Annotated in this window: 46 protein-coding genes and 1 pseudogene (2 of these 47 running past the window's edge); 24 read left to right on the forward strand and 23 right to left on the reverse strand. The window is 73.5% G+C overall.

Features of this window, described 5'->3' with window-relative positions; translation table 11 throughout:
• Positions 1–436: pseudogene (locus CTZ28_RS11015) on the reverse strand (hypothetical protein); its annotated part reaches 566 nt to the left of the window's first position; the annotation flags it as partial.
• 27 nt (positions 437–463) lie between these two features.
• The gene (locus CTZ28_RS11020; protein WP_121889114.1) at positions 464–1,720 is read right to left on the reverse strand and encodes an FUSC family protein; all 1,257 of its coding nucleotides are present in this window, start codon (positions 1,718–1,720) and stop codon (positions 464–466) included.
• 186 nt (positions 1,721–1,906) lie between these two features.
• Here CTZ28_RS11020 and CTZ28_RS11025 point away from each other — a divergent pair, with 186 nt between their 5' ends.
• Positions 1,907–2,887, forward strand: coding sequence for a phosphotransferase family protein (locus tag CTZ28_RS11025; RefSeq protein WP_121889115.1), 981 nt, complete (start codon positions 1,907–1,909; stop codon positions 2,885–2,887).
• A 91-nt stretch (positions 2,888–2,978) separates the two neighbouring features.
• Positions 2,979–4,268 carry an ROK family transcriptional regulator gene (locus CTZ28_RS11030; RefSeq protein ID WP_121889116.1) on the forward strand — a complete coding sequence of 430 codons (1,290 nt, stop codon included), beginning with the start codon at positions 2,979–2,981 and terminating at the stop codon, positions 4,266–4,268.
• A 525-nt stretch (positions 4,269–4,793) separates the two neighbouring features.
• On the opposite strand, the gene CTZ28_RS11035 is transcribed toward CTZ28_RS11030, so the two are convergent.
• Together CTZ28_RS11035 and CTZ28_RS11040 are read right to left on the reverse strand one after the other, a co-directional pair.
• On the reverse strand, positions 4,794–5,756 hold the full coding sequence (locus CTZ28_RS11035) for an SDR family NAD(P)-dependent oxidoreductase (RefSeq protein ID WP_121889117.1): 963 nt from the start codon (positions 5,754–5,756) through the stop codon (positions 4,794–4,796).
• A 288-nt stretch (positions 5,757–6,044) separates the two neighbouring features.
• The gene (locus tag CTZ28_RS11040) at positions 6,045–7,094 is read right to left on the reverse strand and encodes a PHP domain-containing protein (RefSeq protein WP_121889118.1); all 1,050 of its coding nucleotides are present in this window, start codon (positions 7,092–7,094) and stop codon (positions 6,045–6,047) included.
• Between the two features lie 133 nt (positions 7,095–7,227).
• Between CTZ28_RS11040 and CTZ28_RS11045 the strand changes: the two genes are divergently transcribed.
• A complete protein-coding gene (locus CTZ28_RS11045) occupies positions 7,228–7,473 on the forward strand; it encodes a hypothetical protein (RefSeq protein WP_121889119.1) in 246 nt (81 codons plus the stop codon).
• 12 nt (positions 7,474–7,485) lie between these two features.
• Here the strand turns inward: CTZ28_RS11045 and CTZ28_RS11050 are convergent, their stop codons facing one another.
• The 4 genes from CTZ28_RS11050 to CTZ28_RS11065 all read right to left on the reverse strand — a co-directional run bounded on the left by CTZ28_RS11050 (position 7,486) and on the right by CTZ28_RS11065 (position 11,344).
• A complete protein-coding gene (locus CTZ28_RS11050) occupies positions 7,486–8,724 on the reverse strand; it encodes a ricin-type beta-trefoil lectin domain protein (RefSeq protein WP_121889120.1) in 1,239 nt (412 codons plus the stop codon).
• Between the two features lie 388 nt (positions 8,725–9,112).
• Complete coding sequence (locus tag CTZ28_RS11055; RefSeq protein ID WP_121889121.1) at positions 9,113–9,775, reverse strand: DUF4230 domain-containing protein; 663 nt, start codon at positions 9,773–9,775, stop codon at positions 9,113–9,115.
• Positions 9,776–9,879: 104 nt separating this feature from the next.
• The gene (locus CTZ28_RS11060; protein ID WP_259471543.1) at positions 9,880–10,272 is read right to left on the reverse strand and encodes an anti-sigma factor antagonist; all 393 of its coding nucleotides are present in this window, start codon (positions 10,270–10,272) and stop codon (positions 9,880–9,882) included.
• Between the two features lie 121 nt (positions 10,273–10,393).
• Complete coding sequence (locus tag CTZ28_RS11065; protein ID WP_183154341.1) at positions 10,394–11,344, reverse strand: NADP-dependent oxidoreductase; 951 nt, start codon at positions 11,342–11,344, stop codon at positions 10,394–10,396.
• Positions 11,345–11,814: 470 nt separating this feature from the next.
• On the opposite strand from CTZ28_RS11065, the gene CTZ28_RS11070 reads away from it, so the two are divergent.
• Genes CTZ28_RS11070 through CTZ28_RS11090 form a run of 5 tightly spaced genes read left to right on the forward strand, consistent with a single transcriptional unit; the run spans position 11,815 to position 16,204 of the window.
• Positions 11,815–13,593 carry a sensor histidine kinase gene (locus tag CTZ28_RS11070; protein ID WP_121889124.1) on the forward strand — a complete coding sequence of 593 codons (1,779 nt, stop codon included), beginning with the start codon at positions 11,815–11,817 and terminating at the stop codon, positions 13,591–13,593.
• 5 nt (positions 13,594–13,598) lie between these two features.
• Entirely contained in the window at positions 13,599–14,009 is a 411-nt protein-coding gene (locus CTZ28_RS11075) for a roadblock/LC7 domain-containing protein (RefSeq protein ID WP_121889125.1), read from the forward strand.
• The gene (locus CTZ28_RS11080) at positions 14,006–14,377 is read left to right on the forward strand and encodes a DUF742 domain-containing protein (protein WP_121889126.1); all 372 of its coding nucleotides are present in this window, start codon (positions 14,006–14,008) and stop codon (positions 14,375–14,377) included. The genes CTZ28_RS11075 and CTZ28_RS11080 overlap by 4 nt, the downstream gene beginning before the upstream one ends.
• Positions 14,358–14,963 carry a GTP-binding protein gene (locus CTZ28_RS11085; RefSeq protein WP_121889127.1) on the forward strand — a complete coding sequence of 202 codons (606 nt, stop codon included), beginning with the start codon at positions 14,358–14,360 and terminating at the stop codon, positions 14,961–14,963. The genes CTZ28_RS11080 and CTZ28_RS11085 overlap by 20 nt, the downstream gene beginning before the upstream one ends.
• Positions 14,960–16,204 (forward strand): cytochrome P450, encoded by a 1,245-nt coding sequence (locus tag CTZ28_RS11090; RefSeq protein WP_121889128.1) that lies wholly within the window; start codon positions 14,960–14,962, stop codon positions 16,202–16,204. Before CTZ28_RS11085 ends, CTZ28_RS11090 begins: the two co-directional genes overlap by 4 nt.
• 49 nt (positions 16,205–16,253) lie before the next feature.
• Here the strand turns inward: CTZ28_RS11090 and CTZ28_RS11095 are convergent, their stop codons facing one another.
• Positions 16,254–17,285: a 7-epi-alpha-eudesmol synthase gene (locus CTZ28_RS11095; RefSeq protein ID WP_121889129.1), complete on the reverse strand. Its 1,032-nt coding sequence runs from the start codon at positions 17,283–17,285 to the stop codon at positions 16,254–16,256.
• 560 nt (positions 17,286–17,845) lie between these two features.
• Positions 17,846–18,295, reverse strand: a complete 450-nt coding sequence (locus tag CTZ28_RS11100) for a nitroreductase family deazaflavin-dependent oxidoreductase (RefSeq protein ID WP_121889130.1) — start codon at positions 18,293–18,295, stop codon at positions 17,846–17,848.
• Between the two features lie 321 nt (positions 18,296–18,616).
• Here CTZ28_RS11100 and CTZ28_RS11105 point away from each other — a divergent pair, with 321 nt between their 5' ends.
• Genes CTZ28_RS11105 through CTZ28_RS11115 form a run of 3 tightly spaced genes read left to right on the forward strand, consistent with a single transcriptional unit; the run spans position 18,617 to position 20,612 of the window.
• On the forward strand, positions 18,617–19,813 hold the full coding sequence (locus CTZ28_RS11105; RefSeq protein WP_259471545.1) for a cytochrome P450: 1,197 nt from the start codon (positions 18,617–18,619) through the stop codon (positions 19,811–19,813).
• Between the two features lie 12 nt (positions 19,814–19,825).
• Positions 19,826–20,026 carry a ferredoxin gene (locus tag CTZ28_RS11110; protein ID WP_121889132.1) on the forward strand — a complete coding sequence of 67 codons (201 nt, stop codon included), beginning with the start codon at positions 19,826–19,828 and terminating at the stop codon, positions 20,024–20,026.
• Positions 20,027–20,066: 40 nt separating this feature from the next.
• Positions 20,067–20,612: a flavoprotein gene (locus CTZ28_RS11115; protein WP_121889133.1), complete on the forward strand. Its 546-nt coding sequence runs from the start codon at positions 20,067–20,069 to the stop codon at positions 20,610–20,612.
• Positions 20,613–20,643: 31 nt separating this feature from the next.
• Here the strand turns inward: CTZ28_RS11115 and CTZ28_RS11120 are convergent, their stop codons facing one another.
• Positions 20,644–21,510 (reverse strand): endo alpha-1,4 polygalactosaminidase, encoded by an 867-nt coding sequence (locus tag CTZ28_RS11120; protein ID WP_121889134.1) that lies wholly within the window; start codon positions 21,508–21,510, stop codon positions 20,644–20,646.
• Between the two features lie 235 nt (positions 21,511–21,745).
• Here CTZ28_RS11120 and CTZ28_RS11125 point away from each other — a divergent pair, with 235 nt between their 5' ends.
• Together CTZ28_RS11125 and CTZ28_RS11130 are read left to right on the forward strand one after the other, a co-directional pair.
• Positions 21,746–22,714 (forward strand): aldo/keto reductase, encoded by a 969-nt coding sequence (locus CTZ28_RS11125; RefSeq protein WP_121889135.1) that lies wholly within the window; start codon positions 21,746–21,748, stop codon positions 22,712–22,714.
• Between the two features lie 299 nt (positions 22,715–23,013).
• A complete protein-coding gene (locus tag CTZ28_RS11130) occupies positions 23,014–24,984 on the forward strand; it encodes an RICIN domain-containing protein (RefSeq protein WP_183154342.1) in 1,971 nt (656 codons plus the stop codon).
• A 61-nt stretch (positions 24,985–25,045) separates the two neighbouring features.
• On the opposite strand, the gene CTZ28_RS11135 is transcribed toward CTZ28_RS11130, so the two are convergent.
• Both CTZ28_RS11135 and CTZ28_RS11140 read right to left on the reverse strand, forming a co-directional pair.
• Positions 25,046–25,750: a DUF4232 domain-containing protein gene (locus CTZ28_RS11135; RefSeq protein WP_121889136.1), complete on the reverse strand. Its 705-nt coding sequence runs from the start codon at positions 25,748–25,750 to the stop codon at positions 25,046–25,048.
• 172 nt (positions 25,751–25,922) lie between these two features.
• A complete protein-coding gene (locus CTZ28_RS11140; RefSeq protein ID WP_121889137.1) occupies positions 25,923–28,304 on the reverse strand; it encodes a SpoIIE family protein phosphatase in 2,382 nt (793 codons plus the stop codon).
• A 262-nt stretch (positions 28,305–28,566) separates the two neighbouring features.
• On the opposite strand from CTZ28_RS11140, the gene CTZ28_RS11145 reads away from it, so the two are divergent.
• Complete coding sequence (locus CTZ28_RS11145) at positions 28,567–31,641, forward strand: glycoside hydrolase family 2 TIM barrel-domain containing protein (protein WP_121889138.1); 3,075 nt, start codon at positions 28,567–28,569, stop codon at positions 31,639–31,641.
• 80 nt (positions 31,642–31,721) lie between these two features.
• Here the strand turns inward: CTZ28_RS11145 and CTZ28_RS11150 are convergent, their stop codons facing one another.
• Both CTZ28_RS11150 and CTZ28_RS11155 read right to left on the reverse strand, forming a co-directional pair.
• The gene (locus CTZ28_RS11150) at positions 31,722–32,444 is read right to left on the reverse strand and encodes a 2OG-Fe(II) oxygenase (RefSeq protein WP_121889139.1); all 723 of its coding nucleotides are present in this window, start codon (positions 32,442–32,444) and stop codon (positions 31,722–31,724) included.
• 10 nt (positions 32,445–32,454) lie between these two features.
• Complete coding sequence (locus CTZ28_RS11155; protein WP_121889140.1) at positions 32,455–32,961, reverse strand: methylated-DNA--[protein]-cysteine S-methyltransferase; 507 nt, start codon at positions 32,959–32,961, stop codon at positions 32,455–32,457.
• Positions 32,962–33,148: 187 nt separating this feature from the next.
• Between CTZ28_RS11155 and CTZ28_RS11160 the strand changes: the two genes are divergently transcribed.
• The 3 genes from CTZ28_RS11160 to CTZ28_RS11170 all read left to right on the forward strand — a co-directional run bounded on the left by CTZ28_RS11160 (position 33,149) and on the right by CTZ28_RS11170 (position 35,941).
• A complete protein-coding gene (locus tag CTZ28_RS11160; protein ID WP_121889141.1) occupies positions 33,149–33,394 on the forward strand; it encodes a hypothetical protein in 246 nt (81 codons plus the stop codon).
• 4 nt (positions 33,395–33,398) lie between these two features.
• The gene (locus CTZ28_RS11165) at positions 33,399–33,776 is read left to right on the forward strand and encodes a toxin Doc (RefSeq protein WP_121889142.1); all 378 of its coding nucleotides are present in this window, start codon (positions 33,399–33,401) and stop codon (positions 33,774–33,776) included.
• 524 nt (positions 33,777–34,300) lie between these two features.
• Entirely contained in the window at positions 34,301–35,941 is a 1,641-nt protein-coding gene (locus CTZ28_RS11170) for an RICIN domain-containing protein (RefSeq protein ID WP_121889143.1), read from the forward strand.
• A 408-nt stretch (positions 35,942–36,349) separates the two neighbouring features.
• Here CTZ28_RS11170 and CTZ28_RS11180 read toward each other — a convergent pair whose 3' ends face one another.
• Entirely contained in the window at positions 36,350–36,913 is a 564-nt protein-coding gene (locus tag CTZ28_RS11180) for a hypothetical protein (protein WP_121889144.1), read from the reverse strand.
• A gap of 324 nt (positions 36,914–37,237) precedes the next feature.
• On the opposite strand from CTZ28_RS11180, the gene CTZ28_RS11185 reads away from it, so the two are divergent.
• Complete coding sequence (locus CTZ28_RS11185) at positions 37,238–37,672, forward strand: subtilase-type protease inhibitor (protein WP_121889145.1); 435 nt, start codon at positions 37,238–37,240, stop codon at positions 37,670–37,672.
• Between the two features lie 316 nt (positions 37,673–37,988).
• Here CTZ28_RS11185 and CTZ28_RS11190 read toward each other — a convergent pair whose 3' ends face one another.
• On the reverse strand, positions 37,989–39,491 hold the full coding sequence (locus CTZ28_RS11190) for an MFS transporter (RefSeq protein ID WP_121889146.1): 1,503 nt from the start codon (positions 39,489–39,491) through the stop codon (positions 37,989–37,991).
• A gap of 277 nt (positions 39,492–39,768) precedes the next feature.
• Between CTZ28_RS11190 and CTZ28_RS11200 the strand changes: the two genes are divergently transcribed.
• The gene (locus tag CTZ28_RS11200) at positions 39,769–40,296 is read left to right on the forward strand and encodes an SRPBCC family protein (protein WP_121889147.1); all 528 of its coding nucleotides are present in this window, start codon (positions 39,769–39,771) and stop codon (positions 40,294–40,296) included.
• A gap of 4 nt (positions 40,297–40,300) precedes the next feature.
• Here CTZ28_RS11200 and CTZ28_RS11205 read toward each other — a convergent pair whose 3' ends face one another.
• The 5 genes from CTZ28_RS11205 to CTZ28_RS49500 all read right to left on the reverse strand — a co-directional run bounded on the left by CTZ28_RS11205 (position 40,301) and on the right by CTZ28_RS49500 (position 47,265).
• Positions 40,301–43,162 carry an NHLP bacteriocin export ABC transporter permease/ATPase subunit gene (locus tag CTZ28_RS11205; protein ID WP_121889148.1) on the reverse strand — a complete coding sequence of 954 codons (2,862 nt, stop codon included), beginning with the start codon at positions 43,160–43,162 and terminating at the stop codon, positions 40,301–40,303.
• A gap of 1 nt (position 43,163) precedes the next feature.
• Positions 43,164–45,386 carry an NHLP family bacteriocin export ABC transporter peptidase/permease/ATPase subunit gene (locus CTZ28_RS11210; RefSeq protein WP_121889149.1) on the reverse strand — a complete coding sequence of 741 codons (2,223 nt, stop codon included), beginning with the start codon at positions 45,384–45,386 and terminating at the stop codon, positions 43,164–43,166.
• Positions 45,383–46,186, reverse strand: coding sequence for an HlyD family efflux transporter periplasmic adaptor subunit (locus CTZ28_RS11215; protein ID WP_121889150.1), 804 nt, complete (start codon positions 46,184–46,186; stop codon positions 45,383–45,385). The genes CTZ28_RS11210 and CTZ28_RS11215 overlap by 4 nt, the downstream gene beginning before the upstream one ends.
• A gap of 106 nt (positions 46,187–46,292) precedes the next feature.
• Positions 46,293–46,508, reverse strand: coding sequence for a type A2 lantipeptide (locus tag CTZ28_RS11220; protein WP_121889151.1), 216 nt, complete (start codon positions 46,506–46,508; stop codon positions 46,293–46,295).
• 565 nt (positions 46,509–47,073) lie between these two features.
• On the reverse strand, positions 47,074–47,265 hold the full coding sequence (locus CTZ28_RS49500; protein WP_121889152.1) for a hypothetical protein: 192 nt from the start codon (positions 47,263–47,265) through the stop codon (positions 47,074–47,076).
• 190 nt (positions 47,266–47,455) lie between these two features.
• On the opposite strand from CTZ28_RS49500, the gene CTZ28_RS11230 reads away from it, so the two are divergent.
• On the forward strand, positions 47,456–48,841 hold the full coding sequence (locus CTZ28_RS11230) for a S1 family peptidase (protein WP_183154343.1): 1,386 nt from the start codon (positions 47,456–47,458) through the stop codon (positions 48,839–48,841).
• Positions 48,842–48,925: 84 nt separating this feature from the next.
• Here the strand turns inward: CTZ28_RS11230 and CTZ28_RS11235 are convergent, their stop codons facing one another.
• Entirely contained in the window at positions 48,926–51,067 is a 2,142-nt protein-coding gene (locus tag CTZ28_RS11235; RefSeq protein ID WP_398655746.1) for a SpoIIE family protein phosphatase, read from the reverse strand.
• A gap of 890 nt (positions 51,068–51,957) precedes the next feature.
• Here CTZ28_RS11235 and CTZ28_RS11240 point away from each other — a divergent pair.
• From CTZ28_RS11240 to rfbB, 4 genes are all read left to right on the forward strand, one after another.
• The gene (locus CTZ28_RS11240; RefSeq protein WP_121889153.1) at positions 51,958–54,408 is read left to right on the forward strand and encodes a SpoIIE family protein phosphatase; all 2,451 of its coding nucleotides are present in this window, start codon (positions 51,958–51,960) and stop codon (positions 54,406–54,408) included.
• Between the two features lie 80 nt (positions 54,409–54,488).
• Positions 54,489–54,764, forward strand: coding sequence for a hypothetical protein (locus CTZ28_RS11245; RefSeq protein ID WP_121889154.1), 276 nt, complete (start codon positions 54,489–54,491; stop codon positions 54,762–54,764).
• Positions 54,765–54,910: 146 nt separating this feature from the next.
• Positions 54,911–55,978 (forward strand): glucose-1-phosphate thymidylyltransferase, encoded by a 1,068-nt coding sequence (locus tag CTZ28_RS11250; RefSeq protein ID WP_121889155.1) that lies wholly within the window; start codon positions 54,911–54,913, stop codon positions 55,976–55,978.
• Positions 55,975–56,642 carry the 5' portion of a dTDP-glucose 4,6-dehydratase gene (gene rfbB, locus CTZ28_RS11255; RefSeq protein ID WP_121889156.1) on the forward strand. Its footprint extends 304 nt past the window's final position, so the window shows 668 of its 972 coding nt (coding positions 1–668); the start codon lies at positions 55,975–55,977; its stop codon lies beyond the right edge, outside the window. Before CTZ28_RS11250 ends, rfbB begins: the two co-directional genes overlap by 4 nt.

Genomic DNA, 56,642 nt, shown 5'->3' on the forward strand with positions numbered 1-56,642 from the left:
CGCCCAGCCCCAGCGGCACGGCCACGAACTGGCGGACCGTCCCACTGCCCGAGTTGATGCCGTCGAGCCAGGGCTGCCGGGGCAGCACCACATAGTTCTGCGGCTTCCGGGACAGCCGGTCGCTCCACGGCCGGCCCGAGACGGCGCACACCTTGCCCACCCCGACCTGGAGTGCGGCCGGCTCCGCCGAACCCGAGAAGTCCAGCCACATCGCCTCGCGCAGATACACCGGCAGCATCACACCGCCGCGGGCCCGCCACCGCTCCGGCACCGTGTCCGGGTGATCGGCCACCCGCCGTACCGGGAACTCGCCAAGACCCGGCGGCAGCGGATGCGTGCCCGTCTCGGGCAGCCGCAGCGTGCGGATGAACCGCACCGCCACCCCGCCCGGCAGCCCCAGCGTGTTCCCGTCGATCCGTACGGCCGTGTCGGTCACGTGCACGCCCCCTTCGCCTGTCTCGCCTCACCGACCAGAACGTCCACCGGCACCCGCGCGGTTCCGGCGCAGCCGCTCCGGCACGCCCACCCGCTCCCGCACCCAGGACATCCAGGGCAGCCGGTCCCGCTGCTCGCGCGAGACCCGGTCCAGCTCCTCCAGCAGCCGGCGCGAACGGTGCTCGGTGTCCAGCTCGTCGATGATCCGGTTCACCTCGGTCAGGGTCGCGCCGAGCAGCTGCCAGAGCCGTGGGTCCCGCTCGGCCTCCGCCCGCAGCAGCAGGGCGACCTTGTCGCGGGTGTTCGCCGCCGTCTGGAGCTCGGCGGTCAGTCGCGCCTCGGCGGACTCGGCACTGACGCTCAGATCGGTGGTCACCAGCACCGCGAAGCTGACCACCGCGTCACCGACCTCGGACAGCAGCCGCTCGACGGCGGCACCCGTCTCCGGCGAGAACAGGGGATGCGGCGCCCGGGACTTCGCCAGGTCGGTGAAGGTCCTGGCCAGCACCCGCAGCACGACCGTGCAGATCTCCAGCGTGTCAAGGCCGGTCCGCAGCACCACCCGGTGCAGCAGGCCCTCGCGCACGCGCGGGTTGAGCCGCAGGCTGTCCTCGGCCTGCCGCAGGTCCGCGTCCACCTCGACGATGTCGTGGTCGAGCCGGCGCGCCTCGTGCAGCCGCTCGACCGCCAGCTCCCACGGGACGCGCCCCGCGGCCTCCTCGCCCAGCCGCAGCAACAGCCGCCGCACCCGCCGGGCCAGCCCCTCGATCGACTCGCCGGCCTCGCCCACCCACACCGGGGGAGCGAACACCAGATTGCAGGCGAGCCCGACGACCGCGCCGATCAGCGTCTCCACCACCCGGGCCCAGGCCGTGTTGCCGACCGCGGTCACACCGAGCACCAGCATGGCGCTGATCGCCACCTCGGGCACATACTCGTCGACCCGCACCAGGCGCCCGACCGCCAGCGCGGCCACGATCAGCAGGGCCAGGCTCCACCAGGTCAGTCCGACCAGCAGGCTGAAGGCGATGGCGACCAGGACGCCGGCCACCACGGCGTTCACCCGGCGGATGCCGTTGGTGAGCGTGGCGTAGAGCGTGACCTGGACGACCAGCAGGGCGGTCAGGGGCGCGGTCAGCGGCGCGGGCTCCGGGCTCAGCCGCAGCGCGACGACGTACGCGATCGTCGCCGCGCCGGCCGACCGCAGCGTCTGGACGACGGCGGGGTCACGGCGGCGCTGCACGAACCGCTTCGGCACCGCGGTCCACTTCCGTACGTCTGGCATCCCTTGGGCTGTTCCCCGCACACGGACCCGTCGAACGTGCCGACGGCAGTCGCCCAGGCTCCCCGACGGCGTGGCGCGGCGCCTGCTGCCGCGCCGAGCGCCCGCCCCACCGCCGGTCCGTACCCTGGAGCGGGGCCGCCGCCCGACGAGGCGGCGGGGGACAGGGCAGGGGAGGGGCGGCACACGATGCAGGACTCCTGGGCGAGGGCCCGGCTGGCGCTGGCCGACGCGGGCGTCGCGCCGGACCGGCTCGCCGCGGTGCGCCCGCTCGGCGGCGGCACCTACAACACCGTGCAGGAACTCCGGCTCACCGACGGCGAACGCTATGTGCTGAAGGTCGCCCCGACCGCCCCTGGGCTGCGCTACGAGACTCGACTCCTCGTCGCCGAGGCCGAGTTCTGCCGGGCCGCCGAGGCCGCCGGGGTACCGGCGCCGCGCGCCGTGGCCCTCGGCGCCGGTGCCGACGGGCCGTGGCTGCTGCTGACCGCCTGCCCCGGCGAGCCCTGGGACGACTCGCTGACCGAGGGCGAACGAACCTCCCTGCGCACCGAGTTGGGCCGCCAGGTGGCCCGGCTGCACCGGGTGACCGGCCCCGGCGGGTACGGCTACCCGTCCGGCGCCCTCGGCCCGCTCGCCGCCGACTGGCGGACCGCGTTCACCGCGATGTTCGACGCCGTCCTCGACGACGCCCGCCGCTACCGGGCCCGGCTGCCCCGGCCCGTCGAGGAAGTGGCGCGAACGGCGCGGGCCGCCCACGGCGCGCTGGACGAGGTCACCGTGGCCAGCCCGGTCCACTTCGACCTGTGGCAGGGCAACGTCCTGGTGGACCGCTCGGCGGGACCGGCCCGGATCGGCGGACTCATCGACGGGGAGCGGATGTTCTGGGGCGATCCGCTGGCCGACTTCGTCTCCCTGGCCCTGCTCGGGGACATCCGGAAGGAGGAGGCGTTCCTCTCGGGCTACCGGGCGGCCGGGGGCCATGCCGAGTTCGGCACCGCGGCCTGCCTGCGGCTCGCCCTCTACCGCAGCTACCTCTATCTGATCATGCTGACCGAGACCGTGCCGTGGGCGGTGGGCGCGGAACACGGCCGCTGGGTGCGGGAGACGGTCGGCCCGGAACTCGTCGCCGCGCTGGACGAGATCGCCGAACTGGCTCCCCCCTCTTAGCTCATAGCGTGAACTAAGGGTTGGGAGAATATCGCGCCGGGCCCGTGCGCGGAGGTATGTTGCAGGTCGGGCAGGGTTCGAAGGGGGCCATATGGCGGGGCGGAACGGGCGCACGGTACGCGACCTCAGACGGGGCAACCGGACCGCCGTGCTGCAACGGCTGTACTTCGACGGGCCCCTCAGCCGGTTCGAACTGGGCCCCGCGACCGGTCTCAGCTCCGGCTCGGTCAGCAATGTCGTCGCGGACCTGATCGCCGACGGCCTGGTCGAGGAGGCCGGCAGCGTCGACTCCGACGGCGGCCGGCCGCGCACCCTGCTGCGCGTCGCCCCGCACAGCGGACACATGATCGGCGTCGATGTCGGCGAGACCCGGGTCCGGGTCGAGCTCTTCGACCTGGCGCTCACCGAACTCGCCCGGGTGGAGCACCCGTTGGCGCAGCAGCGGTACGACGTCGACGTCATCGTCGGTCATGTCCGCGACGGTGTCGCCGAGGTCCTCGCCGCCGCCGGGACGGAACCCGGCCGGCTGCTCGGCGTCGGCGTCGGTGTCCCCGGCATCGTCGAGCGCACCACCGACCGGGGCGCCGTCGTGCACGGCCAGACGATCGGCTGGGACGCCGTACCGCTGGAGGCCCTGCTCCGTTCCGGCTCCCCGCTCCCGGACGCGGTGCCGTACTTCATCGACAACGGCGCCAAGACGCTGGGCCAGGCCGAGATGTGGTTCGGGGCCGGCCGCGGTGCCCGCAACGCGGTCGTGGTCCTCTTCGGCTCCGGTGTCGGCGCCTGCCTCGTCACCCCGGAGGTGGAGCACGGCCGGGCCGTCGAGTGGGGGCATCTGACGGTACGGGTCCGCGGCCGACGCTGCCGTTGCGGAGCGCTCGGCTGCCTGGAGGCCTACGCGGGCGCGGAGTCCCTGCTCTCCCGCTGGCGCGAGGAGGGCGGGCGCCCGCCCGCGGACACCGACGAGGAGACCGCGCTCACCGCGATGCTGGCCGCCGCCTACCCGGCCGAGGGCGGCGCCGCCGACCCGGTGGCGCTCGCCGTCCTGGAGGAGACCGCCGAGTACCTGGGCGCCGGCCTGTCCGACCTGATCAACCTCTTCCAGCCCGAACGGATCCTGATCGGCGGCTGGGCCGGGCTCCAGCTCGGCTCCCGCTTCCTGCCGGCCGTACGCCGGCACGCGGCCACGTACGCGTTGCGTCATCCGGCCGAGAAGGTGGCGATCGATCTGGGCCGGCTGGGTCCCGACGCGGTGACGGTGGGCGCCGCGATCCTGCCGCTCGCGGACTTCTTCACGCGGGGCGGCCACCGTGCGCCGCCGGTGGCCGAGGACCGGCTGCCGGCCTGGCGCGCGGCACTCGAGGACCGCGCACCCCGCTGACGGCCCGGCCCGGCCCCGCCCGGTCGCCCGCGCGCGGACAGCGCCGTGGCCGGCCCGGCAGGGGCGGGTCTTCCGTCCCCCGGGACACGCCGGACCAGCGGACCGGCGCCGGGTACGCCCCGGGGGAGACCGCACCGCGGAACGCGGCGGCCGACACCGGCGGCGGTGTGCCCGACACCGGCGGCGGTGTGCCCGACACCGGCGGCGGTGCGTCCGGCACCGGCGACGACATCCCCGACACCGGCGACGGTGTGCCCGGCGCCCGCGAGGCCAGGCGCGGGGCGCGGTGGTGCTTCGTTCGTGGGGGCGGGGTGTCGCGGGCTCTCGGCGCCGCATCCGGTGTCGGACGAACCCCTGCGGGGCCTAGGGCCTCTCGTTTGGATCATGCCGGGCTCGCGGGCCCTGGCACCGCGCCTCGCGGCGTTGTCGTCGGTTGTCAGGGCTCCGCCCTGCCGCCCTCCTCCGCCTTGCGATCCACGGCACCAGACCCCGCTCCCTGATCCGGCCTGATCCAGACGAAAGACCCTAGGCGAAGGCGTTCACGCCCGTCAGTTCGGCGGACAGGGTCCACAGGCGGGCCGCCTGCTCGGGGTCGCTCGCCCAGTCCTTCACGCCGACGCGTTCCCCGTCCGCGGGGGCCGGCTCGGCGATGTCGCAGTCCTCCAGGTAGACCCCGCCCATGCCGTCGAGCCGGGGCGAGGTGGCCGCCCACAGCTGGGTGGCCGCACCCTGCTCCGGGGTCTTGAAGCCCTCCGGGTTCAGCGGGTTGCCCTGCTCGTCGATCCAGCCGCGCTCGACCATCTCGGCCCGGGGGAGATGGCGCTGGAGCGGGGTGAGGATGCCGCCCGGATGCAGGGAGAACGCCCGGACCCCGGCGTCCTGACCCAGCCGGTCGAGATGGCGGGCGAACAGCGCGTTCGCCGTCTTCGCCTGCCCGTACGCCTCCCACTTGTCGTAGCCGTGCCGCCACTGGACGTCGTCCCAGCGGATGCCGGAGGCATGGTGGCCCCGGGAGGAGACGGAGACGACCCGCGCGCCGCCGGGCTCCAGCGCCGGCCACAGCCGGTTGACGAGGGCGAAGTGACCGAGGTGGTTGGTGGCGAACTGGGCCTCCCAGCCGGGCCCCACCCGGGTCTCCGGGCAGGCCATGATCGCGGCGCTGTCGATCACGAAGTCGACGGCGCGCCCGGAGGCCAGGAACCGCTCGGCGAAGCCGCGCACGCTCTCCAGGTCGCCGAGGTCCAGCTCGTCCACCTCGACGTCGTCGAGGCCGGTCAGCGTCTCATGGGCGACGGCGGGGCGCCGTGCGGGCACGACCACGCGGGCGCCCGCCCGGGTCAGCGCACGGGTGGTCTCCAGGCCGAGGCCGGAGTAGCCGCCGGTGACGATCGCGAGCCGCCCGGTGAGGTCGATGCCCGCGAGGACCTCGTCCGCCGTGCTGCCGGCGCCGAAGCCCGATCCGATCTTGTGCTGTGCGGTAGTACTCATGTCCGGAACGTTACGAATTCGAGTGCTCTCGAAGTCAAACGGAACCCGCCCGCGGACAGCGGGAAGCCCCGACCGTGACGGGGGAATCACGGCCGGGGCGGCCAGGGGGTGGGCGCGCACGGCGGTCGCCTCTCGGCGAAGGGCTCCACAGGGCTCAAGGCGAACGCCCGTCCCTGTGGGCGGAAGATGAGGCCCGGGGACACTGTCCCGTCCACACCCACGGTCCGTTTAACGGACAACGACCCTCGGGTGTTCCGGCCACAGGACCGCGCACCTGTGTGATCCGCGTCACGCCGGCGAGGTGCGACCCGCCGTCCGCTCCGGGACCCGGCCCTCCCGGGTCCAGGCCAGCAGCTCCGGCGCGGACCAGGTGGTCACCACCCGCTCGGCGGGCACCCCGCACTCCTCGGCCCGCGCACAGCCGAGGATCTGCCAGTCGAGCTGGCCCGGGGCGTGCGCATCGGTGTCGATCGAGAACAGCACGCCCGCCCGGACCGCCGCGCGCAGCAGCCGCCGGGGCGGGTCGAGCCGCTCCGGGCGGCTGTTGATCTCCACGGCGGTGCCCGACTCGGCGCACGCGGCGAACACCGCGTCCGCGTCGAACCGGGACTCCGGGCGGCTCCGCTCGCCTCGCAGCCGCCCGGTGCAGTGGCCGAGCACATCGGCGTGCGGACTGCGTACGGCGGCCACCATCCGGCGGGTCATCGCGCGGGCGTCCATCCGCAGCTTCGAGTGGACGGACACCACCACCACGTCGAGCAGCTCCAGCAGCTCCGGCTCCTGGTCCAGCGAACCGTCCTCCAGGATGTCGCACTCGATGCCGGTGAGCAGCCGGAACGGCGCCCAGGCCGCGTTCAGGCCGGCCACGGCGGCCAGCTGCTCGCGCAGCCGCGCCGGCGACAGCCCGCGGGCCACGGTCAGCCGGGGCGAATGGTCGGTCAGCACCGCCCAGTCGTGCCCGAGCCGCACCGCCGTGCGCCCCATCTCCTCGATCGTGCTGCCGCCGTCGGACCAGTCGGAGTGCAGGTGGCAGTCCCCGCGCTGCTGCTGTCGCAGCCACCGGCCGCCCTCGGCGAGGGGGCCGCCGGCCTTGTCCTCCAGGGTGCGCAGATAGCCGGGCACCTCACCGGCCAGCGCCTCCCGCACCACCTGGGCGGTCTTCGGTCCGACGCCCCTCAGCGACTCCAGGGACCCGGCGGCGGCGCGCTCGGCGACCTCGGCCGCGGGACGCGCGCCCAGCACCCGTGCGGCGGTACGGAAGGCGCGCACGCGATACGTCGGTGCCAGGGACCGCTCCAGCAGGAAGGCGATCCGGTCCAGCGCTTCGACGGGGTCCATCGCCACCTCCACCTCAAGGGTTGCCCAGGCGTGGCGGCGCCGCACGACGGCGGGCGGGCGGGCGTCGTGCGGCGCGCGATGGTCAATCGGGCGGATCGCCCATATCGGTCATGCGCGAATTAGGCTCGATGGCATGACCGAGATAGCGAGCCCGCACATCTCCAGACCGCGGATCCTGGTCCTCGGAGTCATGCGGGGCAGGCCGGGCAGCCCGCCGTTCCGCATCATGGAAGTCGACGGCCAGGTGGTCGGCGCGGCACGGGCCGTGACCGACGTCCTGGAGACCGCCGCCGCGTACGGCATCATCGTCCATGACCTGGACGATCCGGAGGTGGTCCGCTGGGTGGGCGGCGACAAGTTCACCTGGACACCGCACTGAGATCCCGCCCGCTCAGCCGACCGTCCATTTCTGGTTCGCGCCGCCCGTGCAGGTCCAGATCTGCAGCCGGGTGCCGTTGGCGGCGTTGTTGTCCGTGACGTCCAGGCACTTGTCCGCCTGCGGGTTCACGATGTCGTGCGCGGCGGACACCGCCCATTTCTGGTTGGGGCCGCCCGTGCAGTCCCACAGTTGCACGGTCGAACCGTCCGCCGTGCCGTTGCCGGTGACGTCGAGGCACTTGCCGAGCGCCCGGATCGTGCCGTCCGAGCCCACCGACCACTGCTGGGCGGCGGTGCCGTTGCAGTCGTAGAGCTGTACGGGGGTGCCGTTGGCGGAGTTCGCGGCGGCCACGTCCACGCACTTGCCCGCCAGGCCCTTGATCGGGACGCCGGCCGGGCTGTCGCTGGTCGTCACCGACACCGAGTCCACGACCAGTTGCTGCGGGAACACGGTGGAGCCGTCCGGGTCGCCCGGCCAGTAGCCGCCCACCGCCAGGTTCAGGATCAGGAAGAACGGCTTGTTGAACACCCATGCGTTGCCGCCCAGGTCGGCCGGGGTGCGGGTCTGGTAGACGGTGCCGTCCACCGACCAGGTGATCGAGTTCGGCGCCCAGTCGACGGCGAAGGTGTGGAAGCCGTCCGCGAAGGCCTGCCCGTTCGGCAGGGTGTAGCCCGCGCCGATGCCGCCCGAACCGGAGTAGCCGGGGCCGTGGATGGTGCCGTGCACGGTCGAGGGCTCGAAGCCGACGTTCTCCATGATGTCGATCTCGCCCGAGTTCGGCCAGCCGACCTGACCGAGGTCGTTGCCCAGCATCCAGAAGGCGGGCCACATGCCCTGTCCGCGCGGGACCTTCATCCGCGCCTCGACGTGCCCGTACTGGGCGGTGAACTTCCCTGCGGTGTTCAGCCGGGCCGAGGTGTACTGGCATGTGCCGTACCAGCACTGGTAGTTCGCCGGGTTCTCGCGCCGGGCCGTGATGACCAGATGGCCCTGGCCGTCCAGGGCCGCGTTGTTGTTGCCCGACGTGTAGTACTGCCGCTCATGGTTGTTGACGTTGTCGCCGGTCTCGATCTGCCACTTCGAGGAGTCGACCGCCGCGCCCGCGGGGCCGTCGAAGGCGTCGGAGAACGTCACGGCGGTGACACCGGCGTCGGAGGCGTCCGCCTGGGCGGGACCGATCGCGGCGGAGCCGACGAGCGCGGCGGACAGGGCGGCGAACAGACAGCTGCGGAGCAGACGTGGGGAGGCCACGGCTCTCCCTTCCGTACGGCGGCCCGGAGCACGGAGGCGCCGGCCGAGGTGGGGGGTGAAGGTGACGCCTCTTGATTCAAGGAGTGAGATAAGGGATCGTCAATACCTTGGTACGGACCAGCGTCGGATGATCAAGGCGTGCCTGCCGGGCCGTTGGACGGCAGCGCGCGGCGCGGGCTGGTCCGGCTGGGTCCGCGGAGAGCTGCCGGGGCGCGGATCGCTGCGCGTGCGGACCGCCGACGCCGGGCCCGGCTCCGGGGGGAGCCGGGCCGGTCCGACGGCGAACGCCACCATGCGGGCGCAGACGGCCGGCCTCGCCAACAGCCGTACGGGCAGCGGAAGCCCGGGCCGCTCCACGGAGCGGCCCGGGCGGGCCCGGGCGGTGCGGTCAGTCGCGGTAGGAGACGTGCACCTCCGTGAAGCCGAGGGAGCGCAGGAGCCCTTGGAGCATGGCGGTGGTGTTGGTCTCGGCCCGGGTGGTCAGTTCGCTGTCCCGGGCCGCCTCGCCGATGTGCCGTACGGCGAGCTGCTGGACGGCCTGTTCGCTGTTGGGGTTGTCCGAGAAGAAGTCCCCGAGCCGGTTGAGCAGTCCGCGCTGCTTGGAGACGGTGTACGAGTGGTCGGCGTCCAGGGCCGGCTTGCCCAGCCGGGCGTGCGGCAGACGGAGCGTCGCCGACGTGCGGTCACCGTCGACCGTCACGTCCCGCTCGCCCACCTGCCCGAGGTCGACGTAGCCGTCCACGGTGCCCGTCCCGACGTACAGGGTGCGGGTGCCGCGGATCGCGTCGGGCAGGTACTTGGTGTCCTTCTCCAGGTCCACGACGACCTGGAAGGTACCGGAGGCGGCGTCGTAACGGCTCATGTCCCGGATCGACTCCAGGAGCGCCGGGCCGGAGCGGTCGTGCGTCTCGGTGCCGAACAGGTCCTTGATGCCCGGCAGCACGGCCAGCCGGATCCCGGCGAAGAACACCGCGAGCACCAGGACCACGGCGGTCAGGGCCTTCGCCCAGCCCGGCATGCGTCCGGGCAGCCGCGTGATGGCAGTCGTCATGTCGACGGTCCCCCTTTCTATCGTCTGGATGCCCCTCGAAGCCCCATGTCAGTCGGCCCAGTTGGCCGATCGGCGGCTCGACCGGGAGCACCGGGGGCGGACCGTCACCACGAGCCGGACGTGGCCTCCGGCTGTTCCAGGGCCGCGTCCACCGTGGGCCGCGGGGGCAGCAGCCGGGTCAGGCCGGTGACCCGTAGGACGCGCAGGGTCAGCGGGTGGGTGCACACGAGATGCAGCTGCCCGCCGCGCTCCAGTACCCGGGCGCGCGCCCGGTAGAGCAGGCGCAGCCCCGAGCAGTCGAAGAACTCGATGTGCCGCAGATCGATCACGACGCGGGCGCCGGGCTGGTGCGTCACCCGGTCCAGGTGCGGGCCGATCTCCGTGGCCGCCGCGATGTCGATCTCGCCATGGAACTCCAGCACCGTGGCGCCGCGGTCCTGGCGGACGCGCAGGTGCCGGGTGAGCGGTGCGGGTTCCTGCCGCGGTTCCGGGCGCACGACGTCACCTCCCACCCGTGCCGGGAAATCTGTTCCCCGCCCTGCAAGTTACCCTCGTTAGAGGGAATTTGAGCATGTTCGGTTGACATATGTCTTCCAGTTTGGCCGCACGCGTTGCGGTTCAGGCCGTCACCAGGACCAGTTTTCCGGTCGTCCGGCCGGTCTCCCCCAGCTCGTGCGCCCGCGCGGCCTCGGCCAACGGGAACGTCTCCGCGATCGTCGCCCGCAGCCTGCCCTCGGTCACCAGCGCGGCGATCGCCCGCATGCCCGCACGGTCGGCGTCCACGAGCATGCGGACCGCCCGTACCCCCAGCCGCGCCGCCTCGTCGTACAGCTCTCGTGAGCCGACCGGCAGGATGGACACCAGGATCCCGCCCGGGCGCAGCACCCGCAGCGAGCGGACGGCGTTGTCGCCCCCGAGGGTGTCCAGCACCACGTCGGCGTCCCGCACGGCTTCCGTGACGTCGGTGCCGCGGTAGTCGAGCGCCTCGTCCACGCCGATGCCCCGCAGGAAGTCGTGCTTGCCCGCGCTCGCCGTGCCGATCACATACGCGCCCCGGGCCTTGGCGATCTGTACCGCCACATGGCCTACCCCGCCGGCCGCCGCGTGCACCAGCACCCGCCGGCCCGGCGCCAGCTCCGCCGTCTCGACCAGGGCCTGCCAGGCGGTCAGCGACACCAGCGGCAGCGCGCCCGCCTGCGCATGGTCGATCCCGGCGGGCTTGTGGGTGAGCGCGCGGGCGGGGGCGACGACGTACTCGGCGTGCGAGCCGTGCCCGAACGGGTAGGGCAGCATGCCGAAGACCTCGTCCCCGGGCGCGAACGCGGCCACACCGATCCCCGTCTCCTCGACCGTGCCGGAGACGTCCCAGCCCAGGACGAAGGGCGGCCTGCCCAGGAAGCCGCCGGTGGCCCGGTGTTTCCAGTCGGTGGGGTTGACCCCGGCGGCCCGGACCCGGACCAGTACCTCGTTCGGGCGCGGTGCGGGCCGCTCGAGCCGCACCTCCTTGAGCACCTCGGGGCCGCCGAGGACGTCCTGGCTGATTGCGCGCATCGTGTTCACGCCATTCATGATTCCCCGGACCGCCCCGGCCCGCAGTCCGGAACCCGCCACCCGTCCGGGCCGCGGTCCGCACCCCGGCCCGCCGGCGCCCCGGTCCCCCTCTCACCGGAACCACCTGGTCGCCGGCCTTGCTCGGGACGGTCGCCGGCCGTTCGCGTGGCCCGCCGCTGACCGGATCCGTCGCCCGCGGGCCGTCGGTTCTCGGCCGTGTGCGGGGCGGGCTCAGCGGCGGGTTCTGCGGCCAAGTCCCCTGATTTGTAAGGCGTTTGGCGATTCGGGCCACCTGTCGGACAGTGACGGAACCCTCACGTCCGCAGGCCCGCGATGTTGATCTTTTCTCGTTCGAACCAGATAAGCTCCAGAACGTCACCGCGAGTTGACGGGACCGTTCCATCGAGCGGTTGACTCGCCGTGCCCATTCATGAGTGCGGTCCTTGCGCACCACCAAATCGTGATCGTGTTGCTTTCGAAGGATGCAGATGGAACTCGCCACTCCGCCACCGGCGGCGCGGGCCCCTGTCGCCTGGTACAGCTGGTGGCTGATGCCATTGGCCATGGGAGGCGGGACGGTTGCCGCCACCTTCATGAGCTCGGAGCGAATAACCGCTGCCGTTGCCGGTGCCGCCGTGACTGCTGCCGGCTCCGTGTGTGTACGGCTGCTGATCCGCTCCCAGCGGCAGTTGCGCGGCCTGCAGGACAGCTCCCGTACCACACAGGCCGAACACTCGCAGCAGTGGCAGCAGCATGTTGCCGGCCTGGAGCGGAAGTTCGCCGCGGAGCGCGCCTCCCTGGAGGCGCAGCTGACCGAGCAGGGCGCCGCCTTCGAGGCCCAGGCCGGTGAGCGGGCCGCGGCCCAGGAGGCCCAGCTCGCCGACGCCGCCCGGGCCTACGAGGAACGGCTCGCCGATCAGGCCAAGTCGTACGAGGCCCAACTCGCCGACCGGGCCGAGATCTGGGAGGAGCAGCTCGCCCACCAGCGGGCCGCGGTCGCCCTGCTCGCCGACGAGCAACTGCCCGAGGCGCTGGAGCAGTTGCGGGACGGCGACGCCATCGACGACGTGCTGCCGGGCATGCAGTTCGCCAACGTCGCGCCGGATCTCCAGGCGGACCTGCGGCGGATCCTGCGGACCTCGCTGATGAGCATCGAGGAGGAGCTCAACCGCTCCACCTCCGCCGAGCAGGCCGTGATCAGCATCGGCAACCGCATCCACGTACTGACCAGCAAGCTCCGTGGCCGGCTGCACGAGATGCAGGGCGAGCACGGCCGGCTGCCCACCGTGGCGCGCGGCCTGATGCAGCTGGACCAGGAGCTGGGCCCCGCCGACTCGCTCGCCGCGAGCATCGGCGTCCTGGGCGGCTCGGACCGGCCGGGCCGGCAGTGGCAGGAGCCGCAGCGGCTGCTCAGCGTGGTGCGCGGCGGCATCGGCCGGATCAAGGACTTCCACCGCGTCGAGGTGCGCCACCTGCCCGAACTCGGCGTCGACGGCGGGCTGGTGGACCATCTCACGCTGATCTTCGCGCACCTGCTGGACAACGCCGCCCGGTACTCGCCGCCCACCGAGCGGGTGGTCATCTCCGGCAAGGAGGTCCCGAACGGCGTCGGCATCGAGATCCAGGACTCCGGCAAGGGACTGAGCGAGGAGAAGAAGCGCGAGGCGGAGCACTCCCTCGCGGGCACCGCGCCCGGCCCCGGTCTCGGCGGCGTCTCCGAGGACGCCACCATCGGTCTGCGCGTCGTCGGCATCCTCGCCCGCCGCTACGGCATCCGTGTCACCTTCGCGGACTCGCCCTGGCTCGGTACCTCGGTCGTCGTCGTGGTCCCGCACAAGTACTTCAGTGCGCTGCCCGCGGCCCCGTCCGCCGTTCCGGCCGCCGACCCGATCGTCCCGGCCCCGGCGCCCGCCGCGGCCCCGGCGCCGGTCGTGGAGCAGAGCCCGGTCGCCGCACCGCCCGCGGCCGAGCCCGCCGAGGTCCTGGAGACCACGCCCGGCGGACTGCCGCGGCGCCGGAGCAGACGGCGCGAGACGGAGCCTTCGGAAGAGGCCGGACGCGGCGGTGCCACCGCCGTCTCCGCCGTACCGCCGGACGCGTCCTTCGCCGGCCTGGCGGCGTTCGCCACCGCGGGCCGCGACTCTGCCGGCCATGCGCACGCCGAGTCCGGCGAGGCCGCACCCGGCCCTGCACCCGAAGCCGCAGCGGGGTCCGCGGAGTCCGCCGCCCGTGAGTCCACCGAGCACCGCACTGAAGAGAGCGACTAGTCCACATGACGCAACAAGGAACCGACGTGAGCTGGGCGCTCCGCGATCTGGTGGAGAGCATCCCGGAGATCCGCTTCGCCCTCGTGGCCTCCAGTGACGGCAAGGCCATCACGTCCTTCGGCGCCGAAGACCCCGACGACGTGGACCGCTTCGCGGCGGTGGTGGCCGGGCTGCAGGCCCTGGCCCAGCCGGTCGCCGAGCAGTTCCCCAAGTACGCGGGCCAGCTGCGGCTCGCGATGATCGAGGTCGACGGCGGGCATCTGTTCGTCGTCCGCGCGGGTGTCGAGACCTATCTGGGCGTCCTGACCCGCGAGGGACTCGACCAGGGCCTGCTCGGCCACCAGATGAGAGATCTGGCTCGCCGCATGGGCGAGCTGCTCGGCACCACTCCGCGCCTGGAGGAGCACTCTGGATGAGTGCTCCCCGTCCGCCCACGGACCCGTCCGGCCTTGAGCGCTACTACGTCCTCACCAACGGACGCAGCAGGCCGGGCGGTTCTGCGTCGAGTCTCGACGTGGCGACCCTCATCGTCTCCCTGACCGCCCCCGCTCCGGGCATGCAACACGAGCACGAGGATATTGTCCGGCGCTGCCGCGATCCGCTGTCGGTTGCCGAACTCGGCGCCCATCTCGGATTGCCCTTCAACATTCTCGCGGTGCTGCTGGCCGATCTGCTGGACGCAGGCCGCGTCGAAGCCCGTGACCCCATCCCGGCCCACGACGCCGGACGCGGGCTCGACCTCGCGCTCCTTCAGGAGGTACTCAGTGGACTTGAAAGGCTTTGACCAATCCGGCCGACCCGCCGCCGGAGGCACCCGCTCGGTCAAGGTGATGATCGCCGGCGGGTTCGGCACCGGCAAGACCACCATGGTCCGCGCCGTCAGCGACATCAAGCCGCTCACCACCGAGGAGACCCTCACCCAGGCCAGTGCCGGCGACGACCACCTCATCGGCATCGCCGACAAGGCCGAGACCACCGTCAGCCTGGACTTCGGCAAGATCAGCCTCAACGACAGCCTGATGCTCTACCTGTTCGGCACCCCGGGCCAGGAGCGGTTCTGGTTCCTGTGGAACGGTCTGTTCAAGGGCGCGCTGGGGGCGATCGTCCTGGTGGACACCCGGCGGCTGGCCTCCAGCTTCCGGGCGATCGAGGAGATGGAGCGGCAGAACGTGCCCTTCGTCATCGCCCTCAATGTCTTCCCGGACTCCGCGAACCATCCGGTCGAGGAGATCCGGGACGCCCTGGACATCTCCCCGCACACCCCGGTCGTGGAATGCGACGCCCGCGACCGCGCCTCCAGCCGTGATGTGCTGGTCGCGCTCATCCGTCACCTGCAGGAACGCTCGGCCGTCGCAGTGGAGTCCCGATGAACGACCAGTCCCACGACCCCGGGGCGTCGGGCGGCTGCCCGGTCGCCCACGGCGCGGGCGTCACCCGGCTGTACGGCTCGGACGCGGAGCGGGATCCGCACGGCATCTACACGGTGCTGCGCGAGCAGCACGGCGCGGTCGCCCCGATCCTGCTGGAGGGCGACATCCCCGCCTCGCTGGTGCTCGGATACCGGGAGAACCGGCGGGTGCTGGACAACCCGCTCCAGTTCAGCCGGGATTCGCGGATCTGGCGGGACTGGAAGGAGGGCCGGGTCGCCGAGACCTCGCCGCTCATCCAGATGCTGGGCTGGCGGCCCGACTGCGTCTCCCAGGACGGCGAACCGCACCGCAGGCTGCGCGGTGCGGTCACCGACAACCTCCTCGGCGTCACCGGGCGCGGCATCCGGCGGCACGTCACACACTTCGCGCACAAGCTGATCGACGCGTTCGAGGACGCGGGCCGCGCCGACCTGGTGACGGACTTCGCCGACTACCTGCCGATGCTGGTCCTCACCCGGGTCCTCGGGCTGGCCGAGCGGGAGGGGCGCACCCTCGCCGAGTCCAGCAACCAGATCCTCAAGGGCGGTGCCGACGCCCTCGCGCACAACGAGAAGATCATGAGTGTCCTCGGTGACCTCGCGGCCCGCAAGCGCTCCGAGCCGGGTTCGGACTTCGCCTCCGGGCTCATCGGCCACTCCGCCGATCTGGACGAGGACGAACTCGTCAACCATCTGCGCCTGGTGCTGATCACCGGCCACACCATGACCAGCAACCTGCTGGCGCGGGCGCTGCAACTCATCCTCACCTACCCCGAGCGGCGCTCCGAACTGGTCAGCGGGCAGCTGAACATGTCCGCCGTGGTGGAGGAGGTCATGTGGAACACCCCGCCGCTCGCGGTGCTGCCGGGCCGGTTCGCCACCTCCGACCTGGAGCTCGGCGGCTGCCCGATCAAGGAGGGCGATCTGCTGGTGCTCGGCCTCGCGGCGGGCAACGCGGATCCGCAGATCCGCCCGGACACGGCCGTCTCGGTCGTCGGCAACCAGTCGCATCTGGCGTTCAGCGCCGGGCCGCACGAGTGCCCGGGGCAGAACCTCGGCCAGGGCATCATCGAGACGGCCGTCGATGTCCTGCTGCACCGGCTGCACGGCCTGCGGCTGGCCGTGCCACCGGCGGAGCTCACCTCGACGGCCTCCACCTGGGAGTCCCGGCTGGACAGCCTGCCGGTGGAGTTCGCCGCCTGACGCGCGCGGGGCCGCCGTCCCACCGGACGGCGGCCCCGCGGCATTGCGTTCACACGGCGAGCAGGTCGTCCACCGAGCCGCGCCCGGCCCGTTCTGCGGTGGCCGCCGGTCCCTCCTTGGCCGCCGCGTAGCGGCCGGTGGTCAGCGCCCACTCGTAGTTGCCGTTGATCCAGTGCTGGATGGCCTCCACGCCCATCCGCACCCGCTGCCGCCCCGTCTCGTCCAGGCCGAGTTCGTCGCACATCTGCGGCACACGCGCCTCCAGGGCGACGTACTCCGCAAGGCTCTCGTTCGTCATCCGGTACGCCTCGTCGGCCGCGTCCTGCCAGGAGCCGCCCCGCTCCCGCTGCAGCACGCATATCAGGTTGTGGCCGTCGCCCCGGCGCCGCTCCCGCTCGAACGAGTGGATGTCGTTCATGAACCCGATGGTGTCGGCGGCCAGATCGCGCATCCGCTCCATCACCGGATGGGCCTGGACCTCGGCCGGTACCTCGAAGCGGCGGCTGCGCTCGCCCGCGTCGATGCTGTGGTGGATGCCCACCGTGCGGCGGCGGAAGGCGGTGTACTCGTCGAGCGTGAGCGTGCCGGCCAGCCCGCGGGCCGCCAGGTCGACCTCCTCGCAGTGCGCCACCAGGAACCGTCCCCAGGAGGCGGCGAACCTCGACTGCCATGTCAAGGACATGCCATCGGAGAGATGCTGCCAGACCTCCGCCCAGGCCACGGTGATCGGGCAGACCACCCGGGGACGGCTGCCGGCCGGGCGCAGCGGCGTGACGATCAGCTCGCGTGCCACCTCCGCGATCCGGTCGGCGCGGTCCGGCTGGCCGGCGTCGAACTGGTCGTCGAAGAGGAAGGCCAGCGAGAACCAGTTCATGAGGACGGCCATGTCGTCGGCCGAGGCGTGTGGGTAGGTGCGTGCGGCGGCCTGTGGCAGGTCCCAGGACCGGTACTCCGCGAATCCGGCCTGGCTGCGCACCAGGCCCATGTCCCAGATCCAGCGCAGATGGCGCGACCGCGCGTGTTCGAGATGCGGGCTGACGGGGGTCTTGAAGGGCAGGTCGAAGGTGACGTCCTGCGGCATGCGGTTCCTTTCGGGAGACGGAACGCAGAGCCCCCCCGCCCCTGCGGGCGGGCGGCCGGGACGGCCGCCCGCGCCCTCGAACTGAGCTTCCTGGCCGGTCAGTTGAGACAGGGAGCAGTATGAGGATGCCCAGAGCCTAAATGATCTATCCCTCAAGATCGCCGTGATGTGTGTTACTGCTCACGCCTTTTGAGCCACGTACACTCCCTGCCCCCACAAGAGGTCCGCGCCGCGCGCTCGCCGGGCCGGAACACCCGCCCGGTGCCGCCCGGCCCCGAGGGACGCGCCGGATCGTCCGTCTGCGGCCCGCGCGGACGGCCCGGGGGCGGGTGTGCGGCGGTGTGCGGGTCACCGCCGGTGGCCGATCCGGTGATTGCCGCCGCCCCGCCGGCGCTCGGCGCACCTCGGCTGTGGCAATGGAGTCGTTCTTCCCGCCGGTACGGCGAAGCCCCGCCGCGACGGGGGAGCGCGGCGGGGCCTGTCGCAGGAGTGCCCGGGCCGGGGCCCGTTCATGCCTGGCGGCGCAAGATTTTCCGGATGGCTTCGGCGCCCGGCCGGAATCAGCTTCCGGCGGCCGGTTCGAGGACGAAGACCGGGATCTGCCGGGCCGTCTTGTCCTGGTACTCGGCGTACGGCGGATACGCGGCCACCGCCCGCTCCCACCACTCGGCCTTCTCCGCGCCGGTGACCTCCCGGGCCGTCATGTCCTGCCTGACCGGTCCGTCCTGCAGTTCCACGCGCGGATCGGCGGCGATGTTGAAGTACCAGACCGGGTGCTTGGGCGCACCGCCCTGCGAGGCGACCACGGCGTACCGCCCGTCGTGCTCCACCCGCATCAGCGGCGTCTTGCGGATCTTGCCGCTGCGCGCGCCCCGGGTGGTCAGCACGATGACGGGCAGCCCCGTGTCCAGCAGCGTCGTCCCCTCGGTGCCACCGGAACTCTCGTACAACTCGACCTGCTCCCGGACCCACGCGGTCGGACTGGGCTCGTACTCACCCTCAAGAGGCATGCTGTCTCCTCGTCGGAACCGAGCTGACTACCGGGCGATTCAACACCGGTGACCGCGGATTTCATCCAGCACGCGCCGTCGTCCCGCCCGGACGCACCCCTCTCGCGGCCGTCGTCGGAGGCGGGCGATGGACTATCGTGGAATGGCCGGTTCCATACGTCCGGCACCCCCCGTGAGGGCAATCGAAGCACGAAACGGAAGAGTCGCTTCCCGGCCAGATTGCGCAGGTAACCGATCTGGCCGAACTTTGCGTCGCACGTTAGGTGCCTCGGGCATCTAATGAAGATCGGTACGACGCACTCTTCGTCTGTGAGGTCTTCCATGACGGAATTGTCGGAACCCGTCGCCTTCCCCCAGGACCGGGGCTGTCCCTACCACCCGCCGGCCGGCTACGACCCGCTGCGCGCCTCCCGGCCACTGGCCCGTGTCACCCTCTACGACGGCCGCACCGCGTGGCTCGTCACCGGGCACGCGCTCGCCCGCGACCTGCTGGTCGACCCACGGCTGTCCAGCAACCGCACCCGGGCCGGCTTCCCCATCACGACGCCCCGGTTCGCCAAGGTCCGCGACCGCAAGGCGGCCCTCCTCGGCGTCGACGACCCCGAGCACCGGACCCAGCGCCGGATGATGATCCCCAGCTTCACGCTCAAGCGGGCCACCGCGCTCAGGCCGAGCATCCAGCGCATCGTCGACGACCTGCTGGACCGGATGATCGCCCAGGGGCCGCCCGCCGAACTGGTCGGCGCGTTCGCGCTGCCGGTGCCCTCCATGGTGATCTGCGCGCTGCTCGGCGTCCCCTACGCCGACCACGAGTTCTTCGAGGAGCAGTCCCGGCGGCTGCTGCGCGGCCCCACGGCCGAGGTGACGCAGGACGCCCGGGACCGGCTGGAGGAGTACCTGGGCGACCTGATCGACCGCAAGCGCGCGGAGCCCGGTGACGGCCTGCTGGACGAGCTGGTCGAGCAGCATGCGCGCGAGGGCACACCGGACCGGGACGAGCTGATCGCCCTCGCGATCATCCTCCTGATCGCCGGCCACGAGACCACCGCCAACATGATCTCGCTCGGCACCTACACGCTGCTCCAGCACCCCGAGCGGCTCGCCGAACTGCGCGCCGACCCCTCCCTGCTGCCCGCAGCGGTCGAGGAACTGCTGCGGATGCTGTCCATCGCGGACGGACTGCTGCGGCTCGCCACCGAGGACGTCGAGGTGGCCGGGGCGACCATCCGGGCCGGTGACGCCGTGGTCTTCTCGACCTCGGTCATCAACCGCGACACGGACGTCTACCCCGGACCTGACACGCTCGACTGGCGCCGCCCGGCCCGCCACCACGTCGCCTTCGGCTTCGGCATCCACCAGTGCCTCGGCCAGAACCTCGCCCGCACCGAGCTGGAGATCGCCCTGGCCGCCCTGTTCGAACGGCTGCCCACGCTCCGCCTCGCGGCGCCCGCGGACGAGATCCCGTTCAAGCCCGGCGACACGATCCAGGGGATGCTGGAACTCCCCGTGACCTGGTAAGAGGCTCGTGCCATGCACATCGAGATCGACAGGGACGTCTGCATCGGCGCGGGCCAGTGCGCCCTGACCGCGCCGAACGTCTTCACCCAGGACGACGACGGCTACAGCATGCTGCTGCCCGGCCGGGCGGACGGCGGCGGCGACCCGCTGGTCCGCGACGCCGCCCGTGCCTGCCCGGTCGGCGCCATCACCGTCACCGACGAGCCCGCCTGACCCGGCCCCGGCCGGTCCCGCGGCGGCGTAGGGTGCCCGGATGACCGAACAGGACGAGAAGCCCTTTCTCCAGCTCGTCGTGTGCGCGGCCGGGGTCGCCGCGGGCGTCGGCAAACTGATCACCGCCGCCCAGGAGCGGCACTGGGAGGTGGGCGTCACGGCCACCCCGGTCGCCCTGGGCGGTTTCTTCGACGCCGGTGCCGTCGAGGCGCAGACCGGCCGTCCCGTCCGCTCCGCGTGGCGCACCCCCGCCGACCCGCGCCCCTTCCCGGCGCCGGACGCCGTGGTCGTCGCGCCGGCCACCTTCAACACCCTCAACAAGTGGGCGGCGGGAAGCGCGGACACCCTCGCCCTCGGCACCCTCTGCGAGGCGTACGGGCTGGGCGTGCCGATCGCCGTCCTGCCCTGCGTGGGCGACGCGCTGGCCGCCCACCCCGCCTACCGGGCGAGCCTGGAGCGGCTGCGCGCCATGGGCGTGCGCATCGGCGCGCCGTACACCGGGGAGGCCGACGAGACCGGCCGCAGGCCGGACTTCGGGTGGGAGCGCGCCCTGGACCTGCTGGAGCGGCCCGGAGCCGGGTCGTAGCCCGGCGGCCGTGCGCCGGCCGCGCCGGGACTCAGCGGACCCTGCGGACGTAGTCCTCGCTGTCCGGAGTCGACACCGCCATGTCCCGGCGGACGATGCTGAGGCGGTCGCCGAAGCCCGCGAGGGCCTTGCGCAGCCCGTCGTCCGTGTACTCGACGACGAGGACGCGGTCGTCGAAGGCCTCGGCGTACGCGCCGCACTCGTCCCACTCGCCGCACTCCTCCACCACCGCGAAGTCGAGGCCGGTCCGCTGCCGGAGGTCGGCCAGCTCCAGGGTGTTCTTCTGCGCGATGGCCAGGTTCCGGGCGTGCGCGTGCCGGGACAGCAGCGTGATGAACGCGGTCGCGTCCTCGGCGGTCAGCAGCTTCCCGGACCGGGTGTAGCTGTCGTAGTTGTCCGGCTCGACCGCGTCGAAGCCCTTGTCCGCGCAGCCGTCGATCCAGCGGCCCACCCGTTTCGCCACCCGCTCGCGCTTGGCCGCGGTGCCGATGTCGAGCAGCGGCTCGTCCCAGTCCTCGTCCACCACGACCTTGCCGCGGGCGTCCCGCAGCAGCAGGTCGGCGGGCCAGCTGTCCGTCTCGCCCGGCTGGGCCTGGAAGGCGTTCACGTAGCAGATGTTGTACAGGCCGGGCGCGGGCGAGGCCGTGCGGTCGCGGCTGACGACACGGACGCCGGCCGGGGGCCGATACGCGCCGCCGAGCTGGTAGTCGAAGCCGGCGTGCCGCGGCGGCAGCCGTACCTCGGACGACGTACGGCCGGCATCGGGCCGGTCCTTTCCGGAGTCCGCCGGGGATCCGCAGCCGGTCAGCAGCAGCGCCGCCGTGACGACCGCGGTGACGAGCCGCGCGCCGACGGCCGTCCCGGGACCTGCGAGTCGGAGTGCACCCTTCGCGGGCATGACCGCTCCATCCATCGCGGGTACGGCCCCGCCTCGGACCGGCGCGGCGGTCCTGGCGACTGGGGCCGGGCTGAGAACGTGTCCGTCACCGGCTGGGCGCACCTCTGCGTGCCCGCGCGGGGCGCCGGGCACGTGATCACGATCAAAGCCGCCGTGCCCCGCCGCAGTCAAGTCGGGTCCGGGCGACGACGTACGCTCCGAAGAGCCAACCGTCCCGAAGGCAGGAGCAGCAACGATGCAGTACGCGAAGCTCGGTTCGACGGGCCTGGACGTGTCGCGGATCTGTCTGGGCTGCATGACCTACGGCGAACCGGACCGCGGCGTCCACGAGTGGACCCTCGGCGCGGAGGCCGCCCGCCCGTTGATCCGGCAGGCGCTGGAGGCGGGCGTCACCTTCTTCGACACCGCGAACGTCTACTCCGACGGCACCAGCGAGGAGATCGTCGGCAAGGCGCTGCGCGACTTCGCCAGGCGCGACGAGATCGTGCTGGCCACCAAGGTGCACGGCCGGATGCGCCCCGGGCCCAACGGGGGCGGGCTGTCCCGCAAGGCGATCATGTCGGAGATCGACCACAGCCTCACCCGCCTCGGCACCGACTACGTCGACCTGTACCAGATCCACCGCTACGACCACGACACCCCGGTCGAGGAGACCATGGAGGCGCTCCACGACCTCGTCAAGGCGGGCAAGGTGCGCTACATCGGGGCCAGTTCGATGTACGCGTGGGAGTTCTCCAAGGCCCAGTACACGGCGGAACGGCACGGCTGGACCAGGTTCGTGTCCATGCAGAACCACTACAACCTGATCTACCGCGAGGAGGAGCGGGAGATGCTCCCGCTCTGCGCGGACCAGGGCGTGGGCGTGCTGCCCTGGAGCCCGCTCGCCCGCGGCCGGCTGACCCGCGACTGGGGCGCCGTCACCGAGCGCAGCACCAACGACGCCTTCGGCAGCCGGCTCTACCTGGAGAGCGACCGCTCGATCGTCGAGGCAGTCGGCCGGATCGCCGCCGAGCGGGAGGTGCCGCGGGCCCGGATCGCCCTCGCCTGGCTGCTGCACCAGGCCACGGTGGCCGCGCCGATCGTCGGCGCGGCCAAGCCGCACCATCTCGACGACGCCGTCGCCGCCGTGGAACTGAAGCTGAGCGGCGAGGAGTTGGCGGCGCTGGAGCAGTCCTACACCCCGCACGCCATCAGCGGCCACTGACGGTCGGGGGGCCGTGCGGCGCATACCGGTCCCGAGCGCGTACCGGGACTTAATTCGGCCGTCGCCCGGGCGACAACCGGCAAATGCTGCACCTTGACGTTTCGTCAATTCCCGTGGCCCGCCCGGCAATGCGAAAACCCAGCAATCGCTTGTTCTGACATGACGCCCTGTGACAGGGTGTGCGTGCGGCGCTGCGGACCATGGATTTTCCTTCAAAAAGGCTGCACACGGCCGGCGTTCGAGATGCCGCATCCCCTGGTACGGACTTAATCCGCAGCGCGTCTGGGAGGAATGCTGCCGTGAAAGACGCAGGCCCCTCGAATTCCCCGGGTACCGCTCGACCGTTCGACATCACGGACGAACAGTTGAGCGCCGAACTGCGGAAGTGGACGGGGACGACGCCCGCGCTGCACCCCGTGGGCGAACTGCTCGACCGGCACTGGGAAGCCGTGTTCGGCTACGCCCGGCTGTGCACCGACGGGCCGCGCGCGGCCGGAATGCTCACCACGGCGGCCTTCACCCGGCTCTTCGGCGAATCGCTCAGGCAGGTGGGGCCACCGACCTCCGCCTGGCGCCCCCACCTGCTGGTCACCGTGCGGCGCATCGCCGCCGAGTGGGACGCGGACGGACGCCAGGAACTGCTCCATGCCGCGCTGCGCTCCGGCACCGCCGCCGGGGACCGGGCCGCGGCCCGGCTGCTGCCGCCGGCGAACCGGCGCCTGCTGTCCCGGGCGTTCCAGCGGCTGCCGCAGACCGCCCGCGCGCTGCTGTGGCACACCGAGGCCGAGGCGGAGCCGATGGTGGTCCCGGTCGCCCTGCTGGGCCTGGACGAGCGGATCGCCGGCGTGGAGCTGCAGCGGGCCCGGGAGCGGCTGCGCGAGGAGTGTCTGCAGGTGCACCGCGAACTCGCCCCGGAGGAGGAGTGCCTGCGCTACGTCCGGATGCTCGACGTGACCTACCGGCGCGACGGCGCCGACATGGACCCGGACCTCCGCCGGCACCTGGGCGGCTGCGGGCACTGCCGGCACACCGCCGACCAGCTGGACCAGTTCAACGGGCTGCTCGGGGTCGCCCTGGCCGAGGCGGTGCTCGGCTGGGGCGCCCAGGAGTACGTCGCGTCCCGGGTCGGACCGGCCCAGGAGCCCGCCGAGGACCGGCCCGCACCGTCCGGGCCGCCCGGCGGCGAGTCCTTCGGTCCGCCGGCGGGCGGACCGGACGAGTCCGAGCCGGCGGCCGGTGCCGCGGCGGGAGCCGACGACCATGGGGCGCCGGTGCGCCGCGCCGCCGGCCGCCGCTCCACCGGCGGCGGGGCCGTCGGCCGTCCGCTGTCCGGCTCCCGCGCCCGCGCCGGGCGTTCGGCGCAGCGGGCGGCCCGCCGGGTCCGCCGGCGCAACCTCGTCCTGGCCGCGACGACCGTGAGCGCGCTGGTCGTGCTGCCGTTCGTCCTGTGGTCCGCGTTCGGCCCCGGCCACGACACCGCTCCCGGCACGGAGCCCGGCCGGACACCCGGCTCGGGCTCCGCGTCGGCGGACCCGTCCTGGATCGGGGCGAGCGGGTCCGCCCAGGGCACCCTGCGCGGCAGACTGCACAACCTCGCCTCCGGGCTCTGCATCGGGGCGACCGGCAAGAAGCCCGTCGAGGGCGCGGAGGCCCGGCTGGCCCCGTGCTCCTCGGCCGCCGGCCAGCAGTGGGCGTACGAGACCGACGGACTGCTGCGCAACGCCGCCGCCCCGGACCTGTGCCTCGACTCCCACCTCGGCTACTCGGTCCGGCTGGCCCCGTGCGCGGGCGCGGCACAGCCCCGCACCAGGAACGTCCGCTACGACTTCACCCTCCAGGGCGCCCTCGTGCCCCGCTGGAACCAGGACCTGGCCCTCGCCCCCGCCGCCACCGACGGGTCAGGCGCCCTCGTCGTGAAGAACCGCTCGGCCGGCAACGCCCAGCGCTGGGTGATCGACACCTCGCGGGCCGAACTCCAGATGCAGATGGTCAACTGGGACACCGACGGCGTGCCGTCGCCCACCGCGACCGCCGAGGTCACCCCCGGGGCCGAGCGGACCCCGTCCGCGTCCCCCGCCCCGTCGGCCCCGAAGAAGCCGGACCCGCGGTCCACCCCGTGGGGCGGCGGCTCGATCGGCACCTGCTCCACCGGCTCCGGCCGTCACCTCTACCCGTATCCCTATTCCTACGGGTACCCGGGCTCCTGCTCCTGGGACGGCTCGTACGACGGCGGCGTACGCGGCTCCGGCGGCGGTCACCGGGGACGCTGACCGGCCGTCACGACCAGCCGGTCGACGGAGAGACGGCGGGGTGCGCGGGGGAGCGGGTCGGTCAGGCGCCGTTGCCGGGGGCGAGGACCGTCAGCAGGACGGCGGAGGCGTTGCCGGACACCGGCACCGCGCCGGCCGTCCACGCCACCTTCAGCTGGTCCCGCTCGTCCGGCGGGGTGATCAGCAGCGCGGCGGGCGTCGCCGTCCGGGCGCCGCTGATCTCCGGGTTGGAGAAGGTCAGCCCGGCCCAGGCGCTCCGGCCCGGCTTCAGCGTCACGGTCGTGGGCGTGCCCGAGGAGCGTATGGGGTCCGGACCGAGCCGGCCGCCCGAGGCGTTCACGAAGGCGGCGCCCGGGTAGCCGCGCACCGTGCAGGTGCGGGCGGACTCGTTGGTGAGCACGACCGGGAAGTTCTCCTGGCCCGCGCCCGGGTTGTTGCGGCCCACGGAGGCGCTCAGCTCGGAGGTGTGGCAGCGGGTGCCGCCGGCCGCGGGCGTCGCCCCGGTGCCCGCCGCGCCGTCCGAGGCGGGCAGGGAGGAGGGCTCGCCGGCCGGTGGCTCCCCAGCCGGCGATTGCGCCGTCGTGCCGTCCGCCGCGGTGTCCGCCGCCGTCGGGCCGCCGCCGGTCGCGTCCGCCGCCGTGCCCGTGACCTGCTGCGGACCGCTCCGGACGCCGCTGCCGTCGCCGCAGGCGGTCAGGAGGCCCAGCACGGCGACGGAGGTCACGAGCAGGGCCGCCCGGTGCGAGGTCTGTGACGTGTACGCCATGTCTGTCCACACTCCCGGATCCTCGGGGCGCGCCGGACGCGTGCCCGCGGCGCCTCGTGCGCCGTCATCACACTCCGATGCGCGGACCGCGGAAAAGGTTCGCGGCCCACAGGGATTGTTCCCCGGCCCGCGCCGATGTCCGCACCGTCGGCTGTGCCGGGCCGAGCGCCCGCTACTCCTCCTCGACCAGGGCCAGCTCCGCCCAGATCGTCTTGCCCTCCGCCGTGTGCCGGCTGCCCCACCGCTGGGTGAGCTGGGCGACCAGGAGCAGCCCCCGGCCGCCCTCGTCCCAGGTCTTGGCGCGCCGCAGGTGCGGTGCCGTGTGATTGGTGTCGGACACCTCGCAGATCAGGGTCTCCGCGCCGTGGATGAGCCGCAGCCGGATGGGGCGCGCGCCGTACCGGATGGCGTTGGTGACCAGCTCGCTCACCACCAGCTCCGCGGTGAACGAGATCCCGCTGAGCGCCCAGGCGTCCAGCTGGTCCACGACCTCCTTGCGGATCGGCGCCACCAGGGCCGGGTCGCCGGGGATGTCCCACGAGGCGACCTGGCAGGCGGGCAGCCCCCGGGTGCGGGCCACCAGCAGGGCCACGTCGTCCGGGACGCCGCCCGGCGGGAGCACCCGGCGCAGGATCCGGTCGCAGGTCTCGTCCAGCGAGTCCGTGCGCGCCGCCAGGGCCTCGAGCAGCAGCCGGTGACCGGCGCCGACGTCCCGTTCCCGGTTGTCGATCAGACCGTCCGTGTACAGCGCGAGCACACTGCCCTCGGGCAGCTTCAGGTCGGCCGACTCGAACGGCAGCCCGCCCAGGCCCAGCGGCGGCCCGGCCGGCAGGTCCAGCTGCCGCGGCGGGCCCCCGGGCGGCACCAGGACCGGCGGGGGATGCCCGGCGCGGGCCACGGTGCAGCGGCGCGAGACCGGGTCGTACACGGCGTACAGGCAGGTCGCGCCGACCGCGCCCGCGTCGCCGGCCGACTCGCCCGACTCCTCGGACAGCCGGACCACCAGGTCGTCGAGGTGGGTGAGCAGCTCGTCGGGGGCCAGGTCGATGTCGGCGAGGGTGCGTACGGCGGTGCGCAGCCGCCCCATGGTGGCCGAGGCCTGGATGCCGTGGCCGACGACATCGCCGACGACCATGGCGACCCGCATCCCGGACAGCTGGATGACGTCGAACCAGTCGCCGCCCACCCCGGCGCGGGCCGCGGGCAGATAGCGGGAGGCGGCCTGCACGGCGGCGGTGCGCGGCAGCGTCCGGGGCAGCAGGCTGCGCTGCAGGGCGATCGCGGTCTCGCGCTCGCGGGAGTAGCGGCGGGCGTTGTCGATGCAGACCGCGGCCCGGGCGGTGACCTCCTCGGCCAGCAGGACGTCGTCCGGGGTGAACGGATCGCGGCGCCGGTGCCGGCTCAGCACCGCGACCCCGAGGGTCAGGCCGCGGGCCCCGATCGGCACGGACATCACGGAGTGCACGCCGGACTCCAGGGCCCGCCGGGCGCGCGCCGACTCCGTGGACAGCCACCGGGTGAGGTTCTCGGACGGCACCGAGCCGACGACCGTACGGCCCGAGGTGAGCGAGTCGGCCTGCGGGGACGACTCCGGGTAGTCGGCGACCTGGCCGGGTCCGGTGACCGCCTCGGGGCTGCCGGGCAGCACCGAGCGGTGCGCGACCCGGCGCAGCGTGACCGGTGCGGTGATCCGCCGCGACGGCTCGCCGTCCAGCCTCCGCGGATCCAGCAGGTCGATGCTGACGAAGTCGGCGAGCGCGGGCACGCACACGTCCGCCAGCTCCTGCGCCGTGCGGGTGACGTCCAGGGTGGTGCCGATCCGCATGCTCGCCTCGTTGACGAGCTGCAGCCGCTCCCGGGCCAGATAGTTGTCGGTGAAGTCGTGGGCGGCCAGGCACACGCCCCGCACCCGCCCGGCCGCGTCGGTGATCGGGGCCATCCGGGCCAGCCAGGCGTGCGCCTGCTCCTCGCCGCCGGTGCGGGTGTACGTGTGCACGTCCCGGGGCCGGCCGGTGGTGAGCACGCCGAGGAGGGCCGCCTCGAGTTCCTCGCTCTGCGGTTTGCCGCCGATCTCCGACAGTCTCAGGCCCCGGACGCGCTCCTCGGGCAGGCCGACCACCTCGGTCATGGCGTCGTTCATCCGGCACAGTCGCAGCCGGTCGTCGTAGACCGCGACGGCGCACGGGGACTGGGTCAGTACGGCGGTGTCCGGCGGGTCGTCGGGGGTGTCGGGTGTGCGGCCGGTGAGCGGGGTGACGACGAGCCAGTCGCCGGGCCGGCCGTCGCGCGGCGGGCGGCGGTGGGCGAGCAGCCACACCTGGACCGTGCGGCCGTCCCGGTGGCGCAATTCCACCGTCCCGTCCCAGCGGGGGGCGGTGGGCGCGGCCGGGGTGCCGTCACCGGCAAGCAGCCGGGCCGCGGGGCGGCCCACGACCTCGGCCGCGCGGTGTCCGAGCAGCCGGCGGGCGCCGTCGTTCCATGCGACCAGGGTGCCGTCGTCACCGATGACGGCACGGGCCGTCGCCGCGTCGTCGAACGGATGGACCGGGCTCATCGTCGCCACTCCCCAGCGCACACTCACAGTGAGCAGGTACGTCACTTGTGTTCCAGCGTAGTGCGTCGGCCCCGCCGACGGACGGCGGCTCGGGACCGCCGGACCCCTGTGCCCCGGCCGGTCAAGAGGGGATTTTGGCCGAAGCGAATCCGCCCCGGGGAGTCCTCCCGACCCCTTGACGCCCCGCTATGGCACACCGTCAGAATCTGTTTGGTCACGATCAGTTGTGAGTGCTTCTGGGCCCTGATGAGGGAGAGCCGCCATGACGGTCACACGCAGATCGGTTCTGGTCGCCGCGACGGCGACACCGGCCGCCGGAGCGCTCCTGGGCGCGCCCGGCGCCTGGGCCGCCGAGGCGGCGGGCCCCGCCGGGCGGCGCACGCTCCCGCTGCGCGACGGCTGGCGCTTCGCGCTGGCCGACCCGGTCGGCGCCACCGCCGCGACGGGCGAGTACGCCGACCCCGGGTACGACGACTCGGCCTGGCGCGAGGTCGCGGTCCCGCACGACTGGAGCATCGAACGGACCCCCACCACCGAGCACGGCACCACCAGCGGCACCGGCTTCTTCCCGGGCGGCCTCGGCTGGTACCGGCTCGCCTTCACCCTGCCGCCCGAGTGCGCGGGCCACCGGATCTCGGTGGAGTTCGACGGCGTCCACATGGACGCGTACGTCCACTGCAACGGCACCGAAGTCGGCCGCCACCCCTACGGCTACACCGGCTTCGCCTTCGACCTGACCGGCCTGCTGCACACCGACGGCCGCACCCCGAACGTCCTCGCGGTCAGTGTCCGCAACCAACTGCCCAGCAGCCGCTGGTACTCGGGCAGCGGCATCTACCGCGAGGCCCGCCTGGTGATCACCGAGCCGGTGCACGTGCCACGCTGGGGCACCTGCGTCACCACCCCGGACATCAGCGCCGAGCGGGCCGTCGTCCGTGTGCGCACCGACGTGCAGAACGAGTCCGGCGCCCCCGCCGAGGTACGGATCCACTCCCGGATCGTCGATGCCGACGGCCGTACGGTCGCCCGGACGGCGTCCACAGCAGCGGTCACCGACGCCGCCACCGAGACCCATGAACTCACCGTCGCCCGGCCCCGGTTGTGGGACTTCACCGACCCGCACCGCTACACCCTGGAGACGGAGCTGAGCGTCGGCGGCCGGACCACCGACAGCTACCGCACCGGCTTCGGCATCCGCAGTCACCGCTTCGACCCCGACGAGGGCTTCTCGCTCAACGGCGTCCCCGCCAAGCTCAAGGGCGTCGACCTCCACCATGACCAGGGCGCCCTCGGCGCGGCGGTCAGCGCCGACGCCGTGCGCCGGCAGCTGACCGTCATGCGGTCGATGGGCGTGAACGCGCTGCGCACCGCGCACAACCCGCCCGCCCCGGAGCTGATCCGGATCTGCGAGGAACTGGGCGTCGTGCTGCTGGTGGAGGCCTTCGACTGCTGGCGCACCGGCAAGAACCGCTACGACTACGGCAGGTTCTTCGACGAGTGGTGCGAGCGGGACGCCACCGAGATGGTCCTCGCGGCCCGCAACTCGCCCGCCGTCGTGCTGTGGTCCATCGGCAACGAGATCCCCGACTCGACCAGCACCGCCGGGCTCGCCATGGCCGACCGGATCATCGACGCGATCAGAGCCGCCGACGCCACCCGCCCGCTGGTCATCGGCTCCGACAAATACCGCAGACTTCCGGCGAAGGGCTCGGCGGCCGACCTCATGCTCGCCAAGCTCGACGGACTGGGCCTGAACTACAACACCGCCGAGTCGGTGGACGCGCTGCACGCGGCCTACCCGCGGCTGTTCCTGTTCGAGTCCGAGTCGTCGTCGCAGACCTCGACCCGGGGCACGTACCAGGAGCCGGAGCACCTCAACACCGGCGAGAACCACACGCCGGGCAGCCGCGCGACCTCCTCCTACGACAACAACCTCGCCTCCTGGACCATGAGCGGCGAGTACGGCCACAAGAAGGACCGGGACCGCAAGTGGTTCGCCGGGCAGTTCCTGTGGTCGGGGATCGACTACCTCGGGGAGCCCACCCCGTACGACGTGTTCCCGGTGAAGGCGTCCTTCTTCGGCGCGGTCGACACGGCCGGCTTCCCCAAGGACATGTACCACCTGTTCCGCAGCCAGTGGACCGACGAGCCGATGGTGCACCTGCTGCCGATGAGCTGGAACCACGAGAGGGGGGCCACGGTCGAGGTCTGGGCGTACGCCAACGTGCCGTCCGTGGAGCTGTTCCTCGACGGAACGTCGCTGGGCGTGCGGGAGTTCGACGGCAAGCGGACCACCGACGGCCGCGGCTATCTGGAGACCACCGAGGCCACCGGCGACGACAAGACCGTCACCGACGGACCCTACCCGGGCAGTTACACCAGTCCGAACGGCAGCGCGGGCAAGCTGCACCTCAGCTGGCGGGTGCCGTACCGGCCGGGCGAACTGAAGGCCGTGGCCCGGCGGGACGGCCGGGTGGTCGCCACCGATGTGCTGCGCACGGCCGGGGATCCGCACACCGTACGGCTGACGGCCGACCGGGCGTCCCTCGCAGCCGACGGGCGCTCGCTGGTGTTCGTGACCGCCGAGATCACCGACGCGCACGGGGTGGTGGTGCCCGACGCCGAGCACCTGATCGCCTTCGACGTGCGCGGCGGCGCCCTGGCCGGAGTCGACAACGGCCGCCAGGAGAGCGCCGAGCGCTATCAGGCGAGCACCCGCACCGCTTTCCACGGCAAGGCACTGGCGATCGTACGGGCCGGCACCCGGGCGGGCACCCTCCAGGTCACCGCGCGCGTGGCAGGACTGCGCACGGGCAGGGTCAGCGTGCGCACCACGCCGGCCCGGCAGGTCGCCGCCACCCCCGCGGCCGCTTTCCCGCCCGACCCGCCGGCGCTCCCGAACCTCCCGTACGCGGACGCCAGTTACTCCGGCCGTCCCGACACCCTGCCCGCCGCCATGCTGGACGGTGACCCGGCCACCGGCTGGTCCAACGGCTTCACCAAGGCGGCCACGGCGCTGCTGCCCGCCTTCACCGGTGCCCGTCCCGAGGACTGGGTCTCGGTGGACCTCGGCCGGACCCGGACCTTCGACCGGGTGGCGGTCGGCTTCACCGTCGACGCGGCGCACTCGCTGCCCGCCGCGGTGGCGGCGGCCGTGTGGGACGGGCACGGGTATGTGCCCGTGCGGGGCCTCCAGGTGGACTGGGCCACCGTCTCGGACGCTCCCACGGTGCTCACGTTCGCCGCCGTGCGCGGCTCCCGCATCCGGCTCACCCTGACGAGCGCCCACCCGGGCGAGGCCCGCGGGGCGGTCCGGATCAGCCGCCTGGACGTGTAGCCGAGCGGTCACGGCGTCCGGGGCACGCACGAAGCCGCGGCGTGCGGGACGGCGGACCCGGGGCCCGCGCGGGCCCGGGGCTATGCCGCGTCGTGGAACACCAGGCCCAGCGTGTGCCGCCGTCCGGAGCGCACGGTGCTCACCCCGTGCCGCATCGCGCCGGCCGACCAGCCGCGCCGGGTGCGCACCGGGCGGTCCCGGGTGGTGAACGCCAGGCCGTGGCCCTGCCGGAGGACCGTCGCGGTGCCCCGGGACTGGGCCCGGGCCCGCTGCTCGACCATCAGGAACTCGCCCCCGGTGTAGTCGGTGCCCGCCTCGTCCAGGGCGACGACGACCTGGAGCGGGAAGACCAGGTCGCCGAACACGTCCCGGTGCAGGGCGTTCCAGTCGCCCGGCCCGTAGCGCAGCAGGATCTGCGCCGACCGGTCCTGGCCGGCCGCGTGACAGCGCGCCAGCCACGCGTCGAGCGAGTCCGGCCACGGTGCCGGACGGCCCAGCCGCGCCGCCCAGTCGCGGGCGACCGGCAGCAGCCGCGGGTAGAGCGCGGCACGCAGCGCGGCCACCGGCGCGGGCAGGTCATGGGTGAAGTAGCGGTACGCGCCGGAGCCGTACCGGTGCCGGGCCAGGTCCACGGTGGTCCGGAACAGCTCCGGCTTCTCGTACAGGGCGGCCAGCTCGCGGCACTCGGCGGGCGTCAGCAGTACCGCCGTGGACGCGCTGCCCTGCGCGTCCAGCTCCGCGGCGAGCGCACCCCAGTCGGTGGCGGCCACGCGGCGGCGGGCCTGCGCTTCGGTGCGTGTCATGGCCGCCGCCTCAGCGCACCGGCAGCGGCTGCAGCGCGCCCTCGTGGGTGAGCAGCCGCACCTTGCGCTCGACCCCGGCCGCATAGCCCCGCATCGAGCCGTCGGCGCCGACCACCCGGTGGCAGGGGCGGACGATCAGCAGCGGGTTGGCGGCCACGGCGGCGGCCACTGCCCGGACCTCCGCCCGCGGCACGCCCAGCCGCTCGGCCAGCGCGCCGTACGTCGTCGTGGTGCCGTACGGGATGTCCTCCAGGGCCCGCCACACCCGCTGCCGGAACGCGCTCCCGGCGGCGGCCAGCGGCAGCTCGAACCGGGTGAGCCGGCCCGCGAAGTAGGCGTCCAGCTGGGCGGTCACCGCGGCGAAGGCCCGGTCGTCGCGGCGCCGGGCGGTTCGGACCGCGGGCGCGCCGCGCTGCCCCGGCAGGGACAGGGAGGTGAGCGCGAGGCCGCCGGCCGACTCCTCGCCGGTCAGCAGCAGCTCGCCCAGCGGGCTGTCGTGGACGGTGTACAGGGTCATCGTGATCCACTCCTTCGTCTCCCGTTCGTCCGGGTTCCCCCGGTGCCTGTGAGTACGAGTCTGCTGCGCGGACGGCCGTGTCACCGGCGGGCGTCGGACATGGTCCTCGGCCGCCGCGGGTACCGTGCGGGATGGCGCTTGACCTGCGGGTATTTACCGGTAAGTACCCGGGGAGTACCGTGAGGGCATGCCAGCTCTCAATGTGGAGTTCAGCGAACGCGAGCTAGCGGACCTGCGGCAGATCGCCAAGGAGCGCGGTACGTCGATGAAGGCACTCGTGCGTGAGGCTGCCGCGGCCGACATCGCCCGGCACCGGGCACTCCAGGAGGGCGCCGAGGCCTTCCGCCGCTTCTTCGCCGCCCATGCCGCCGAGTTCGCCGCCGCGTTCCCGGACGACGAACCGCCCGCCAAGGGTGTGGGACGGGCCGCCTGAACCGATGCCGCCCGTCTTCCACATCGACGTGCCCTGGCTGCTCCAGCGGCATGAGGAAGTGCTCCCGGACCAGCCGGCGGTCGACGACCTCTCCGCGCTGGTCGCCGCCGTCGCCCGGCACCGCGTCGACCCGCCCCGGCTCGGTGCGGACGCCGATCCGGCCTGGCGGGCCGCCGCCCTGCTGCACACCCTCGCCCTGCTCAGGCCGCTGCCGTCGGCCAACGCCCGCTTCGCCTGCGCCACCGCCGTGGCCTACATGTTCGCCAGCGGCGTCGGCGTCGACCCGCCCCACGGCGCCCTCGTCGGCCTCACGCGTGACCTGATGGCCGGCAAGGCGGACGTGTACGCCGCGGCCGACCGGATCCGTTCCTGGCAGCTGTGAGCCCGGCGCGCGGACGGCCCCGGACCCTCGGGCGGCGGGGGAGAGGGGAAAGGGGGCGGGGGAACGGCCGTCCGGCCGCCGGCCCCCCGCCCCGGGGCCGCCGACCGAGGGCGGGAGGAACGGGGTCGGCGGCCGGTCGCGCGCGGGAGAGCCGTCGTTCCGCGCGGGGCCTTTTCGGGAAGGCCGGTCCCCAGTGGACCATCCGGCCGCCCGCGGGGGGAGCGTGCGCGCCGCACCGATGCGTGCACGCGCTTCACACGGGGTGCACGCCCGCACCGCGGCCGGACACCAACACCGGCTTCCGGCAGGCATTCTGACTTTCCTTCAACGCGGCCGATGTTGCACGTGCGCCTTGTTGGTCGTGTGGGAGTTGTGCAAAGGTGAATCGGCCCGTGCGGGGGGTAAAGGCCGGGCCTCATTTCGACCACCGAGGAACCGGACCGGGATCGACGCGACGCCGGTGAATTCCCGCTCCCCGCGCGCACGCTCAGGGTCGCCCCTTACGCACCAAAGGAATCCGCTCCGTGTTCACCCCCCGCCCCCCTCGTCCCCCGTATCCGCCGCCGGGCGCAGCACCCGGAGAGTCGGACGAGTCCCTCGCCGCTCCGCTGCGCGCGGGCTCGGACGCGGAGGCCGCACGATCCGCCGGGCTGCTGATGGCACGGCACTGGCAGCCGGCGCAGGACTACGCGGCGATCTGCCTCGCCACCCCGGGCAGCCTCGCCCACCTGGTCACCGCCGCCGCCTTCCACCAGGTCCTCGACCTGGTGGCGCTGGGCGAGAGCGCCGACGCGCTGCGGCCCCGGCTGCTGGTCGCCGTCCGCGACATGGTCGAGAACTGGTCCGCCGACGCGGGCATGACCGAGGTGATGCCGGGCCTGGGGAAGCCCGCGGGGGGCCGCGGCATGCGCGCGGCGAAGTCCCTGACCCCCGAGAACCGCGCACTCGCCGAGCGCGCGTACGAGGGCCTTCCGCCGCTCGACCGGAGCCTGCTGTGGCACACCGAGGTCGAGGCCGAGTCCATCAACGTCCCGGCCGGCCTGCTCGGCATGGACGCGGACAGCGCGGCCGTCGCGCTCGAACACGCCCGGGAGAAATTCCGCGAAGGCTGTGTGAGCGCCCACCGGGAACTCGCGCCGAGCAAGGACTGCCGCTTCTACAACCGTCTCCTCGACGTGCCGATCCGGCGTGGCGGCGCGCTGCTGCCGGATGTCCGCCGGCATCTCGCGGAGTGCCGCCACTGCCGGCACGCCGCCGAGCAACTCGGCCATGTCGAGGCCGGCTTGGGCCTGCTGCTGGCCGAGGCGGTGCTCGGCTGGGGAGCCCGCCGCTATGTCGACTCGCGTCCCGGCCGCACCCGCCCGGCGGGCCCGCGGGCCCGCGGCACGGCCCGGCACGGCGGTGGCCGGCCGGGCGGGAGCGGACGGCACCGCCTGCTGGACCGGATACCGGCACCCGCGCGGCGCGCCGCCAGGGCGGCCCGCCGGTCGCCGCGGACCCTGCTCATAGGCGTCGGTGTCGCCGGGGTCGGGCTGCTCGCCACGGTGCTCGCCGTCAGCGTGTGGCCGGAGGGCGGCGACGGGTCCGACCCGGTCTCCTCCACCAGCGCCTCCGGCGGCCGCGGCACACTGCCGGGCAGTGACGCGGTGTCCCCGTCCGCGTCCGACGCCCCGGTCCGGCCCGGCGCGCTCGGCCAGACCCGGCTGCGCAACGCGGCGGCCGATCTGTGCCTCGACATCAAGGGCAGACCGCGGGCCGGGGCCGGCATCGTCCTCGCGGCGTGCTCGCCGGCGTGGAGCCAGCAGTGGACGTACGAGAACGACGGGCTGCTGCGCAACGCGGCCGACGCCGAACTGTGCCTGGACTCGCACGCGGACGCCGGTGTGGTCATTCTCGGCGCCTGCGCGCCGGCCACCGGCACGCGGGGCACCGACGTGCGCTACGACCTCACGGTCCAGGGCGAGTTGCTGCCCCGCTGGGACGAGACCCTCGCGCTCGCCCCGGGCGCCGACGGCTCCGTCGCCGACGTCGTCGTCAAGGTCCGTGACGGCTCCGACGGCCAGCGCTGGCTCACCGACCCGCCCCCGGCCACCCCCGGCTCCCTGTCGATCACCGGTACCGACACCCCCACGGCCCAGCCGGCCCGACTGCCCGCGCGGGACTAGGGTCTTTCGTTTGGATCAGGCCGGATCAGGGAGCGGGGTCTGGTGCCGTGGATCGCAAGGCGGAGGAGGGCGGCAGGGCGGAGCCCTGACAACCGACGACAACGCCGCGAGGCGCGGTGCCAGGGCCCGCGAGCCCGGCATGATCCAAACGAGAGGCCCTAGGCGCTCCGCTGGAAGTGCCGCGCTGTGCCGTCGGTCGGCTGCGGCACCGTCGTGGCTGGTCGCGCAGTTCCCCGCGCCCCTTCAGGGCGCTGCCGAACCGCGGCGGACTTCACCGGACCCGCCCCGCCCGGGACCGGCGGGCGGCTTCCCCGGTGGACTCCTGTCCGCCGGGGGAGCGGGCCTCTTCCCTGGCGGTCGGGCGGGCGACACCTCGCGGGCGGCCGCCACGTTCAGCCGGTCGGGGTCTCAGCCTTCGGCCGTGTCGGCGGCGGGCGAGCCGTTCGCCTCCTCGGTGTCGGGTCCCTGGGCGCGCACCCGCTGGACGTGTTCCAGGGACGCGCGCAGTTCGGTGAGCCAGTCGTCGGTGTGGCGCTGGACCAGGCGTACGCACCAGGCGAGGGCCTCGCTGCGGCTGCGGGCCACTCCCGCGGCGATCAGTGTGTCGAGGACCTGCCGCTCGGGCTGCCGCAGCCGGGTCATCACCGGCGCGGCGACATGGGTGAACAGGGCCCGCCGGCCGCCGCACTCCACGCCCCAGGACACCTTTCTGCCGAACCGGTGCTCGGCCTCGCCGGCCACCGCCATCCGGGCCTGGCGGGTGCGTTCCCGGAACTCCTGGATGCGGCCCTCGACGGCGGCGGCCCGCTCGGTGTCCGCGGTGCCCTCGGCGAGCCGGGGTTCGGGGATGCGGCCGATGACGGTGATCTCCTCGCGGTCGGCGGTCACCTCGACCAGCTCCGTGAAGAGATCCTCGGGGACGCGGCCGGCGAACCAGCCGCGCAGCTTCTCCAGCTGTTCTGCGGTAAGCATGTAATGACGATTACTCCACCGGCGCGGGAGCGCAAGAGCCCCCTGGCGCTGTCCGCCGAGAGCGGAACCGGAGTGTTTCAGGACGTTTGCCGGGGCACCGGAAACCGGCCAGTCGGCGGCGTACGCCGATCAAGGACAGCCACGTTGCGGGCGTGGACGGCCTCACCACCGTCACTTCACGCCACTGATTCAATACGCAAGGTTACTGAAAGCCGCGGGTCGGATGTGAGTTCCGGCGGTGGACTCGGCAGACTCGCGCTCGCCGCCGCGGCACCGACCGGGCCGGACGGCACCCTCGTCGAATCGAGCGGAAGGATGCACACAATGCGGAACACCGCGCGCTGGGCAGCGACCCTCGGCCTCACGGCCGCCGCCGTCTGCGGACCCCTGACCGGGGCCGCCGTCGCCTCCCCCGGCGCCACCCCGGCGTCGCTGTACGCCCCCTCGGCCCTGGTGCTCACCGTCGGCCGCGGCTACAGCGCGGCCCTCGCCACCCCGGAGCGGGCCGTCACCCTGACCTGTGCGCCCGCGCCGTCCGGCAGCCACCCTGCCGCGGCCCTGGCCTGCGCCGAACTGGGGCTCGCCGGCGGTGACCTCGCCGCCCTGGCGCCGCGCGAGGACGCGGTGTGCACCAGGGAGTACGACCCGGTGGTGGTCACGGCCGAGGGGGTCTGGCAGGGCCGACGCGTCTTTGCCGAGCGCACCTTCGCCAACGCGTGCGTGAAGAACGCCCACGGGGCCGGCGTCTTCGCGTTCTGAGAGACCGGGATCGCCGCTCGCCGCGCCGCCGGAAGGGCCCGCGAGTGGGGAGCGCGGGCACCCGCGCGCGGAACGGCGATCCCGCCCGGGGGCGGCGGCCGGAGTGGGGCCGGCCGCCGCCCCGGGAACACATCACCCGCCGGACACCGAGGCCGGCGACCATCAGGGCGAGGCGGCCGTCGAGACCACCCTGGCCATGACGTGCCGCCCCCTGGTGCCCGCGGCGGGCAGCGGTGAGGGGCCGCCGTCTCCCTGCGGACGGCGGCCCCTCGGCTCGGTTGCTCCGGTCAGCGGCCCCGTGGAGCCCGGGCGTGGATCACATGTGCACCACCGGCGCCGCGTCGGCGTTCTGCTGCGCACCGCGGCGGAACAGGAGCAGCGCGATCAGCGCGCCCGCGGCGAAGAGGCCGGCCGACCACCAGAAGGCGGTCGTGTAGCTCTCGATGGTCGCCTGAGCCTGGACCGCCTTGCTGGTGGCGTCCCGGCCGGCCAGGTAGTCGGTGGCGGCGCTCGCGGCGAGCGTGTTCAGCAGGGCCGTGCCGATCGAACCGCCCACCTGCTGCATGGCGTTGACGGTCGCGGACGCCACGCCCGCGTCCTCGGCGGCGACCCCGCCGGTGGCCAGCTGCATGGCGGGGGGCATGACCAGGCCGAGACCCACGCCGGTCACGATCAGCTGCGGCAGCACCGTGGTGGCGTAGTTGGAGCCGATCCCGATGCCGGTCAGCCAGGCCATGCCCACGGCGGCGACGGCGAAGCCCAGGGAGATGACGGCCTTGGGGCCGAACCGGGGCAGCAGCACCGTGGTGCCGAGCTGGGCGGTCACCATCAGCGCGCCCACCATCGGCAGGAACGCCACACCCGTCTTCGTCGGGCTGAAGCCGAGGTTGAGCTGGAGGTAGTAGGTGAGGAAGAGGAACACGCCGAACATGCCCGCGCCGGTGATCAGCACCGAGATGAACGAGGCGGCCCGGCCGCGGTCGAGCAGGATGCGCAGCGGCAGCAGCGGGTGCGCGGCGCGGGTCTGCCACCAGGCGAACGCGGCCAGCAGCAGACCGCCCGCGACCAGGAAGCCCCAGGTCAGCGGCGAACCCCAGTCGTGCGTCTCGGCGTTGGAGAAGCCGTAGACCATGGCGAAGAGACCGGTGGCGACCAGGATCGTGCCCGGCACGTCGAGCTTGGAGTTCGCCGCGTCCCGGTGGTTGGTCAGCAGCATCGAACCGCCGATGAAGGCGACCACCGCGATGGCCACGTTGACGTACAGCGTCCAGCGCCAGTCGAGGGCGTCGGTGAGCACACCGCCGAGCAGCAGCCCCACCGCGCCGCCGGCCCCGGCGATGGCGCCGTACACGCTGAACGCCCGGGCCCGCTCCCGGGCGTCGGTGAACGTGGTGTTGAGCAGCGACAGCGCCGCGGGCGCGAGCAGCGCGCCGAAGGCACCCTGCAGGGCGCGGGCGGCGACCAGCATGGCGAAGCCGTTCGCGGCGCCGCCGAGCGCGGAGACGGCGGCGAAGCCGACGACGCCGACGAGGAAGGCCGGCTTGCGGCCGAACAGGTCGGCGATGCGCCCGCCGAGCAGCAGCAGCGAGGCGAAGGCCAGCGCGTACGCGGTGACGATCCACTGCCGGTTGCCGTCGGAGAAACCGAGGTCCGCCTGGGCGGACGGCAGGGCGATGTTCACGATCGTGGCGTCGAGCACCACCATCAGCTGCGCGACGGCCACGATCGCGAGGATCCACCAGCGTCGCGCCGGGGGCGTCGCGGGCGGCGCCGCCACGGCGCCCGCGACGGCGCCGTCGGTCAGGGTCTTCTGGGACATCGGGGAGCCACTCCAGGGAAGTCGTCCGGGTTGAGCAAAGAGAAGGTAAACGAAACTGTTTCGTACACATCGAGGCTAGACCACGGTGAGCGAAACGGCAACGTTTCGCTGAAGCGCGGGGCCGTCGCGGGGCCGACACCGGGCCGGCGGCGCGCCGCTCCTGGAGCGCCCGCGGCCCGCAGGGGAGATCGTGGAGGTGTGCGGTCTGCGCCGGCCCAGCACCTCCCGGCACCGCAAGGTGCGCAGGGAACCCGCCACCCCGAAGGGCTGATCCACCATGTCCGCCGAACTCACCGGAACCTATGTGACCTTGACCGACGGCCGCCCCGCCGTCCGCTTCAGCCGCACCTACGACCAACCGATCGACCGCGTCTGGCGGTTCGTGACCGACCCCGCCGAACTGCCCCAGTGGTTCCCGTCCCACGCCGAGATCGAGCTGCGGTCCGGCGGCACCATCCGGTTCAGCGGCGACCCGCACATGCCGGAGTCCACCGGCCGGGTGCTCGCCGTCGACCCGCCCCGGCGGCTGTCCTTCGACTGGGGCGGCGACGAGCTGCGCTTCGACCTGGCGGAGACCGCCGACCGGCGCACCCGGTTCACCCTCACCAACGTCCTCGGCGAGGAGAACACGGCCGCCCGCAACGGTGCCGGCTGGGAGGTGTGCCTCGCCGCGCTGGACGCGATGGCCCGCGGCGAGGCCTTCACCGGGCCGCACGCCGGGGCGAGCGCACCCTGGAAGGAGTTCTACGCCGCCTACCTCGCCGCCGGGGTCCCCTCCGGCGCACCCGTGCCCGGCCTCGGCTGACCCCTCACGCCAGCTGCCGCCGCACCAGCTCGTGCAGCCGCCCCCGGGCGTCGGCGAGCAGCTCGGCGGGCGGGCCCTGCTGGGTGATCCGGCCGTCCTCCATCACGATGATCCGGTCCGCGTCCAGCACCGTCGACAGCCGGTGCGCGATGACGATGCGCGTGGCGTTCAGCTTGCGCGTGCTCTCGATGACCGTGCGCTGGGTGTCGTTGTCCAGGGCGCTGGTCGCCTCGTCGAAGAACAGGATGCGCGGGCGCCGGATCAGGGCCTGGGCGATCATCAGCCGCTGCCGCTGGCCGCCGGAGACCGCGCCGCCGCCGGAGACGATCGTGTGCAGCCCCATCGGCATCCGCTTGATGTCCTCGGCGAGCCCCGCCAGCTCGGCCGCCGCCATCGCCTCCTCCGGCGTGTACGGCTCGGTGCCGCAGATGACGTCCAGGATCGACCCGGTGAACGGCTGGGCGTGCTGGAGGACCACCCCGCACTGGCGGCGCACGGCCGACTGGTCCAGCGCCGCCAGGTCCTGCCCGTCGTACAGCACACTGCCCGAGACCGGCCGGTCGAACCCGATCAGCAGCCTCAGCAGGGTGGACTTGCCGCACCCGCTCGGGCCGACGACGGCGACGAACTCGCCCGGCCGCACCTCGAACGACACGTCGTCGAGGACCAGCGGCCCGTCGTCCGCGTACCGGAAGGACAGCCGGCGGGTCTCCAGGGCGCCGGACAGCGGGCCCGGCCGGGTGCTCGCCGAGCGCACCTCGGGGGTCGCCTCCAGGACCGGCTTGATCTCCTCGAACAGCGGCAGCGCGGCCACCGCCGAGACGAAGGAGCCGGTCAGCTGGGTGACCGAGGTCAGCACCATCGTCACCGAGGTGCTGAAGGTGAGGAAGTCCGCCGCCGACATCGTGCCCCGCGCCGGGCCCGCCAGCAGCATGAACATCAGCAGCGTGCACACCGGCAGATAGACCGCGCCCAGCACCGTCGAGACGTTCTTGATCCGGCCGACCTTCTGCTGGAGCTCCCGGCTGCGCGCGAACTCCCGCGCCCAGGCGGCGTACGCGTAGTTCTCGGCCGCCGCCACCCGCAGCTTGGGCAGGCCGCGCAGGGTCTGGAAGGCCTGGTTGTTCAGCTTGTTGCCGAGGACCACCAGCTGCCGCTGCCGGCGCACCTGCCACAGCCCGAGCCCCAGGAACACGGTCCCGATGACGACCAGCATGCCGAGCGCCGCCGTCGCCATCGACGGGCTGTACCAGAACAGCAGGCCCAGGTTGATCGCGCCGATCGTCACCGACTGCGCGACCACCGGACCGACGCCCGCCAGCAGCCGGCGGATCGCGCTGATGCCCATGGCCGCGCTCGCCAGCTCACCGGTGGAGCGCTGGGTGAAGAAACGGGTGGGCAGCCGCAGCAGCCGGTCCCACACGGCGGGCTGGAGCGTCGCCTCGATCCGGCCCTCGAGGCGCAGGACGGACAGGTTCTGCAGCAGCGTGAACGCCGCCGCCACCACACCGCTCACCAGCACGGCCAGGCAGACCTGGACGATCAGGTCCGTCTGCGCCTTCGGTACGTACTCGCCGAGCACCTTGCCGGTCGCGATCGGCACCAGCGCGCCGATGGCCACCGTCACCAGCCCCGCGAGGAGCAGCCCGAGCAGATCGGCGCGGGTGCCGTGCAGGCTGAACCGCAGCAGGCCGAGCGGCGAGAGACCCCGGTCGGGCAGCGGCCGGTAGAACATCACCGCGCGCGGCTCGAACTCCTCGGCGTTCGCCTTCTCGATCGGCGTCTCGCGGCCGGTGCCGGGATGGACGGCCACATAGCCGCCGCGCCGCCAGAGCAGCGCGACCGGTGCCCCCGACAGCGCCCGGTGCCCGACCAGCGGGCCCACGTTCTCCCGCCACCAGGGTCCGTACAGCCGCACGGTCCGGGTGCGCACCCGGGAGGCGAGGGCCACCCGCTCCACCGGGTCGAGGCGGTCGCTCTCGGTGCCGCTCTGCGCGGGCTCGGCGAGCCTGATCCCGGCCGCCTCGGCGACCAGCTTGCAGGCCGCGTACCCGGCGTCCGCGTCGGCGGCCGTGGTGCGGCGGGCCGAGCGCTTGCCGATGGCGGCGAGCAGCGTCCGGTCGGCGCGGGCCCGGACCTCCTCACCGGCCTTGATGCCGGCGGCCGCGCGCGTCTCATGGGTGCGCTCCAGCTGCTCGATCCACCGGTCGAGGGCGGTCAGCAGCCGGTACTGCTGGTCCACCACGGACTGCCACAGCGCCGGGTCCATCAGCAGATCGGCGGCGGCCTCGGCGCCGTACAGCGAGCCGTACTGCACGCTGCCCGGCGGCACCTGCATCCAGAACACATCGTCGTCCTCCCCCACGCTCGACATGACGCGGGCGGGGGGACCCCCAGGTGTGGCCGCGCGCTGCTCGGCCATGGGCGCCTGGAAGAGGACGGACAGCCCGCGGCCCACGCCGAGGGCGACCGCGTACTCCAGCGGGCTGGTGGCGGGCGGGACGTACTGCGGGGTGCCGTACTCGTCGTACGCCCAGGTCTCGGTGCCGGCGGGCTGGTACAGCTCGCGCAGGTTGATCCGGTGCACCACGCAGTCCCGCACCGGGCGGGCCACCAGGGTGTGCTGGGGTCCGGTGACCGGACCGAGCAGCAGCGCGCCCGCCTCCAGCCGGCCGAGGTGGTGCCAGTGGCCCTGCTGCGCGGCGTCCACCGCGAACAGGTCCAGGGCGCCGGCCGCGACCAGCCACAGCACCTGCGGGCCTTCCAGGTCGACACGGTTGAAGCCGGCGCAGTCCACGCGCGTGCCCAGCGAGCCGAGCGCACCGAGCACGAGGTCGCCCTCGTACCCCTCCTGACCAGGCGTCATCTCATCGCTCCCGCACCAGTGCCGCGTACGCGCCGGCGCGCGCCACCAGTTCCTCGTGCCGCCCGCGCTCGACGACCGTGCCGTGCTGGAGCACCACGATCTCGTCGCTGTCGCGGACCGTGCTCAGCCGGTGCGCGATCACCACGCAGGCGCAGCCGCGCCGGCGCAGGTTGTCCATCACGACCAGCTCGGTCTCCGCGTCCAGCGCGCTGGTCACCTCGTCCAGCACCAGGATGCTGGGCCGGCGCACCAACGCCCGTGCGATCTCCAGGCGTTGGCGCTGCCCGCCGGAGAAGTTGTGGCCGTCCTGCTCGACCCTGCTGCGGATGCCGCCCGGGCGGCGCATCACCACGTCGTACAGGGCCGCGTCCTGCAGCGCCTCCACCACGGCCTCGTCCGGGATCGAGGGATCCCACAGGGCCACGTTGTCCCGGACCGAGCCCTCGAAGAGGAACACGTCCTGGTCCACGAAGGAGACCGAGGAGGCCAGCGCCCCGCGCGGAATGTCCTCGAGGCGGCGGCCGTCGATGCGGATCACGCCGTCCCACGGGGCGTACAGGCCCGAGATCAGCCGGGACACGGTGGACTTGCCGCTGCCGGAGCCGCCCACCAGGGCCACCTGCTGCCCCGGGCCCACGGTCAGGTCGAAGCCGCTCAACAGCGGCTTGTCCAGCGGGCTGTAGCCGAACGTCACGTTCTCCAGCTCGACGTGCCCGCGCAGCCGGCGCGTGGAGTCGCCGGAGCCCGGCCTGGCGTAGAGCGGATCGGCCTGGAAGTTCTCCACGTCCTTCAGCCGGGCCACGTCGGCCGCGAAGTCCTGGATGCGGCCCGCCACGCCGTTGAGCCGGGTGAGCGGCGCCGTGAAGCGGGCCACCAGCGCCTGGAACGCGACCAGCAGACCGACCGAGATATGGCCCTCGACCGCCCGCATACCGCCGATCCACAGGATCAGCGCGCTGTTGAAGGTGGCCAGCGTCGGCGCGACCACCCCCAGCCACGCGCTCGGCACCCCGAGCCGCTGCTGCTCCTCCAGCGTGGTGGCGTGCTGCCCGGCCCACTTGCGGAAGTAGCCGTCCTCGCCGCCGGTCGCCTTCATCGTCTCGATCAACTGCAGCCCGGTGTACGACGTGTTGGTCAGCCGCGCGGTGTCCGCCCGCAGCTTCGCCGTGCGGGTCGCGCGCAGCCGTACGACCAGCCGCATCGCCACCACGTTGAGCAGCGCCACACCGATGCCGACGAACGTCAGCTGCGGGTCGTAGGTATAGAGCAGCACGGCGTACAGCACGACCACGACGGCGTCCACGCCCGCCGCCGCGAGGTCGCGGGCGAGGGTCTCGGCGACCTGGTCGTTGGACTGCAGCCGCTGCACCAGGTCGGCGGGGGAGCGCTGGGAGAAGAACGTGACCGGCAGCCGCAGCAGATGGCGCAGGAAGCGGGCGCTGGACAGGGTGGAGGAGATGATCCGGCCGTGCAGCAGGTTGGCCTGCTGGAGCCAGGTCAGCACCAGGGTGAGCAGCACACAGGTGGCCATCGAGGTGAACAGCACACCGAGCAGCGAGGTCTGGCCGCCGATGAGGAACATGTCGATGTAGGTGCGGCTGAGCGCGGGCACGGCCGCGCCGACCGCGACCAGCAGCAGGCTGGCCAGCACGGCGGCGGGCAGGGCGCCCGCGGTGCCGCGCAGCCGGGCCGGCATCGCGCCGAGCACACCGGGACGGCGGCCGCCCTTGCTGAAGCCGTCGCCCGGTTCCATCACCAGCACCACGCCGGTGAAGCTGCCGTCGAACTCCTCCATGGGCACGAACCGGCGGCCCTTGGCGGGGTCGTTGATGTACACCCCGCGCCGGCCGAAGCGGCGGCCCATGCCGTCGTAGACGACGTAGTGGTTGAACTCCCAGAACAGGACGGCCGGTGCCGCGACCTTGGCGAGCGCGGCCAGGTCCATCTGCATGCCCTTGGCCGTCAGACCGTAACTCCGGGCCGCTTTCAGCAGATTGGAGGCGCGCGAGCCGTCGCGGGAGACGCCGCAGGCGATGCGCAGCTCCTCCAGCGGCACATGCCTGTCGTAGTGACCGAGGACCATGGCGAGGGAGGCGGCGCCGCACTCGACGGCCTCCATCTGGAGCACCGAGGGGGTGCGGACCGCGCCGCCGGCGGGCTTGGGGACCGGCCGCTTCGGCGGAGCGGCGCGCCGGCGGCCACGGGATTCCTGGGTCGTGCTCACGGCAGCAGCCAATCGACGGGACGCTGGTCGGCCAGCTTGACCGAGGCGGAGGCGAGGGTCATGGAGTCGAGCCCGAACGGTGGCCCGCCGGACGTGGACCAGCTGAGACCGCTCTTCGTCGCCGATCTGTCGAGCGTGACCAGGACGGCCACCGGGCGGCCCTCGCGGGTGAACTGCTCGCCCAGCTGGCTGTCGCCGAGGAAGGCCGCGATGGACTGGGCGGACTGGGCCGTGCGGTCCACCGACTTCACATGGCCGCGCAGCACGCCGTACTCCTGTGTGGGCACCGACGACACGGTCAGGTCGACGGGGGCCTTCGCCGGGATGGCGGCGGCGTTCCCGGCGGGCACGTACACCGTCGCGTACAGCGGGTCCGAGGCGCGGGCGACCTTCTCCACGGCGGCGACGTTCGCGCCGGTGCCGATGATCTGCCCGATGGTGGCGGCGAGCATGGTGACCCGGCCCGGCGCGACCGTGCGCACGACCGAATCGCCCTTGCTCGTACGGACCTTCAGCACGGGCGCCGCGGCGGGCAGCCGCTCGCCCTGCCGGGCAAGGACGGCGGTGACCTGACCCGCGACCGGGCTCTGCAGGATGTAACTGCCCTGCCCGTGCGTGAGGATGGCGGGCGCGCCGACCGTGGAGGCGACCGAGCCGGTCACCGCCCACACGGCGGCCGCCGCCAGCACGACGAGTGTGACGGACAGCGCGAGCCAGCCCTGCGGGCGGGCGAGGCGCACCGGAAGGTCCAGCTCCTCCGGCGACTGGAGCTTGGCGAGGGCCTGTTGGCGGAACTGCACGGAACTTCCCTCACCTGCGAGGAGACTCGGGCACGGCGGACTGCGCAACGCCGGAGAGTCCCGGAGCCGTCGGACGGCTCCGGGACTCGGCGGCAACCAGGTGCGATCAGAGACCGGCGACCAGGTTGGTGACCGGCTGGGTGTTCAGGCCGGTGATGCCCTCGACGGTGCCGACGGCGGTGTTGACCAGGCCGGAGACCGGCACGACGCCGTCCACCAGGCCGGTCACGGTGCCGACGGCGTTCAGCGCGAGGCCACCGGAGACGTTGTCCAGCTCGGCGTCGGAGATCTCGGCGGTCTCAACCTGGGGGGTGGAGTTCATGTGGGAATTCCCTTCGTACGGATATTCACAAGGGGGAGAGCGGCCCCCTCTGGGGACGGCCGCGGCCACGGGCGCCGGGCGCCCGTCTCCGGGAGCCCCGCAGGACCCCCGCGGTGCGTTGGATCAAAGCACGCACGCGGCTCGCCCTTCCAATCAATCGCCTTTCCCACCAGGGCAGTTGGGCCGTGCACGGGCTCGTGCGGTGCAGGTGCGGGCACGGCTTGTCGGCGACTCCTTCACATGCGGCACGGCATCGGTGCACAGGAGCACTTGCACCCGCCGCGCGGATTCCGGCACTCCGCGCCAAAGGCGCGAGAGGGGGCGCGCGATTGTGCAGATCCGCTGGTTCCCGTGACCCGCTTGGGCAATCGATGTGCAGATTCCCTGAACCGGGGATTCGGCCGGCCGTCCTGAACGGATGGTGATCGGCCGGACACCGAGCGTGCCGGTTCGGTGGGCACCGTCGCGATCAGGACATCCGAACCCGGCACCGCCCGCCGGAACGACGTCGGCTGCCGCACCGACGCCATCGGCGCGAAGGCGCCGCGCGCCGCCGAGAGGGCGATCACCGTCGCGGTGCCGGCGGCGGCCGCCAGCGCCCGCCCGACGGTCCGCCGCCCTCCCGGGGCAGCCGCTTCGACCAGGGCGGACGCCAGGCGGCACGGTTCTCGCCCACCGCCTCGGCCGACAGTCCGAGAGCGAGCACCCGGGGCGCGAAGCCGACGGAGTGGATCTTGTCGGTTTCGGCGGTGGTCATCGTCCTATGGGGGATTGTTCCCGGGCGCGCCCGGCGGCCCGCGCCGCGTGGCCGATTCGCCCATGCGTACGGCGAGTTGGCGGATGTGTTTGAACGCGCCGCACGACCCGTCCGTACCTAGGGCCAGCCAGGCACCCCCGTTCAACTGCCCGACAGCGGCAGAGACCCCGTCCCCAGGAGGTCGAGAAGGTTGAGTCACAAGCGAATTCCGAAGCGCAAGGCCGCGATCGCGGTGGGTGGTGTCGCGGCGCTCGGCGCGGCGGCCCTCCTGCTGCCGAACGCCAACGCGTCCCAGGACGACGAGGCCGCCGGCGCGGCCCCCCGGACCCTGAAGGCGGCCGACGCCTCGGACCTCGCCGCGCAGTTGAGCAGCCTGCTCGGCGACGCCTTCGCCGGCTCCTACTACGACAGCGGCAGCCAGCAGCTCGTCATCAACGTGGTCAGCGGCGACAACAACGTGATCGTCCAGGCGAAGAAGGCCGGCGCGGTCGTCCGTCAGGTCGACAACAGCACGGCCCAACTGCAGTCCGCCGCACGGACGCTGCGGACCGAGGCGACCATCCCCGGCACCTCCTGGGCCGTCGACCCGCGGACGAACCGGATCCAGGTCACCGCCGACAGCACGGTCACCGGCGCCGCGTGGGACAGACTGGAGTCGACCGTCCAGGGCCTCGGTTCCGGCATGGCCACCATCAAGAAGTCCGCGGGCACCTTCAAGACCTTCGTCTCGGGCGGTGACGCCGTCTTCTCGCAGGTGCAGGGCGGCGCCGTCCGCTGCTCCCTCGGCTTCAACGTCACCGCGTCCGACGGCAGTCCCGCCTTCCTGACGGCGGGTCACTGCGGGGTCGCCGCCGAGAACTGGTCCGACTCCGAGACCGGTCAGCCGATCGCCACCGTGGACCAGGCGACCTTCCCAGGCGAGGGCGACTTCTCGCTGGTCACCTACGACGACGCCACCACGCAGGCACCCAGCGAGGTGAACGTCGGAGGCGGGCAGAGCGTGCAGATCGCCCAGGCCGCCGAGGCCACCGTCGGCCAGGCGGTGCTCCGGATGGGTTCGACGACCGGTCTGCGCGACGGCACGGTCACCGGGCTGGACGCGACCGTGAACTTCCAGAGCGAGACCGACCCCAGTGGCGTGGACACCGTCACCGGCCTGATACAGACGGACGTGTGCGCCGAACCCGGCGACAGCGGCGGGCCGTTGTTCACCCAGGACGGCAGCGCGCTCGGTCTCACCTCCGGCGGCAGCGGCGACTGCACCAGCGGCGGCGAGACCTTCTTCCAGCCGGTGACCACCGCCCTCCAGGCGACCGGCGCGACACTCGGCGCCGGCGGCGCGGCTGACCAGAACGGCGGCGGCGAGCAGGCGGGCGGCGACGGGGTCGGCGGCGACGGGGCGGGCGGCGCGGCCGACCCGTCGGCCCCCGCGGACGACCCGTCCGGCGCGGGCGACGCGATGGGCGGCGGTCAGCCAGGCGCGGGCGACCAGTCCGGTACCGGTGAGCAGTCCGGTACCGACGACCAGTCCGGCACCGGGGCGCACGCCGGCGCGTCCCGCTCCAGGAACCACTGATCGGCCTACCCGCGGTTCCGGTCGACGGTGGACGGTCCGGCCCTCCGGCGGGAGGGCCGGGCCGCGTCGCGTGCCGGCCGTGGCTCAGCCGTCACCGCGCGCCCGCAGCAGCAGCACCGCCACGTCGTCGGCCCGCTCGCGCGCCGCCATGCTGTGCCGCACGACCTCGTCGGCCAGGTACTCCAGCGGCTGATCACCCGCCGTGGCGAGCAGTTCCCCCAGATCGGCCAGGGCGTCCTCGATGTCGATGCCGGGCGATTCGATCAGGCCGTCGGTGTAGAGGGCCAGCAGCGAACCGGGGGCCAGCCCGACCTCCGTGCTCGGATACGTCGCCGCCGCGTCGATGCCCAGCAGCGGACCACCGGCCAGGTCCAGCACCCGCACCCGGCCGTCCGGCCGTCTCAGCAGCGGCGGCGGATGCCCCGCCCGCGCCATCACGGCCCGCCCGCGCGCCGGGTCGAGCCGCAGATACAGACAGCTCGCGAACAGCTCGGCCCCCAGGTCGATGAGCAGCCGGTTGGTGCTGCTCATGACCTCCTCGGGCGACTGGCCCCCGGTGGTGAACGCCCGTACCCCGGTACGGATCTGCCCCATCAGCCCGGCCGCGGTCACGCTGTGCCCCTGGACGTCGCCGATCACCGCCGCCGCGAACGGCCGGGTCGGCACCAGATCGTAGAAGTCGCCGCCGATCTCCATGCCCTGAGTGGCCGGCAGATAGCGGGCGGCGGCCTCGATACCGGGCAGCCGGACCAGCGAGTGCGGCAGCAGGGCCGCCTGCAGCCCGTGCGCCAACTGGTTCTTGGTGTCGTAGAGCCGGGCCCGCTCCAGGGCCTGCGCGATCAGCCCGCCCAGGCTGGTCAGCACGGCCCGCTCGTCCGCGGGGAAGGCGTGCGGCTGCGCGTAGGCGAGCACACAGGTGCCCACCGGCCGCCCGGACGCGATCAGCGGCAGATAGGCCCAGGCGGCGAAGCCGTCCGGGGGCGCGTGCCGGTTCGGGTACAGGTGCTCCAGCTGCTGCCGCGACTCGAAGAAGGCCGGCAGCCCGCTCCGCAGCGCGTGCGTGCCGGGGGTGCGTTCCGTCAGCGGCAGGCCGTCGAACTGCTCGACGATGTGCGTGTCCGGGTAGCCGCGGTGCCCCAGCACACGCAGCCGCCCGGCCTGGGAGCCGAGCAGCACGAGGGCCTGACTGCCCACGGCCGGGCAGATCTCGTCCGCCACGAGCTGCACCACGTCCTGCACGCCGACCGCCTCGGTCAGCGAGCCCGCGAGGCTCAGCACCTGCGAGATGGTGACCAGCCGGGACGGGCTCTCGTTGCGCGGCGCTCGCGGCGCCATCTCCGCGACCGCGCGGGCCCTGCTGATGCGCACGCTCAGCCCGGTCGTGCTCGGGTAGAGCCGGAAGGACAGCCAGTCGCCCGGCGGGCGCAGCGCCACGAACGAGGTGATGTGCTGGCTGATCAGCGCCGCCCGGTAGCGGTCCTCGTAGACGGGATCGTTCAGCCAGGGCACCGAGGCCCACAGATGGGTGCCGAGCAGATCCTCGGCGACGGCGCCGAGCAGTTCGGCCGCCGCGGCGTTGGCGAAGCCCACCCGGCCGTGCAGATCCAGCGCCACGAGCCCGTACGGCAGCCGGGCCACCATCCGCGCCGCCTCGACGGTCCCCAGCGTGCCCGCCAGGTCCGGCAACGGCGCCGCCAGCAGGTCGGGCTCGTGCGGCGTGGCGCGGTTCGCCCGCGCGGCCTGTTCCAGCCGTGCCGCGAGCAGGTCGCAGGCGCGCGTCAGATGCTCCCGCTCCCGGTCCGACAGCTCCGGTGGATGCGCTCCCGGCCAGGTCACGTAGACGGCGCCGTAGGTGGCGTCGGCCGTCGCCAGGGGCAGCGCCGCCAGGGCGAAGGAGTAGGGGAGGACCATGGAGATCCGCGGGTAGCGGCGGGCCATGTCCTCCTCGCCGCCCACCCAGACCAGCCGGCCCTCGCGGACCGCCTCGGACACCGGGACCGGCGCGCTCAGCCCGACCCGCTCCCACGGCGCCGCGAACGCCCGGGGCAGCCCCGCCATCACCGCCATCTCCAGCACGGGCTCGTCCGGGGCCAGCAGGTAGACCGCGCCGGAGTGGGCCTTGACGTGCTCCATCATCGCGGCCAGCGACAGCGACAGCAGCGGCCGGCCGGACCACGCATCGGCCGCGGCCTGCGGGGGCGTCCGCCCGTCGGACACGGCGACCACCTCCTCGCGCGGCGCGCCGCGCATCCCAAGGCTCAAGGCTGCCTCGTGGCGGCGCCCGGCGCACGGCGAGCGCCGCCCGTGGGGGCAGATGCCACGGACGGGACCCCGGGCGGGTGGTACCGCGTCCGCGGGCGGCGACGTGAGCCGAGCCGCGGTGGCCGCCCCGACCCCGCTGCGGCGTCCATGGTGAGCGGCGGGCGAGAGGGCGTACGCACGACACTCGGGGCGTTCCCGAGCGCCCCGTGCGCCGCCCGCCCGTCGCCGGAGCCCGCGCGGCGCGCCGCCCCCGTCGGCCGGTCTCACCCGCCGCAGGCCACCGCCCGTGAGACGCCGCACTTCCCGGCCGGTCGCTGTCCGTGAGGCGCCGCCTCTCCTGCCGGCACCGTCGCTGAGGCGCCGCTCTTCCCGGCGGGTCGCCCTCCGCGCGGTCCCACCCCGCCGCAGGTCGCCGTCCCTGAGCCGCTGCCCCTCTTGCCGGTCACCTCCGTGAGGCGCCGCTCTTCCCGGCCGGTCGCTGTCCGTGAGGCGCTGCCGCTGTTGCTGGTCGTCGTCCGCCAGCCGTCGTCTCTTCCCGGCCGGTCGTCGTCCGTCGAGTGCCGTCGTTTCTGCCGGTCACGGTCCGTCGGACGCCGCCCCTCCTGCCGGTCACGGTCCGTGAGACGCCGCTCTTCCCTGCCGGTTACCGTCCCCTGAGGCGCCTTCTTTTCCTGCCGGGTCACCATCGCTGAGGCGCCGCTCTTCCCGGCCCGGCGCTCTTCGTCAACCGGGGGTGCTCGTGCTGCGCTGTCCCGTGGCCGGTCCCGGAAACCGTGTGTGGGCCCGGCGTACCCGGTGTGGGCGGCTTCCGGGAGCGGTCGCAGGGGCTGCGCGGACGCCCCATAAGCGCTGTAATGGCGGACGTGGTCAGTGAGGGCGCTGCGGTACGCAGAACGAGGACGGAGCGTGCCGAAGCCGCCCTCGGAACGCTGGCCGCCGACCCCCGGACCACCGACCGGCTCCGCCGCGTCCTCGAACAGGCCCTCGTCCTCGCCGGCGCCGCCTTCGCCGGCCTGTACACCCTCGGTGACGACGGCGCCCGGCTCTGCCTCACCGAGTCGGCGGGGCTCCCGCGCACGCTGTACGGGCTGCGCGACAGCTATCCCGTCCCCGGCCGTTCCCCCGCCGCCGAGGCCCACCGCACCGGGCACCCGCGGTGGCTCGGCCCCGACGAGCTGGCCGGCTCGCCCGAGGCGCGGCGCACCCCGTCCCCGGACTTCTGCGTGGCCGCCCTCCCGGTGCACGGCGGCGACGGCGTGCTGCTCGCCGCGACCGAGAACCCCGGCGGCTTCGACGGCACGGACCGCGCCTGCCTCGCCCTGGTCGCCGCCGCGATCGCCCTGCCCGACCCGGCCCGCCCCGAGGAGACGGGCGAGCTGCCCGCCGACGCCTTCAGCCTGGCCATGGACACCGGCCGGGTCGAGGTCGGCGAGCGGATCCTGGAGCTGTTCCGCATCGGCCGGGGCACCTTCGACGGCAAGGTCGAGACACTGCTCGGCCTGACCGTGCCCGAGGACCTGCCCTCGCTCATGTCCGTCGTCGAGCCCGACCACATGTCCGTCGGCGAACGCGAGCTGGAGTTCCGCGTCCTGCAGCCCTCCGGCCCGCCGAAGTGGCTCCGGCTGCGCGGCCGGCTGCTGCCCGGCGGCGACGGCCGCCCGGCCCGGCTCGTCGGCACCGTGGCGGACGCCTCCACGCTCCGCTCCGACGTCACCGACGTGGCCCGCGTGCAGCGCCTGGCGGCGTCCCTCGCCACCGCGGGCACCGTCAGGGACGTCGGCCAGGCCGTCGTGGCCGCCCTGCGCAAACCGCTCAAGGCCGACCGGATCGCCCTCGCCGAGCTGGAGAACGACCGGTTCGTGGTCACCGTCCTCGACCCGCCCGAACCCGAGGCCTGGCCCGAGCTGTGGCGCACGGAGTGGCGCACCGAGTGGCCCGACGCCCCGGTGCGCTCCATGCCCACCCTCGCCGCGGCCCTGCGCGAGGGCCGCCCCCAGATCCGGCCCGCGGGCACCGCCCTGGAACCCGCCCTCGCCGAGGTCGGGCCCGGCGGCCTGGCCGTGCTGCCGCTGCCCGCCGGCGGGCGCATGGCCGGCGCCTGCCTCATCGGCTGGGACCGCCCGCACGACTTCGGGCCCGACGAGCGCGCCCTGCTCACCGCCTGCGCGGGCCTGGCCGGCCAGGCCCTGACGCGCGCCCACGCCTTCGACGCCGAGCACGAGCTGGTCGGCATGCTGCAGCGCACCCTGCTGCCGCGCCGGCTGCCCCGGCTGCCCGGCGCGGTCGCCGTCGCCCGCTATCTGCCCGCCACCGCGGGGCTGGAGGTCGGCGGCGACTGGTACGACGTGATCCCGCTGCCCGACAACCACGTCGCCCTCGTCATCGGCGACGTCCAGGGGCACAACGCGGGCGCCGCCACCCTGATGGGCCAGATGCGCACCGCGCTGCGCGCCTACGCGGCCGAGGGCCACCCGCCCGACGTGGTCGTCTCGCACGCCAACCGGCTCCTGACGGAGATGGGGACGGACCTCTTCGCCACCTGCTGCTACGTCGACGTCGACATGGAGGAGGGCGCGGCCTGGTGCGTGCGGGCCGGACACCTGCCGCCGGTGCTGCGTCACCCGGACGGCGGCACACAGGTGGTGGAGGCAGCGGGCGGACCCCCGCTCGGCGTGGTGACCCAGGCCGACTTCCCGATGACCCCGCTGCCGCTGCAGCCCGGCACCCTGCTCGCGCTGACCACCGACGGCCTGGTGGAGTCCGCCGAGGAGGACATCGACGTGGGACTTGACCGGCTCGCCCGCCGGCTGGCCGTCGCCGACCCCGCCGACCTGGGCCAGGTCGCCGACGCCCTGCTCGGCGGCGCCCACCGCGGCGACGACGTGGCGCTGCTGCTCATGCGCTACGACGGCATGGCCGTACGCCCGCGACGCGAGAGCTGGACCGTGTGGCGGGTGCCCGAGGCCGTGCGGCACGCCCGCCGCTTCACCCTGCGCACCCTGCGGTCCTGGGGAGTGCCCGCCGACGCCAGGGACGCCGTGCTCCTCGTCGTCTCCGAACTGGTCACCAACGCCCTCGTGCACACCGACGGCCAGGTCCGCCTCGGCCTCACGCTGATCAACCACCGGTTCCGCGTCGCCGTCGCCGACGCCTCGCCGCGTACCCCCGTCAAACCCACCAGCCTCGGCTGGGAGGCCACCGGCGGCCGGGGCATCCTGCTCGTGGAGGCCATGGCGGCGGCGTGGGGGACGGTACCGGCGGGCGGCGGCAAACAGGTGTGGGCCGAACTCGTGCTCGGCGGCTGACCGCCACACGGGTACCGGTGCGGGCCCCGCCCGGCAGGTCGCGGGGGCGGGGCGCGTGAGCCGTGCCTAGGGTCCATGCCGTGTCGCACACCTTCGGAGAACTCGTCGCCAAGCAGCGCGCGGCCGACGCCGCCCACGCCCAGGTCCAGGAACTGCGGGACACCTACGGCCCCCCGGCCGAGGCCCAGTTGACCCCCACTCAGGCGGACACCTACGAGACCGCCGTACGGGCCTGGCGGGACCTGGCCCGGGACCTGCAGACCGCGCTGAGCGAGTACGCGCGCGACGAGGGGCGGTCGCTGACCGACGTCGAGGCCGAGGTGCAGCGGGAGGCGGCGGAACCCGAGGGAAACTGACACCGTCGCCCCGGTGTCAGGGACCGTACGCCCAGCCGGATTCCACCCTTCCGAAAGGTTCCCGTAGAACCCAGGACGTGTCGTCGTAATGAACCGGCAAGGCAAACAAAGGTCCTATTCGGGCAATCGCCTATAGGGTGTGGCAGATGAAGGCACTCGTGCTCTCCGGCGGCGCCGGCACACGGCTGCGCCCGATCACGCACACATCGGCGAAACAACTCCTGCCGGTGGCCAACAAACCCGTCCTGTTCTACGGGCTGGAGTCCATCGCCGCGGCCGGGATCACCGAGGTCGGGATGATCGTCGGCGACACGGCCGCCGAGATCGAGGCGGCCGTCGGCGACGGTTCGGCGTTCGGCCTGAAGGTGACGTACCTGCCCCAGGAGCGGCCCCTGGGACTGGCCCACGCGGTGCTGATCGCACGGGACTTCCTCGGGGACGACGACTTCGTGATGTACCTCGGCGACAACTTCGTGGTCGGCGGCATCAGCGCCCTCGTCGAGGAGTTCCGCACGCGCCGCCCCGACGCCCAGATCCTGCTCACCCATGTCTCCGACCCGCGCTCCTTCGGCGTCGCCGAACTCGACGCGTCCGGCAGGGTGGTGGGCCTGGAAGAGAAGCCACGGCATCCCAAGAGCGACCTGGCGCTGGTCGGGGTCTATCTGTTCGGCCCCGCGGTGCACGAGGCCGTACGCGCCGTGCAGCCTTCCTGGCGCGGCGAGTTGGAGATCACCGACGCCATCCAGCACCTCATCGACACCCGCGCCGACGTGCGCTGCACGCTCGTCGAGGGCTACTGGAAGGACACCGGCGACGTCGGCGACATGCTGGAGGTCAACCGGACCGTCCTGGAGTCGCTGGAACGGCGCATCGACGGCGAGGTGGACGAGCGGTCCGAGACCGTCGGCCGGGTGGTGATCGAGGAGGGCGCGCGGATACTGAACTCCCGGATCGTCGGCCCCGCCGTCATCGGGTCCGGGACCGTCGTCCGCGACTCCTACGTCGGCCCCTTCACCTCCGTCGCGGAGAACTGCCGGATCACCGGCAGCGAACTGGAGTTCTCCATCGTGCTGCGGGACTCCTCCATCGACGGGGTGGGCCGGATCGAGTCCTCGCTGATCGGCCGGCATGTCGAGGTGACCCCCACGGCCCGGGTGCCCAGCGCCCACCGCCTCGTCCTCGGAGACCACAGCAAGGTGCAGATCCGCCCATGAATCTCCTCGTCACCGGCGCCGCCGGGTTCATAGGCTCCGCCTACGTCCGCGCGCTCCTGGCCGCCGACGCGCCGGACGCGCCCCGGATCACGGTGCTCGACAAGCTCACCTACGCCGGCACGCTCACCAATCTCCCCGTCGGCCACCCCCGTCTCGGCTTCGTGCGGGGCGACATAGCCGACGCCGGCCTGGTCGACAAGCTGATGGCGGACGCGGACCAGGTCGTGCACTTCGCCGCCGAGTCGCACGTGGACCGGTCGATCGACGCGGCGGGCGAGTTCGTGCGCACCAACGTGGTCGGCACCCAGACGCTCCTGGACGCGGCCCTGCGCCACGGTGTCGGCCCGTTCGTGCACATATCCACCGACGAGGTCTACGGCTCCATCGAGTCCGGCTCCTGGCCCGAGACCCACCCGCTGGCCCCCAACTCCCCCTACTCCGCCTCCAAGGCATCCGCCGACCTGCTCGCCCTCGCCCACCACCGCACGCACGGCCTGGACGTCCGGGTCACCCGCTGCTCCAACAACTACGGCCCGCACCAGTTCCCGGAGAAGGTCGTCCCGCTCTTCGTCACCAACCTGCTGGACGGCCTGCGGGTCCCGCTGTACGGGGACGGGCGCAACGTCCGCGACTGGCTGCACGTCGACGACCACTGCCGGGGCAT

It is taken from the genome of Streptomyces shenzhenensis (assembly GCF_003688995.1).
Classification (GTDB): domain Bacteria; phylum Actinomycetota; class Actinomycetes; order Streptomycetales; family Streptomycetaceae; genus Streptomyces; species Streptomyces shenzhenensis_A.

Excerpts from the sequence above, each read along its gene's own strand:
- CTZ28_RS11080 (WP_121889126.1), top strand. The coding sequence starts at position 14,006 with ATGAGTGCTCCCCGTCCGCCCACGGACCCGTCCGGCCTTGAGCGCTAC.
- CTZ28_RS11035 (WP_121889117.1), bottom strand. The coding sequence starts at position 5,756 with ATGAGTACTACCGCACAGCACAAGATCGGATCGGGCTTCGGCGCCGGC.
- CTZ28_RS11040 (WP_121889118.1), bottom strand. The coding sequence starts at position 7,094 with ATGGACCCCGTCGAAGCGCTGGACCGGATCGCCTTCCTGCTGGAGCGG.
- CTZ28_RS11165 (WP_121889142.1), top strand. The coding sequence starts at position 33,399 with ATGCCGCCCGTCTTCCACATCGACGTGCCCTGGCTGCTCCAGCGGCAT.
- CTZ28_RS11140 (WP_121889137.1), bottom strand. The coding sequence starts at position 28,304 with ATGAGCCCGGTCCATCCGTTCGACGACGCGGCGACGGCCCGTGCCGTC.
- CTZ28_RS11240 (WP_121889153.1), top strand. The coding sequence starts at position 51,958 with ATGGCGGACGTGGTCAGTGAGGGCGCTGCGGTACGCAGAACGAGGACG.
- CTZ28_RS11180 (WP_121889144.1), bottom strand. The coding sequence starts at position 36,913 with ATGCTTACCGCAGAACAGCTGGAGAAGCTGCGCGGCTGGTTCGCCGGC.
- CTZ28_RS11030 (WP_121889116.1), top strand. The coding sequence starts at position 2,979 with ATGGCGGGGCGGAACGGGCGCACGGTACGCGACCTCAGACGGGGCAAC.
- CTZ28_RS11125 (WP_121889135.1), top strand. The coding sequence starts at position 21,746 with ATGCAGTACGCGAAGCTCGGTTCGACGGGCCTGGACGTGTCGCGGATC.
- CTZ28_RS11190 (WP_121889146.1), bottom strand. The coding sequence starts at position 39,491 with ATGTCCCAGAAGACCCTGACCGACGGCGCCGTCGCGGGCGCCGTGGCG.
- CTZ28_RS11205 (WP_121889148.1), bottom strand. The coding sequence starts at position 43,162 with ATGACGCCTGGTCAGGAGGGGTACGAGGGCGACCTCGTGCTCGGTGCG.
- CTZ28_RS11110 (WP_121889132.1), top strand. The coding sequence starts at position 19,826 with ATGCACATCGAGATCGACAGGGACGTCTGCATCGGCGCGGGCCAGTGC.
- CTZ28_RS11155 (WP_121889140.1), bottom strand. The coding sequence starts at position 32,961 with ATGACCCTGTACACCGTCCACGACAGCCCGCTGGGCGAGCTGCTGCTG.
- CTZ28_RS11055 (WP_121889121.1), bottom strand. The coding sequence starts at position 9,775 with ATGACGACTGCCATCACGCGGCTGCCCGGACGCATGCCGGGCTGGGCG.
- CTZ28_RS11185 (WP_121889145.1), top strand. The coding sequence starts at position 37,238 with ATGCGGAACACCGCGCGCTGGGCAGCGACCCTCGGCCTCACGGCCGCC.
- CTZ28_RS11200 (WP_121889147.1), top strand. The coding sequence starts at position 39,769 with ATGTCCGCCGAACTCACCGGAACCTATGTGACCTTGACCGACGGCCGC.
- CTZ28_RS11070 (WP_121889124.1), top strand. The coding sequence starts at position 11,815 with ATGGAACTCGCCACTCCGCCACCGGCGGCGCGGGCCCCTGTCGCCTGG.
- CTZ28_RS11150 (WP_121889139.1), bottom strand. The coding sequence starts at position 32,444 with ATGACACGCACCGAAGCGCAGGCCCGCCGCCGCGTGGCCGCCACCGAC.
- CTZ28_RS11105 (WP_259471545.1), top strand. The coding sequence starts at position 18,617 with ATGACGGAATTGTCGGAACCCGTCGCCTTCCCCCAGGACCGGGGCTGT.
- CTZ28_RS11075 (WP_121889125.1), top strand. The coding sequence starts at position 13,599 with ATGACGCAACAAGGAACCGACGTGAGCTGGGCGCTCCGCGATCTGGTG.
- CTZ28_RS11065 (WP_183154341.1), bottom strand. The coding sequence starts at position 11,344 with ATGAATGGCGTGAACACGATGCGCGCAATCAGCCAGGACGTCCTCGGC.
- CTZ28_RS11220 (WP_121889151.1), bottom strand. The coding sequence starts at position 46,508 with ATGAACTCCACCCCCCAGGTTGAGACCGCCGAGATCTCCGACGCCGAG.
- CTZ28_RS49500 (WP_121889152.1), bottom strand. The coding sequence starts at position 47,265 with ATGACCACCGCCGAAACCGACAAGATCCACTCCGTCGGCTTCGCGCCC.
- CTZ28_RS11025 (WP_121889115.1), top strand. The coding sequence starts at position 1,907 with ATGCAGGACTCCTGGGCGAGGGCCCGGCTGGCGCTGGCCGACGCGGGC.
- CTZ28_RS11100 (WP_121889130.1), bottom strand. The coding sequence starts at position 18,295 with ATGCCTCTTGAGGGTGAGTACGAGCCCAGTCCGACCGCGTGGGTCCGG.
- CTZ28_RS11090 (WP_121889128.1), top strand. The coding sequence starts at position 14,960 with ATGAACGACCAGTCCCACGACCCCGGGGCGTCGGGCGGCTGCCCGGTC.
- CTZ28_RS11020 (WP_121889114.1), bottom strand. The coding sequence starts at position 1,720 with ATGCCAGACGTACGGAAGTGGACCGCGGTGCCGAAGCGGTTCGTGCAG.
- CTZ28_RS11145 (WP_121889138.1), top strand. The coding sequence starts at position 28,567 with ATGACGGTCACACGCAGATCGGTTCTGGTCGCCGCGACGGCGACACCG.
- CTZ28_RS11115 (WP_121889133.1), top strand. The coding sequence starts at position 20,067 with ATGACCGAACAGGACGAGAAGCCCTTTCTCCAGCTCGTCGTGTGCGCG.
- CTZ28_RS11250 (WP_121889155.1), top strand. The coding sequence starts at position 54,911 with ATGAAGGCACTCGTGCTCTCCGGCGGCGCCGGCACACGGCTGCGCCCG.
- CTZ28_RS11135 (WP_121889136.1), bottom strand. The coding sequence starts at position 25,750 with ATGGCGTACACGTCACAGACCTCGCACCGGGCGGCCCTGCTCGTGACC.
- CTZ28_RS11045 (WP_121889119.1), top strand. The coding sequence starts at position 7,228 with ATGACCGAGATAGCGAGCCCGCACATCTCCAGACCGCGGATCCTGGTC.
- CTZ28_RS11160 (WP_121889141.1), top strand. The coding sequence starts at position 33,149 with ATGCCAGCTCTCAATGTGGAGTTCAGCGAACGCGAGCTAGCGGACCTG.
- CTZ28_RS11120 (WP_121889134.1), bottom strand. The coding sequence starts at position 21,510 with ATGCCCGCGAAGGGTGCACTCCGACTCGCAGGTCCCGGGACGGCCGTC.
- CTZ28_RS11095 (WP_121889129.1), bottom strand. The coding sequence starts at position 17,285 with ATGCCGCAGGACGTCACCTTCGACCTGCCCTTCAAGACCCCCGTCAGC.